This window comes from Pseudomonas sp. A39 (assembly GCF_058145955.1).
Genome location: NZ_JBYVMD010000013.1, coordinates 1 through 54,524 on the forward strand (window position 1 = coordinate 1; position 54,524 = coordinate 54,524).

Below are 54,524 nucleotides of genomic sequence, written 5' to 3' on the forward strand. Positions count from 1 at the left end.
CCACTGCCGCAGCACCGCGCTGCAACGCATCGGCGATATGCGCACGGCCATCGTACTTACCGCCCGGCACCGCCAGGCCATCCCCAGCCCAACACCCGCCAGATGGGTGTATTCCGTGAGCTTGATCCCCACATACACCAGCGCCACCAGCCACGCACAACCAAACAACCCGGCCCCACGTCGCAAACAGCCCGCGCGCACTTGCTGCAACCCCAGCGCTGCGAGCAACCCGGCGGTCAGCAGGCTCAAGGTCATCGCCAACCCGGTGGAGGTATCCAGCGCCAAACGCCCCACGGCAAACACCTGAGGCTCCAGCCGCTGCATCACCACAAACGCCAGGATCAAGATCGCAAACACCGTCAACTCGGCAAGGATGAAAAACCACATCGCCAAATCCCCCGGCAGGCGCCGGGCCTCAGGCGAAGTGCACATCGACCACGTCCATCAGCGCCGCGACGGTCTGCGGGTCGTCGCTCAGGGCCTGGACCAGGCACGCCATGCAGGCTTCGCGCGGTGGCATGCCGGCGGCGATCAGGCGGGCGGTGAAGATCAGCAGGCGTGTGGACGCGACTTCCTCCAGGTCGTGTTGATCAAGACGCCGCAGGGCCTGGCCCAGGCGCACCACTTCGGTCGCCAACGCGCTGTCCACCTGGGCCTCCTGGGCCACGATGCGCGCTTCGTCGGCGGCTGCCGGGTAGTCGAAGCGCATCGCGACGAAGCGCTGGCGGGTGCTGGGCTTCATGCCTTTGAGCAGGTTCTGGTAGCCGGGGTTGTACGACACCACCAGCATGAACGACGGCGGCGCCTTGACCACTTCGCCGGTGCGTTCCAGGTACAGCTCACGGCGGTCGTCGGCCACCGGGTGCAGGACTACGGTGGTGTCCTGGCGCGCTTCGATCACTTCATCCAGGTAGCAGATGCCGCCCTCGCGCACGGCGCGGGTCAGGGGGCCGTCTTGCCACCAGGTGCCTTGGGTGCCGATCAGATGGCGGCCGACCAGGTCGGCGGCGCTGAGGTCGTCGTGGCAGGCCACGGTGTACAGCGGCAAGTTCAGGCGGTGCGCCATGTGCTGCACGAAGCGGGTCTTGCCGCAACCGGTCGGGCCTTTGATCAGCACCGGCATACGGTGGCGCCACGCGTGTTCGAACAGCACCTGTTCGTTGTCGAGGGGCTGGTAGAAAGGCTCAGTCATGGCAGGTATCCAAGGCAGGTTCGACGGCCACGCTAAGGGCCCCTGCGACAACCTGGCAAGCGCTGTCCCCGGCAAACTTGATCGCCGTCAAGCGAGCATTCCAACACCTCGCCATAGTCTGGCCTGGCACTAAGAACCTGCGCCCGCACACGTTGCGCGGCACCGCAAAGGTCTCGCCTGAGGAGTACATGGAATGCTGACTCGCAACAGAACAACCTTCACCTTGAGCCTCGCCAGCCTGAGTTGCGCGCTGGCCCTCGCCCTGCCCTTGAGCGCCCATGGCGCCGCCACCCCTGCCGTGGTGCACACCGTCGGCGCGCCGGACATGAGCCAGGCCGACTTCGACACCTCCAAGCAGATTTACTTCGAGCGCTGCGCCGGTTGCCACGGTGTGCTGCGCAAGGGCGCCACCGGCAAACCGCTGACCCCGGACATCACCCAGGCGCGGGGCCAGGCCTACCTGGAAGCGTTGATCACCTACGGTTCGCCCGCCGGCATGCCGAACTGGGGCACCTCCAATGCGTTGACCAAGGCGCAGATCACCAGCATGGCCACGTTTATCCAGCACACCGCGCCCACCCCGCCGGAATGGGGCATGGCCGAGACGCTCAAGACCTGGAAAGTGCTGGTCAAACCCGCAGACCGGCCAAAGAAACAGCTGAACACACTCAACCTGGAAAACCTGTTTTCCGTGACCCTGCGCGACGACGGCAAGATCGCCCTGATTGACGGCGACACCAAGCAGATCGTCAAACTCATCGACACCGGCTACGCCGTGCATATTTCGCGGATCTCCGCCTCCGGCCGCTACCTGCTGGTGATCGGCCGCGACGCCAAGATCGACATGATCGACCTGTGGCCCGCCGAGCCGACCAAGGTCGCCGAGATCAAGGTGGGTATCGAAGCGCGCTCGGTGGAAACCTCCAAGTACAAGGGCTTTGAAGACAAGTACACGATCGCAGGCTCTTACTGGCCGCCGCAGTTCACTATCATGGATGGCGAGACCCTCGAGCCCAAGCAGATCGTGTCCACGCGTGGCATGACCGTGGACAAGCAGGAGTACCACCCCGAACCGCGGGTGGCGGCGATCATTGCGTCCCACGAATGGCCGGAGTTCATCGTCAACGTCAAGGAAACCGGCAAGGTGATGCTGGTCAATTACCAGGACATCAAGAACCTCACCATCACCACCATCGATGCCGCACCGTTCCTGCATGACGGCGGCTGGGACAGCACTCACCGCTACTTCCTCACGGCGGCCAACAACTCGAACAAGGTGGCGGTGATCGACTCCAAATTGCGCACGCTCACCGCCCTGGTGGACGTCGGCAAGACCCCGCATCCCGGCCGTGGCGCCAACTTCGTCCATCCGCAATACGGGCCGGTGTGGGCCACCAGCCATTTGGGTGACGGCGGTATTTCGCTGATCGGCACCGACCCGGTCAAGCACGCGCAGTACGCCTGGAAACAGGTGGCATCACTGAAGGGCCAGGGCGGCGGTTCGCTGTTTATCAAGACCCACCCCAACTCCCACCACCTCTATGTGGACACCACGCTCAACCCCGACACCAAGCTCAGCCAATCCGTGGCGGTGTTCGACATCAACCACCTCGACAAGGGCTACAGCGTGCTGCCGATTGCCGAGTATTCCGGCATCAAGCAAGGCGCGTTGCGCGTGGTGCAACCGGAATACAACAAGGCCGGCGACGAGGTGTGGTTCTCGGTGTGGAACGGCCAGACCGAAGAGTCGGCGCTGGTGGTGATCGACGACAAAACCTTGAAGCTCAAGCAGGTGATCAAGGACAAGCGCCTGATCACCCCCACCGGCAAGTTCAACGTGTTCAACACCCAACACGATATTTATTGAGCCCCATCAACACGAGGTCACCCAATGAAAAATATTCTCCTCGCATTGCTGGCAACCGCCGCTGCGCTCAGCCTGCAACCGGTGCTGGCACAAGACGGCCCGGCCTTGTTCAAGAGCAAGCCCTGCGCAGCCTGCCATTCCATCGACAGCAAACTGGTGGGCCCGGCCTTGAAGGACGTGGCGGCCAAGAATGCCGGCGTGAAAGACGCCGCTGCAACGCTGGCCGGCCACATCAAGAACGGCACCCTGGGCAACTGGGGGCCGATCCCGATGCCACCCAACCCCGTCACGGATGACGAAGCCAAGGTACTCGCCGACTGGGTCCTGAGCTTGAAATAACCCCGAGGAGCGCGCCATGAAAGCATCGATGATCGGTACCGCCCTGGCGCTGCTTTTGCTGATTCCCACGCGGGCGGCGGCGACACCTGACGCCACCCGCCTGGAACACCTGCTGACCCAGGACTGCGGCGCCTGCCACGGTCTGTACCTCACTGGCGGCCTGGGTCCGCCCCTGACACCCGAGGCCCTCGCCGGGCACAGCCGCGACAGCCTGATTGCCACCGTGACCCATGGCCGCCCTGCCCGTGCGATGCCCGGCTGGGCACCGCTGCTCAGCGCCGACGACATCGCCTGGTTGGTCGACCGTCTCTTGCAAGGAAGCCCCGCACCATGACCCGCCCCACCTGTTTAGCCCTGTGCCTGCTGCTCGGCGCCTGCACCCAGCCTGCGTTGCGCGGCACCGGCGACCTGGGCCTGGTGATCGAACGCACCACCGCCAGTGTGCAAATCATTGAAACCACCGGCATGCAGAGCCTGGCGCGCATCGAGGGCCTGGGCGACCTGTCTCATGCCTCGGTGGTGTTTTCCCGCGACCAGCGCCAGGCCTATGTATTTGGCCGTGACGGCGGGCTGACCCAAGTCGACCTGCTGGGCCAACGCATCGAAAAACGCATTCTCCAGGGTGGCAACAGCATTGGCGGCGCCATCAGCCAGGATGGGCGCCTGATTGCCGTCTCCAACTACCAGCCCGGCGGGGTCAAGGTGTTCGATGCCGTGACCCTGGCACTGGTCGCCGACATCCCCGCCACCGCCCTGCCCGACGGCAAACGCTCGCGGGTGGTGGGCCTGGTGGATGCGCCCGGCCAACGTTTTGTGTTCAGCCTGTTCGACACAGGCGAGATCTGGAGTGCGGATTTCAGCCAGGGCAACACGCCGAAGATCACCCGGTTCACCGGGATTGGCGAGCAACCCTACGACGCCCTGATCACCGCCGACGGCCGCTATTACATGGCCGGCCTGTTCGGCGAGGACGGCATGGCCCAGCTCGACCTGTGGCACCCCGAACACGGCGTAAAACGCGTATTGGCCGACTACGGTCGCGGCCAGGAAAAGTTGCCGGTGTACAAGATGCCTCACCTCGAAGGCTGGGCCGTGGCCGATAACCAGGCGTTCGTGCCCGCCGTGGGGCGCCACCAGGTGCTGGTGATGGACGCACGCAGTTGGCAGCAGACCGCCGCCATCGCGGTGGCCGGCCAACCGATCTTCGTCACCGCACGGCCGGACGGACGCCAGCTGTGGGTGAACTTCGCCTACCCGGACAACGACCGCGTGCAGGTGCTCGACAGTGAAACCCACCAGATCGTCGCCGACCTGCGCCCCGGCCCCGGCGTGTTGCACATGGAGTTCACCGGGCGTGGCGAGCAGCTGTGGCTGTCGGTGCGCGATGGCGCCCAGGTGCAGGTCTGGGACCCGTATCGCCTGACCCTGCTCAAGACCTTGCCGGCCTTGAGCCCCAGCGGAATTTTCTTCAGCAGCCGTGCGCAAAAAATGGGGTATTGAGATGGACCTTGACCTGCTCAGCCAGCAGTTGATCGAACGCTACCAGCACGGCATGCCGCTGTGCGCCGAACCTTACCGGGAAATGGCCCAGGTGCTGGGTTGCAGCGAAGCCGAGTTGATGGCCTGCCTGCAACGCCTGGAATTGGCCGGGGCCTTGTCACGCATCGGCCCTGTGTTCGAACACACCCGCGCCGGCGCCAGCACCCTGGCCGCCCTGGCCGTGCCGATCGAGCGCCTGGAGCAGGTGGCCCGCCGTGTCAGCCAGTACCCGGAGGTCAACCACAACTATGCGCGCGAACACCATTACAACCTGTGGTTCGTGCTGACCGGCCCGCATCGCCAGCACCTGGAACAGGTGCTTGAGGAGCTGGAAAAGGACACCGGCCTCTGCCCCCTGGACCTGCCGATGCTCACCGCCTACCGCATCGACCTCGGGTTTTCCCTGGGAGCACACCTGTGATCTCGCCCCTGAGCCACGAGCAGATGCTCGACCTGCGCCAGTGCCTGGAGCGCGGCTTGCCCCTTGTCGTGCGGCCCTATGAGGACCTGGCGAAGCAGATCGGTGCCCATCACGACCAAGTGCTGCAGCAGATGCAGCAATGGCACGAGCAAGGCCTGTTCCGCCGCGTCGGTCTGGTGCTGAACCATCGCGCCCTGGGTTTTGTCGCCAACGCCATGTTGGTGCTCGATGTGCCGGACGCGCTGGTGGATGAGGTGGGTACACGCCTGGGCCGCGCGGCCGGCATCAACCTGTGTTACCAGCGCCCGCGCCGCTTGCCGCAGTGGCGCTACAACCTGTTCTGCATGGTGCACGGGCGCCAGCGTGAAGCCGTGACCGAGCATATCCAGGCGGTGCTGCACCAGCATCAGCTCAGCGACCTGCCCCACCAGTTGCTGTTCAGCAACCGCGCCTACAAACAATGCGGTGGCCGCTTTGCGCCGCCGCCCTCACAGGTATGGGCGCATGGATGATCTCGATAGGCGCTTGATCAATCGCCTGCAACGCGGCTTGCCGCTGGTGCGCCAGCCCTGGCAGCCGGTGGCCGAGGAACTGCACAGCAGTCCCGACGAACTGCTTGACCGCCTGCATGTCCTGCTCGAAGACGACGTACTGACCCGCTTCGGCCCGATGTTCGACATCGAGCGCCTCGGCGGTGCCTTCACCCTCGCCGCCCTGGCGGTGCCCGAACCCCAATTTTACGCGGTGGCCGCGCAACTCAACGCACTGCCCCAGGTGGCCCACAACTATCGCCGCGACCACCGCTGGAACATGTGGTTCGTACTGGCCTGCGCCAGCGAGGCGGAATTGGCCGCCACCCTGTCCCGCATCGAAGCCCTCACGGGGTTGGCGGTGCTCAATCTGCCGAAGGAGCAAACCTACCATGTCGGTGTGTATTTCCCGGTCTGACAACGCCCTGGCCCTGCGCCTGATCGCCCTCACCCAAAGCGGCCTGCCGCTGGTGGAAGACCCGTGGGCATGGCTCGCCGAGCAATTGGGCATCAGCGTCGAATCGACCCTGGACCTGCTCAAGCGCCTGCAGGCCGAAGGCGCGATCCGGCGCATCGCCGCCGTGCCCAACCATTACCGCCTGGGTTATCGCCACAACGGCATGACCGTGTGGAACGTGGCCGACGAGCAGATGCCACGCCTGGGTGAGTTACTCGGTGCACAGCCCTTCGTCAGCCATTGCTACCGGCGCCCGCGCAGGCCCGACTGGCCCTACAACCTGTTCGCCATGGTGCATGGGCGCAGCCGCGAGGAAATCGACAGTTACCGTGAGCACCTGCGCTACCTGTTGGGTGACGCGTGCCGCGCCGACGAGATGTTGGTGAGCAGCCGCATCCTGAAAAAAACCGGCTTGCGCCTGACCCCCTCGCACTAGAAGGAGCCTCCCTATGCTGCGGATCAGTCAGTACCTGCGCACCCTCGCCGGCCAGTGCCCGCCACCGCGCACCTCGCCCCCCGGCAGCAACCGGCCCCCCGTGGTGATCTGGAACCTGCTCAGGCGCTGCAACCTCACCTGCAAACACTGCTACGCGACCAGCGCCGACAGCGTGTTCCGCGATGAATTGGACACCGCCGCCGCACGGGCGGTGATTGATGACCTGCAGGCTGCCGGGGTGCGCGTGCTGATCCTGTCGGGGGGCGAACCGCTGTTGCGCGACGACCTGTTCCAGCTCAGTACCTATGCCCGCGACAAAGGTTTTTTCGTCGCGCTGTCGACCAATGGCACGCTGATCGATGAGCAGAATATCCAGCAGATCGCCGATGCGCGCTTTGACTATGTCGGCATCAGCATCGATGGCCTGGAGGCCACCCACGACGCGTTCCGTCAACTGCACGGCAGTTTCCAGCGCTCCATGCATGCCATCCGCCTGTGCCGCGAGGCTGGGATTCGCGTGGGCCTGCGCACCACCCTGACCCAGGACAATCACGCACAACTGCCGCAGTTGCTGGCGCTGATGCGCACCTACGATGTGCAGAAGTTCTACCTGTCGCACCTCAACTACAGCGGGCGCGGCAAACGCAGCCGCCAATTGGATGCGCACCGGCAGATGAGCCGCGACGCCATGGCGCTGATTTTCCAGCAGGCCTGGCACGACATCGAACACGGCATCGACAGCGATTTCGTCAGTGGCAACAACGACGCCGACGCGGTGCTGTTGCTGCAATGGGTGCACCGCCACTTGCCCGAACACTACCCGCAGCTTGAACAGCTGCTGCATGGCTGGGGCGGCAACGCGTCGGGCAGCGGCATCGCCAATATCGACAACACCGGCGAGGTACACCCGGACACCTATTGGTGGCAGCACTCGGTAGGCAATGTGCGCAACACCCCCTTCCGCCAGCTCTGGCTGGACCAGCCCGACCCGTTGCTGCTGCGCCTGCGTGAGCACCCGCGCAACGTCGGCGGGCGCTGCGCCGAATGCCGCTGGCTGGCGATCTGCAACGGCAACACGCGCACCCGCGCCTGGGCCGACGGCGACCTCTGGGGCCAGGACCCCGGTTGCCACCTCAGCGACACCGAGATCGCCCGCCAGCCGCTCACCCTGATCCCTTGCGCCACCCGGTGACACAACCGAGGGCGCCTACCTGATGATGAACCAAGGACGTCTCATGCACACAGCCACCGCCCTACCCGCCAGTTTGCACAGCCCCTTCCACCCCGGTGAAGTCGCATTGGTCGGCGCCGGCCCCGGCGACCCACGCCTGCTCACCCTGCGCGCCTGGAGCCTGTTGATGCAGGCCGACGCGGTGGTGTTCGACCGCCTGATCAGCGCCGAACTGCTGGCGCTGGTCCCCCTGACCTGCGCCCGCCATTACGTGGGCAAGGCCAGCGGTTACCACAGCCTGCCCCAGGACCAACTCAACGAACTGCTGGCCGAGTTGGCCGACCAGGGCCAACGGGTGGTGCGCCTCAAGGGCGGCGACCCCTTTATCTTCGGGCGCGGTGCCGAGGAACTCGAATACCTGCTGGCGCGGGACATTCCCTGCCAGGTGGTGCCGGGGATCACCGCCGCGTCCGGCTGCAGCGCCTACGCGGGTATCCCGCTGACCCACCGCGACCTGGTCAACTCCTGCCGTTTCGTCACCGGGCACTTGCAGCGCGACGGCGCCTTGAAATTGCCCTGGGCCAGCCTGGCCGAGCCGAGCCAGACCCTGGTGTTCTACATGGGCCTGTCGAACCTGGCACTGATCGCCGAACACCTGGTGGCAGCCGGTCTGCCGGCGGACACCCCGGCTGCCTTGATCAGCAACGGTGCACGCGCCGACCAGCAGGTGGCCCGAGGCACCCTGCGCCAGCTGCCGACCCTGGCTGCCGACTGCGAACCGGGTGTGCCGACGCTCACCGTGATCGGCCAGGTGGTGAACCTGTTTGCCGGGGCCAGCCTGCACTATCCCGCCAGCCTGTCGGCGCCCCGCGTACCGGTGGCGGTATGAAACGCCTGCTGCTGGTGCCGCTGCTCTGGGCTTCGGCCGCCCATGGCACGCCGGCGCAGGATTACCAGCAGTATTGCGCAGGCTGCCATGGCCTCAACCGTATCGGCGCCACCGGCCCGGCGTTGCTGCCGGAAAGCCTGGGGCGCATCAAGCCGGACGAGGTGCGCAAGGTCATCGAACAAGGCCGCCCCGCCAGCCAGATGGCCGGGTTTGCGGCGCAGCTGAATGCCGCGCAGATTGATGGCTTGGCGGACTTCCTGCAGCAACCGCCGGCCACCCCCGCCACCTGGAACGAACAGGCGATCCGCACCAGCCATCGTCTGCTGGCAGACCTGAGCCAGTTGCCCAGCACCCCGCAACACCACGCCGACCCGCTGAACCTGTTTGTGGTGGTGGAATCCGGCGACCATCACATCGATATTCTCGACGGCGATCGCTTTACCGTGCTGGACCGCTTCGCCAGCCACTTTGCCGTGCACGGCGGGCCGAAGTTCTCGCCGGATGGGCGCTTCGTGTATTTTGCTTCCCGCGATGGCTGGATCAGCCTGTACGACCTGCACAACCTCAAACTGATCGCCGAAACCCGTGCCGGGCTCAACACCCGCAACCTGGCGGTGAGCAAGGATGGCCGCTGGGTGTTGGTGGGCAACTACCTGCCGGGCAACCTGGTGGTGCTCGATGCGCGCGACCTGTCGCTGGTCAAGACGCTGGACACCGGCTCGCGGGTCAGCGCCGTGTATACCGCGCCGCCGCGCAACAGTTTTGTAGTGGCGCTCAAGGATGTGAATGAAATCTGGGAACTGTCCTACGCGGCGACGCAGCCCAGCTGGGAGCCCCGGCGCATAGCGGCGCGGGATGTGCTCGACGACTTCTCCTTCACCCCCGATTACCGCCAGTTGCTCGCCACTTCACGCAAGGCCGGTGGCGGCCAAGTGATCGACCTGGACTCCGGCGCAGTGGTCACCGATATCCCGCTGGCGGGTATGCCGCACCTGGGCTCGGGCACCTATTGGCAACGCGATGGAAAATGGGTATTCGCCACACCGAACATCAGCCAAGGGCAAATCAGCGTGCTCGACCCCGTCAGCTGGAAACTGATCAAGCAGATCCCCACCCTGGGCCCGGGCTTTTTCATGCGCAGCCATATCAACTCACGCTACGTGTGGAGCGACGTGTTTTTCGGGCCGGACAACGACGCGATCCACCTGATCGACAAGCAAACCCTGGAAATCGCCCACACCCTGCGACCGGTACCGGGCAAGACCGCAGCGCACGTGGAGTTCACCCGCGACGGGCGTTACGTGCTGCTGAGCATCTGGGCCACCGACGGCGCGCTGATCGTCTACGACAGCCAGACACTCAAGGAGATCAAACGCCTGCCCATGAACAAACCGTCGGGCAAATACAACGTGGGCAACAAGATCGAGTTTGCCGAGGGCACATCGCACTGAGGCATGGGTTTACAGGTGTGCGACGGCGTTATCGGCCATAAACCGCTCCCACACCTTGATCCGGATTGGGCCACTGATGAGGCCTGCTAGGGCGCTTCGAACAACCGGCACAATCTATCCACCTGGGTACGCCCGGCTGGCAGGACACACAGGAACTGTGCCGACAATTCAATCAGGCCATCGCGGTTCCACTCTTCCAGCTGCGGCCAGATCGATGAGAAGTAGCGTGCGAAGATCACGCCGTATCGCCGCTCGATGCCCTGGATATCCAGTTCCAGATCACAGGCCAGGCGTTCCACTACGCAGTCGCGCAGTGCATCGCCCGCGTCGCGTTGCCAGCCCTGGCAGGTGGCGAGTTGGCCGTTCTCCAACGCCTGTGCGTAGACATGTTCGTCCGTGGCGTTCTGCGCGCACAGCGTGTCGATCTGGCTGATGGCGCCCAGGCCCAACCCGATATGGTCGCAGTAACCGTGCAGGGTAAAACCTTCGCAGGTGCGACTCAGCCGACCGCGCTCCTGGGCCTGGGTGAGGTCATCGTCGCCACGGGCAAACTGGCCCAGGCCGATGTAGTGGTAACCCGCTGCGTCCAGGTGTTCGTAGCACAGCTGGCGCATGGCGGTTTTATCCGCCGCGTTGCACAGCGCCGAGGGCGATTGCGCCAGGTAACGGCTTGGTGGCCGGGCGTAGTCAAACACCTGCAGGCGGTCCGGTTCCAGGGCGATCAGGCTGGCCAGTTTCAGCTCGAAACTGGCCAAGGTCTGCCAGGCGCTCCCATAGCCCAGGTCGACACTGACCGAGCGAAAGTCAAAGGTGCGCGCCGCATCGATCAACGATTGAATCGGCGCCGGGTCGCGGTAGTACGCCTGGGAATAGGCATCCTCGGCACGCGCATCGGGCACACCAATGCACATGCGGTTGAACCCAAGGTCGCGCAGCAGGCCGACGCCGGCCCAATCGGTGTGGCGAGGGTCGAGGTCGATGCCGTAGTCGCCGCGGTCATGCTCATGGAAGTGCAAGCGTTCAAGCAGAGGGGTCATCAGCGCTTGCACATCGCCAATCGGCGCTGCCCCGCGCCACTGGAGGTAGTCCACCGGCTGGCGGCTGCCGAGGTGGCAGCCGATCAAATGAATCTCCTGGGCCAGGCTGCGCCGGTAAGCATCGCTGGGGGTGCTGGCCGGCCAGTGCAGGGTCAAGGCCAGCGGGCGTTGCCGTTGGCGACTGCTGCGCAATGCACGCAATACGTCGAGGGAGCCGATGCCCGCGTGAAACCTGCGGACATCGGCCTGCCCATTCAGGTCCAGTACACCTTGATCGTGGCGCGCACGTACGAGAGGAATGACGGTGTGCATGACGGGCTCCGGGGCCGGCGACGGTCCGTCATTGTCCGGTGCGACGCCACGGCGCACCTTGATATGCATCAAGGGCTTTACCCGCTGAGGTAAAACATGCTTTTGGCCAACAGCACAATCGCGACCATATGGGCGAACAGGCTCAAGTGCACAAAACGCAAATAACGCGGCCCCACGCGACCGAGCCGCATGCGCAGCATCGTCAACAGAAAGTGCAGCAACACACTGGCGGCGAGGATCAGTTTGAGGGTGAGCAAGGTGCCGAAGGACGAGGCGAAAGGCGCGGCGAGTACGGGCAAATAACGCAACCCGACCATGCCGATCCCGGCGCCGAACAGCACCAGCAACACCCACGGCATCAACACCCGGGCACGCTGGCCGATGCCCTGCTCGACCAGCAGCATCACCCGGTTGGGCAATTGCCGATGCAGACTCGCCAGGATCAGTACTTCGAAAAACACCGTGCCGATAAAGATCAGCGCCGCGAACAGATGGGCCAGCAAAAACAGCAGGTAAAGCATGGTGGCCTCGCAGAAGGGCCCGCCGTGGGGAGCCCACTATGCAGGCCCGCACGCCGAGCGACCTTGATGTCGATCAAGCGCCTCTCATGGCACGCGCAACCAACCACCGAATTCGCCTCGGTCTGTCAACGGGCACCAGGCGAAATCCCATAACGGCGCTGGCAGTACCTGATGTTCGGCACCCTTGAGCGGGGCGCCTTTCCAATCGAACACGCGCATGCCCTGCCAGGCCAGCACCACGCCATGGGCCTCGCTCTGATCGGCATTGACCCATCCGGCAGCCGCCGCGGCCATGAATGCCTCGATCGGTTCATCGTCGATCTGCGCACGGTACGGCGAGCCCAGCAGCCAGCGACAGACGTTCAGGTGATAGGTCCAATCCAACGGCGGACGGTTGCGATACGCCCAGGTCATGAAACTGCGAAACAGGTTCAGGCCCTCGGGCGGGTCGAGTTTGAGCAGCGCCGGGCAGAGGTCGAACAGGCTGTGCCAATACGGCAACAGGCGTGCATCCAGGTGCACGAAGCTACGCGAGTTGCTGGGGTAGTCCGGCGGTGCGGGTTCCGCGCGCAGGCGACGGGACGCCTTGCTGACCAGGCGGCAGGCGCCTGCAGGCAATAAGGGGTGCATGAAATGTACTCACAGTCGTGACGATAGAACGCCTCCTGGTCTCAGGAGGCCCAAGGCACACGTCAGAATGCGGGGGATGCGCGGGGGTTGGCCGAGGGCCAGAGGTATCGCGGCGGCGCCTTGTTACGCCGTTCATGGGCCGGGCGCGGCGTTTGCCCCAGGCCCAGCAGCCAGGCGAGGCCGATCAGGAACACCAGCGCAACGGTCACGGCGTTGCACACCGGGCAGGCAAAGTAGTTCGAGATGTTGCTGGAAGCCGGGCTGCCCAACCCTTTGTCGGAAAGTGGCGCCTGCTTGCCGTCCACCGAACAGAACGCCCCGCCGATGCCATTGAGTGCCTGCCCCGTCATCTGCCCATGCCCCAAACCGCAGGCGAACAGGTTCATCAGCACGCAGAAGTACAGGGCCCAGGCGATCAGCGAACGGTCGGGGTGGCTCAATTTCATGGCGGCGACTCTACCACCAGCGCCGCAAAAGGATGAAGCGCGGCATGCCCCTGTGGCAGAACGTCGCAGATTACGTGCACTTCCCAGGGTTGGTAGACTGGGCGCCCTCAAAGCCTGATGTGTCGATCCAGAGCAATGCAGGCGTTTCACAGGATGCACCGTTGATGAGTACGTTATTCACCCGCCGCAAAGTGCTGACCGGTATGGGCCTGTTGGGCCTGGGCGGCCTGCTGGGCGGCTGTGACTACAGCCCCAAGCTGAATTTCAAGTACGGCAAGGACTTGAGCGACAAGATCATGGGCCGCACCTTCAAGCTCAAGAACACCGACGGCGAAACCGTCACCCTGAGCTCGTTCCGAGGCCTGATGCCGGTGGTGTTCTTCGGTTTCACCCAGTGCCCGGCCGTGTGCCCGACCACCCTGGCGCGCGCCGCCCAGGCCAAGAAGCTGATGGGCCGCGACGGCGAAATCATGCAAGTGGTGTTTATCACCCTGGACCCGGAGCGCGACACGCCAGAGATCCTCGACAGGTACGTCAAGGCCTTCGACCCGAGCTTCGAAGCGCTGTACGGCACCCCGGAAGAAATCGCCGTGGCCGCCAAGGAGTTCGGGATCTTTTATGAAAAGATCCCCGCCGGCGATACCTACACCCTGTCCCACACGGCCACCAGTTTCGTGTTCGATACGCGTGGCAACCTGCGCCTGGGCCTGCAGGCATCCCTTACCGCTAAAGAGTGCGCAGAAGACCTGCTCACCGTCATGGAGGTCTGCTAATGACTGCCGTTCAACACCTCAAACGCACCCTTATCGGCATGACCCTGCTGGGCCTTGCAGCGCACGCCAGCGCCCAGGTGCAAGTGACCGACGCGTGGGTGCGCGCCAGCGTGCCGGGCCAACCGTCCAGCGGTGCGTTCATGACCGTCACCGCCGACACCGACAGCCAGTTGCTGAGCGTGACCTCGCCGGTGGCCAAGGACGTGCAGATCCATGAAATGAGCATGAAGGACGACGTGATGCACATGGGCCCGGTGGACTCGGTGGCCCTGCCTGCGGGCAAAGCGGTGACCCTCGACCCCAACGGTTACCACGTGATGCTGATGGGCCTGACCGGCCAGATCAAGGAAGGCGACCAAGTGCCGCTGACCCTGACCGTGCAAAACGCCAAGGGTGAGAAGCAGGCAATTGAAGTGAACGCGCCGGCGCGTGGCCTGGATGGGATGGACCACAGCAAGATGCACTGATGCACTGCTTGCCCCCTCAATCGACAATAAACAGCTTCGCCCCAACGCTCGTCGATGAACGATGGCCTTCCATGTCATTGCCCACCTGGTAACTCATTCCGGCCGTCAGGATGAACTGGCGGCCATCTTCCAGTTCCGTGTGCAATTGGCCTTCCAGGCACAACAGCACATGCCCTCGCCAGCACCAATGATCCGCCAGGTAGCCGGGGGTGTATTCGACCATGCGCACGCGGGTAGTGCCGAAGTGGCAGGTGCGCCACAGCGCGTTGCCGGTGACACCTGGGTGAATCACGGGTTCGACCGTGGACCAGTCGGTGGTGCCAAAGGGGACGGCAGTCAGATCCATGTCGGGCTCGGTGGTTGTTTAACGGGGCTTGAGGCTAGCCACTTAGGGCAGCGGGCGATAGACACAGATCAAGCGCTTTTGTGGGATACAGGTATCCTGCCTGCACTGCTCTCCTGGATACGCTTATGCAGATCGACCCAGCCTACGTCCTTCACGAAACCGAACACTGGCGGCTCAACCATCATGTGGCTTCGGCATTGCCCGGTTACCTGATGCTGGGGGCCAAGGCACCGATCCACTCCCTGGCGGACATGCCGGAAGCGGCACTGGCCGAGCTGGGTGGCTTGCTGGCGAAGACCCAGCGAGTGATGGAGGCGCAGCTTGCGCCGAAATGGCTGTATATCAGCCGTTACGGGCACATGCCGGGATTCCCGCTGCACTTTCATTTCATCCCGGTATACCCCTGGGTAGAAGCCGCGTTCTGGCGGGATGATCGATATCGGCTGCTGCAAGGTTTTGGCGCGCCACCGCTGGAGCAAGCACTGACCGATGGGGCTGAGCTGACGCTGTTTGTGTGGCGCGAATTTGGCGAGAGCGCTATGCCGCCGCCGATTCAGGGAGCGTCAGTCGATCAAGTGATAGCACGGCTGCGGGCGGCTTTTCGGGCGGCGAGATAAACCGAAGTGGGCGCTTTCTCCCACACTTTTAGCCGTGTTCCATCAGCTGTTCAGTGGTTTTGTCATTGCAATACACGCCAACGCCAACCCCGAGGGCGAGTGATAAATCGCCTGCTCATCCCCCACATACCCGCACGCCCGATAGAAACCCGCTGCGTTCAAGGTCGCATCCAGCACCACCTCTTCAATAGCCAGTTCCCGCGCAACATTCTCAAGATGATTCAGCATCGCCTTGCCATATCCGCAGCCGGTAAACCCAGGCAATACAAACAATGCGCCCACTTCGTGGTTGTCCAGGTCAAGCATTCCGGTGACTACCGGCTGTCCCTGCACCCAGCCCAGGTAAAACAGTTTATCCATCAGGGTGCTGTAGCCGTCTTCGGCTTTACCCCGCGTCCACATCATCATTTGCTCGTGCGTATAGGCGCCAATGCATTGGCTGCGGATGGCCCGCAAGCGGATGTCGAACGCTACTTGGGCATCCTGCGAGGTGGCCCGTTTGATCTCCAGCATGTCAATTTCCTTCCATGAAATCATCGCCCTATTAACGCATGCCCTAGGCGTTTTCGTTACCGGGGCGGGTGAAGGAATAGCGGTCGATATCGGTGCGCAGGTTCCAACCCTGGCCTTGCCAATAGCGGGCGGCGTGGGTGTTGGTCTTGAACACGTCGAGGTGGCATTTGTGGATGCCCAACGACGCCAGTGCGTCGAGGCAGCGTTGCGTTAGCGCCTGCGCAATACCCTGGCGACGATAGTCCGGCAGTACCAGCAAATGCTGCAGGTAACCACGACGCCCGTCGTGGCCGCACATTACGCAAGCGATCAACCGGCCTTCGGCTTCAGCGACAAAACTCAAGCCAGGGTTGCGCGCAAGATAACGCTCGGTGGCGTCACGGGAGTCGGCGTCGCGCAGAGAGATGCCGGGGGTATGTTGCATGAGGTGGAGAACGGCGTCGTAGTCGGTCGGGGTCATGATGCGAATGCTGGGCATGGCGTGAAACCTTGTGGGAGCGGGATTGACCTAATGCGAGTCAGTTAAGGGCGAACACTTTACCTGTGGCGAGGGAGCTTGCTCCCGTTGGGCCGCGAAGCGGCCCCAAAAATGGGACTGCTGAGCAGTCCAACGGGACGGTGCGACGATTCGACAGCGCCCGCCGAAGATAGCGTTTCAGTGCCAGGCAAGTGATGTTTCTTTATGATGTGGCCTTCGCTTAATGCCTCAGGAAATACCATGCCCGCCCTCAGCTTCCGCAACGCCCTCCCCGCCGACGCCGCCCGTTGCTTTGAAATCGAGATCACTGCCTACGAAGGCGATGAAGCCGCGACCCTGGAAAAGATCGCCACGCGGATTGCGCAATACCCGCAAGGTTTTTTGATCCTGGAGGCCGACGGTGCGGTAGTGGGTTTCATCAACTGCGGCTGTGCCCATGACGTGGTGATGTCGGACGAGGCGTTCAAGGAGTTGGTGGGCCATTCGGCCGAGGCGCCGAATGTGGTGATCATGTCGGTGGTGGTCGATCCGGCGCATCAGGGCAAAGGGTATTCCAAGGTATTGATGACTGAGTTTGTGGCCCGCATGCGGGCGCTGGGCAAGCAGACGATTCACTTGATGTGCAAGGAACAGCATGTGTCCCTGTACGAGCGCATGGGCTATCAATACACACGACCTTCGCCTTCCGATCATGGCGGGATGGCGTGGCATGAAATGGTGATGGCGCTTTAGACGGTCACCGTTGTGGCCCTGATTTATGTGTCTAGACATCTAACGGTGGGCAGCCGGTTTAACCGGCTGCTGTCTGCCGATAAGCAAAAACCGGATCGACGTCGCCTTTTCTGACGCAAAACCTGAAACATCGCGAGCGAACACAGACCTCGCCTGACAGCCAGGCAGCTGATGTTATGAATGTGCTCAATGCCGGTTTTAACCCGTTACATCCACTCCAAAACACCTCGTTGAATGCCTCTGAAGGCCTCGGTAGCCTGCGAAGCACTCCGCCGAACCAGCGTCTGGCGGGCCTTCAATTGCCTATCAAAGAGGTGCAGTCATGTCTTCAATCAACGGTTTCTCGCCCTACGCTCCGATGCCCCCGGCCTTCAACACAGACCGGATCGATAACGACCATCCACGGCACAACCCTCTCGACCAGACGGCCGGGGAGGATGCAGAAGTATTCGATCCGAACACGCAAACCTGGCAACCCACCCAGGCCTCTGGCAACGGCCGGCCTATGCCGCTTGGCGATCCTTACCGCGAGGCGATAGATTTCGAGATCAGGGCCGATGATATGGGAGGATGGCAGCGCGCTTAAGGCAACCGGCGATGGGGGGCGGTACTTATCCGCCCCCTTCTGCCCAAAAGGTATCCATCGAGAAGCCCTATGATGACGCCACACCGGATAGAAATCAGCGACCAACCCAACACCGAAGCCGAGCACCTCCTCGGCAGCAGCCTCGCGGCCTTCAACGAGGCCATCACCGGTTTCAACGATCGCCAGCCGCTGACGGTGCTGATCAAAGACCCCATCACGGCACAGATCGTCGGCGGCATCACCGGTAAAACCACGCTGGGCATGGCCTTCCTCGACCTCTTCCACCTGCCCGAACACCTGCGTGGTTCGGGCTTGGGCAGCGAGTTGCTGCAAGCCTTCGAAAACGAAGCCCGCCGCCGTGGCTGTCGCCATGCGGTGCTCTATACCCTCAGCTTCCAGGCCCCGGGGTTTTACGAGAAACATGGCTGGGTAAAATTCGGTGAAGTGCCCTGCGAACCGGCGGGCAGCAGCCGGGTGTTTTTGTCTAAACCGCTGTGACAGTCGACGAGGGATGCAGCGGTCCGTCGTGTCGACAGGCTCAAACGGGGCACGCCGCGGTTTTAGCCTGAATGCGCACAGGCAGACCCGGACGATTGCAAACCAATATCATTTGCGCACGGCGCAACGCTTTGCTTTAATCGCGACCAATTCTTATTTGCGCGCTTTTTTGAGCTGGACGGGCAGTGTGTCGACCTCTTTTACCCACCTCTACGGCACCCACCACCGTTGGCTGCTCGGCCTGCTGCGCCGGCGCTTGAACGACCGTTGGGATGCCGCCGACCTGGCCCATGACACGTTTATCCGGATTCTCAGCCGCCCCCCGGCCGAGACCGACCCCGTCCGCCAACGCTCGTACCTGGCCACCATCGCACGCGGGCTGTGCATCGACCATTGGCGCCGTCGCCAGCTCGAACGCGCCTGGCTGCAAACCCTGGCCGAGCGGCCGGAGGCGCTGCACCCGTCGCCGGAGCAACGGGCAATCATCGTCGAGACGCTGGTGGAGGTGGACGCCATGCTCGCGCGTCTGCCGAAGAAGGTCAGCGAAGCCTTCCTGCTCGCCCAGTTGCATGGTCTGCCCTACAAGCAAATCGCCGAGCAGTTGGGTGTGGGCGAGCGCATGGTCAAGAAGTACATGGCCCAGGCCCTGTTGCACTGCGCGATCCTGGAAGCCGAACTCGACGGGATGCTGGTGCAATGAACACGCCGGGCAAGCTCAGCCACGCCAGCCTGGAGCAGGCCGCGCAATGGTATGTGCGCCTGCAGGATCAAGGCGGTGCGCTGGAGCAGTTGCGTTGGCAGGCCTGGGTCGCGCAAAACCCCGAACACCTGGAGGCCTGGCAGTATGTACAGCGGGTGAGCCAACGGTTTGCCCCGCTGCAGGAACAAGCCCATGGCGCCAGCCGCGCCTTGCGCAGTTCGCGGCGCCAGACGCTCAAGACCCTACTGGTGCTGTGCGCCGGTTCGACGCTGGCCTGGGGCGCCTGGCGCAACACCGCCCTGCCCCGGCGGGTGGGCGGCTGGAGCGCGGACTACGCGACCACGAGCGGCGAGACCCGCGATACGCTGCTGGCCGATGGCAGCCATGTGTGGCTGAACGCGTTGAGCGCGCTGGATGTGCGTTTTGATGTGGCACAACGCTTACTGCACCTGCGCTTTGGCGAGGTGTTGATCGACACGGCCAAGGACGCCAACCGGCCGTTCCTGGTCGAGACCGAGCACGGCCGCATGCAAGCGCTGGGCACCCGTTTCAGCGTGCTGCAAGGCAACGATCACACCCAGCTGAACGTCTTCGAAGGCCGGGTGCAGGTCACCACCCAAGACCAGCACGTGCGCATCCTCGAAGCGGGCCAGCAAGTGTCATTCACTCGCGACGGCTTCACGCCCACCGCATCGGCCTCCCCGGCGCGCGAGGCCTGGAGCCGTGGCGTGCTGTTGGCGGATAACCTGCCGCTGGGGCAGTTGATCGCCGAACTCAACCGTTATCGCCCCGGCCACCTGGGCTGTGACCCGGCAGTGGCCCATCTGCCCGTGATGGGCTCATTCCCACTGATGGACAGCGACCACGCATTGCATCTGCTGCAAGCCGCCCTGCCGGTGAGGGTCGACCGGCTGATGCCATGGTGGGCTACGGTCAGGCCAAAGTAAAAAAACTTTCAATCGCCAGTTCCCTTTCCTACAACTCGTTCGGTTAACCCTGCAGACGCTTCAATTCGCCGATCGATTTGATCCAAAGGGAAACATCCATGTCGCAACCTGCTCGCTTCGCGCTGCGCCCATTGGCGCTGGCCACCTCGCTGTTCTGCTTCGGCGCGCCGATGGTGCAGGCCGCCGACTCGCCCTCGACCCAGGAAGCCGCGCGCTCTTATCGCATCGCCGCCGGCTCGCTGGTCAGTGTGTTGAACCGCTTTGCCGAGCAGTCGGGCATTTTCATCGCCGGCCACAATGGCCTCGCCGCGGGCAAGACCAGCCCTGGCTTGAATGGCAGCTACACCCCGGCGGCCGGCTTGCAGCGCCTGTTGCAAGGCAGCGGTCTGCAGGCCGTGCCCCAAGGCAACAATAGCTACGTGCTGGCGCTGATCCCGGCTGACAGCGACACGCTGGAACTGGGCGCCACGACGATCTCCGGCCAGGACCTCGGCGCGACCACCGAAGACACCCACGCCTACACCACCGGCTCCATGGCCTCGGCCACCGGCCTGCCGCTGTCGATGCGTGAAACCCCGCAATCGGTCACCGTGATCACCCGCCAGCAAATGGACGACCAGGGCACCAACAGCATCGCCGACACCCTGCGCCGCGCCCCTGGCGTGAGCGTGCAGAACTACGACAGTGAGCGCTGGGAGTTCTCCAGCCGTGGCCTGCCGATCACCAATTTCCAGTACGACGGCGTCAACTCCACCTACGACGGCGTGTATGACTACGGCACCACCAGCACCGACATGGCGGTGTACGACCACCTGGAGATCATCAAGGGCTCGGCCGGCCTGCTGAGCGGCTCCGGCGACCCTTCGGCCACGGTCAACCTGATCCGCAAAAAACCCACGCCGACGTTCAAGGCCTCGGTGACCCAGACCTTCGGTTCCTGGGACAATTACCGCACCGAAGGCGATATTTCCGGCCCGCTGACGGAGTCCGGCAATGTACGCGGGCGGTTTGTCGGCGTGTACCAGGACCGCCAGTCGTACCTGGACCACTACCAGCACACCAAGGACATCGCCTACGGCATCCTTGAGGCCGACCTCACGCCCGATACCCTGCTGACGTTCGGCATCGACCAGCAGGACACGCGCTCCCGTGGCGCCAGCTGGACCGGGTTCCCGATGTACTTCAGCGACGGCTCACGCACACACTTCTCGCGTTCGTTCAACCCGGCCGCCGACTGGAGCCGTCGCGACTTCAACAACCAGACGCTCTTCGCCTCGGTGCAGCACACGCTGGCGAATGATTGGTCGCTCAAAGTCAACCTCGACCGCAAGCGCAGCCAGCACGACACCCTGCTCGCCTCGGCCAGCGGCGGCAACCCGGACCCGGTCAGCGGCGAGAACATGTACATGTTCATGGGCAAGTACAAGGGCGATCAGGTGCAGAACACCCTGGACGTCAACCTCAGCGGCCCGTTCAGCCTGTTTGGCCGTGAGCACGAATTGATCATGGGCTTCATGGCCACCCGCTCGAAACAGGACGTGCCGGTGTACGGCTCGATCTACCCACCGGTGGGCGGCAGCATTTTCGACTGGCACGGCGAATACGCCAAACCGGACATCCCGCGCAGCGGCCAGAACGATATCGTGCAGCGCCAGACCGGTGCCTACCTGGCCACGCGCCTGAAACCCACCGATGACCTGTCGGTGATCCTCGGCACCCGCGTGAGCACGTTCAGCGGCACCGACAGCACCGACTTCTACGACCCGGCCAAGCCCGACAACCGCACCACCTACCGCCAGAGCGGCGTGGTCACGCCCTACGCCGGGATCGTCTACGACCTCAACGACACCTGGTCGGTGTACACCAGTTACACCCAGATCTACCGTCCGCAATCCAGCAAGGACGCCGACCGCAAGCTGCTCGACCCGATCGAGGGCAACACCTATGAAGCCGGGCTCAAGGCGGCGTTTTACGACGGCCGCCTGAATGCCAGCGTTGCCGCGTTCCGTATCGAGCAGGACAACGTGGCCGAGTATGTCTCGGGCTTCGAGACCGACTCGGTGTATCGCCCGATTGCCGGGGCCACGACCAAGGGCTTTGAAGCGGAACTGTCGGGCGAAGTGCTGGACGGCTGGAACCTCTCGGCCGGCTATACCTACCAGCACACCCGCGATGCCAATGACGGCTACGTCTACAGCTCGGTGTTGCAAACCACCACGCCGCAGCAGGTGGTGCGCCTGTTCAGCACCTATCGCCTGCCCGGCGCATTGGAGAACGTCACCGTGGGCGGCGGCGTGAACTGGCAGAGTGAATTCTTCGGCAATGTGTTCCAGCCCGACCCGAATGACACGGTCAATTTCGGCCACAACGCGCGCATTACCCAGGACAGCTACTACCTGGTGGATGTCATGGCTCGCTATCGCTTCAATGAGCACCTGAGCACCACACTGAACGTGAAGAACCTGTTCGACAAAAAGTATTACACCGGCCTTGGCAACTTCGGCACCGGTTTCTACGGCGAACCGCGCAGCTTGCAACTGGCGACACGCTGGGATTTCTGACCCCACCGCCAGCCGCAACCTCTTGTCCCGGTGGCTGGTTTCAGCCACCTACTGCCGGCCGATACGACCCGAGGAACGAGCACGTCGGTAAACGGGTGATACCGCATGCATAACTCGCCGGCATGGTGATTCAACGCATGGCTGTGTAATGATTACGCCTCGCCCCTGCTCGGGATGGAACCATTGCCATGTCGCTGAACGTCACTGCTCACCCTGCGGATTCGCCACGCTTCTGGCGCGACCCCAACCTGCCCTTTATCGAGGCCCGCACCATCGCCGACGGGCGCAAGGTCACCTATACCCGTCACGCGCACGAGCACTTTTCCATCGGTGCGATCACCACCGGCCGCAGCTATTACCACTACGGTGCGCAGACGTTCGAGATCTGTGCCGGCACCGTGGTGTTGATGAACCCCGGCGATGTGCACGCGTGCAACCCGATCCACGACCAGCCCTGGTCGTATCACATGCTCTACCTCGACACACCCTGGTTGACCGACTTACAGCATCAGCTGGGCTTCAGCACCGATCAGGGCTACCGCCCGTTCACCACGCCGCACACACGCGACAGCGTGCTGTACAACGGCTTGATCGAACTGTACGCAATCCTGTTGGATGAGCACGCCGAGCTCCTGCACAAACAGAGCGCGCTGGTGAGCTATTTCAGTGAGGTACAGCAGCGCCTGAACCCGTCGCCGGCCCCCGTGCGTGAGGTCAACCATAAGCTCGAGCGCGCCGCTGAATACATCCGCGAACACTGCACCGAGGCGCTGAAACTGGAAGACATCTGCCTGGCGGCAGAGCTGTCGCCGTCTTATCTGATCCGCGCGTTCAAGCAGTATTACGGGCTGACCCCGCATGCCTTCCTGGTGAACCGGCGCATCCAGTTCGCCCGCACCCAACTGCGCCAGGGCGAGCTGATCGCCGACGTGGCCCTGGCCGCAGGCTTCGCCGACCAGGCGCATTTCCAGCGCACGTTCAAACAGCATTTCGCCGCCACGCCGGGGCAATACCGCGAGCTGCTCAAGCCAGCAATAAATAACCCACACTGGCCACCAGCAACCCGGCCATTGAACGGTTGAACAGCCTCACGCCACGAGCGTCGCCAAGATAGCGGCGCAAAAAGGTTCCCGCGTAGGCCCAGCACGCCACCGACAGGTAGCAGATCACCAGGTAGATCGCCGCAAACAGCCAGACCTGCGCGGCATCGCCCTGCGCCACAAACAAGCCCATCCCCGCCACGCACGCCAGCCAGGCCTTCGGGTTGAGCCATTGCATGACCGCGCCATAGAGCATCGACGGCGCCGTGGCGGTGCCCTCGGCGTCCAGGCGGCCGTCGTCCACCGCCAGCTTCCAGGCCATATACAGCAAGAAGGCCACCCCACCCCACTGGATCAACTGGGTCAATATCGGCCAGCGCACCAGCACTTCATGCAAGCCCAGGCCGATCAACACCAACAGCAGCGTGAAGCCCACCGCCGCGCCGAACACGTGTTTCTGGCTGGCGACAAAGCCGAAGCGCGCCCCTGAACTCAGCGCAACCACATTGACCGGACCCGGCGTGATGGAGGTGGCCAGGGCGAAGGCGGCCATGGAAATGATCAAGCTCATTGCAGTTCCTTTTTATTCGAACAAGTGACGAAGGAACCACGGTAGAGGGCAATGCCATGGCGGTATTGAAGAAAATGCCCCTGCCTGGCTTAGACGACTTTATTGCATTGATATAACTGCATTTGTTTCTTTCAAACCGCCGTTTTTGATAGACAAAAATGCGTATTTACCATGCCTGGCGCGATGCTAGAGTTCAGAGCCTGCTCCCTTTTGATAGATCACTGCAAAAAGGAATCGCCATGTCACGTCGCCTGTTGGCAGCTGCCTGCCTGTTGTTGTCGTTCTCGACCGCCCACGCCGCTGAACGCTGGGAAACCCTGCCGCCGACGCCCGCCCCCGTGGTCGGTGCAAAGACCGGTTACGCCGCCGTCAACGGTATCAAGGTCTACTACACCCGCACGGGTCATGGCTCGCCGGTGGTGCTGCTGCATGGCGGCTTGTCCAACGCCGATTACTGGGGTCACCAGGTCAAGGCGTTGGCCGCCAAGCACACCGTGATCAGCATCGACAGCCGCGGCCACGGGCGCAGTTCACGGGATGACAGACCCTACGGTTATGACCTGATGGCGGATGATGTGGTGGCCGTGCTCGACAGCCTGAACATCCCGCGCGCCGACATCGTCGGCTGGAGCGACGGCGCGATCATCGGCATTGACCTGGCCCTGCGTCACCCAGACCGTATCGGCAAAGTCTTCGCCTTCGCCGCCAACACCCAGACCGCGGGAGTGAAGGACGGCGTCGAGAAAAATCCGACCTTCGCCGCCTTTATCGAACGCGCCGGCAAGGAGTACGCCAAGCTGTCACCGACGCCTGGAGAGTACGGCGCGTTTGTCGAGCAGATCAGCCATATGTGGGCCAGCCAACCGAACTGGACCGACGCGCAATTGCAGAGCATCAAGACGCCTATCCTGATCGCCGATGGCGACCATGACGAAGCGATCAAGCGTGAACACACCGAGTACATGGCCGCGACCATCCCCGGTGCCGGGCTGTTGATCCTGCCGAACACCAGCCACTTTGCGTTCCTGCAAGACCCCGCGCTGTTCAATGCCGCGCTGCTGGGTTTCCTCGACAGCAAATAGACCCTGGCCCCGTGGTGCATGGGCAACGTATGCCTCACCCCTGGATCAGCGAAAAATGCGCGCCCACCCCGGCGCGCACCCCCTCTGCCACCGCCAGCGCAACGGAACCGGCGGCAAGGGAGGCATCGCCACACGCAAACACACCGGCAACGGAGGTCTGGCGCAGATCATTGGTGTGCAGGTAAGGACCGGTGGGGCCGTCGGCCAACTCACAGCCCAGTTGCCCGGCCAAAGGGCTGATGCGGGTACGCGACATTGTGAAGATACCGTCAAGGCTGAACACTCGGCCGTCGACCAGTTCCAGGTCGGCACGCTCACCGACGATGCGCCGTACCGGTCCGCTTTCAACGCCGACGCCGCGTCGATCCAACTGCGCCTGTTGCTCGGCATCCGGGGTGAACACGCCATTGGAGAACAAGGTGGTGGTGCCCCAGTCAGGCAGCATCAACGCGTGGTGCATGGCCAAGGGTGAGGTTGCCAGTACGCCGATGCGGCCTTTGTCCAGCTCATAACCGTGGCAGTAAGGGCAATGGAATACGTGCTTGCCCCAACGCTGTTCGAGGCCTTCGATGGCGGGTAACTCGTCCACCACGCCGGTGGCGAGGATCAGGCGTTTGCCGTGAAACGTGCCGTTGTATTCGGTGCGAACGCCGAAACCTGGCGCCTGCTCAGTCGCCTCAATCACGCTGCCCTGTACCCAGGTGACGGTCGGATACTCCATCAACTGGCTGCGCCCCTCTGCGGCGATGGTCTCCGGCGCCTGGCCATCCTGGCCGAGGAAGCCGTAGGAAGTGGCCGCAAACCGGTTGCGCCGTTGCCCCGCATCAATCACCAGCACCTGGCGCCGCGCCCTCGCCAACTGCAGGCCCGCTGACAGGCCGGCATAGCTGCCGCCCACGATAATGACGTCATACATCATGAAGGTGACCCCGTGTTGGGTGCATCCGGTTGTCCGAACGCTTTCACGACACACCATAAGTTACGTAAAAATACGCCGTCAAGCATCTCGCAACTTTTCAGGTTACGAACGATACTTTGGCAGGATTCAACCTGAGGTTTATTGATGAGAAACGACACCCGGCTTTCGCGCATGCTCCATGTGCTGATCCATATGGGCCGCCACGAAGAGCGTGCGACCTCGGAGACCATTGCCCAGATGCTCGGCACCAACCCGGTGGTGGTACGGCGCACGCTCGGGCTGCTCAAGGAAAAGGGCTATGTACGCTCGGAAAAAGGCCACCAGGGCGGCTGGAGCCTGGGCAAACCCTTGAGTGAAATCACCTTGCTGGATATTCACAACGCCCTGGGCACGCCGTCGCTATTCGCCATCGGCCTGTCTACCGACCACCCCGAATGCCTGGTCGAACAGGCGGTTAACGCCGCGCTGACGGACGCCTTCGACCAGGCCCAGTCGTTGTTGCTGGCGCGCTTGGGGGATGTGACGCTGGCGCAGTTGGCGGACGATTTCGACCAGCGCTACCGCATCGCCATGGCGCCTTAATCGGCTACAACCCGCGCTTGCGCAACCATTGCAGAAAGCCTTTCTTGACCGGTACCACCGGCGTTTCCTGGGTCAAGGTCTGTGCGGTGTGCAGGCGGAAATCCAGCAGCGCCTTCATCGCTTCGCTGATGTCGTGGCGCGCGTCCAGGCACGGTTTCAAGTATTCCTTCTCGATGCGGTACAAGGTGCAGGACGTCTTGGCGGTGAAATCCGCCAGCGCCGCCTGGTCCGACAGGATCCCCGCCTCGCCGATCACCTCGCCCGGTCCCATGCGCCCGGCTTCGAACTTGTGCCCGGCCTTGGTCAGCATCACCGAGACCACGCCGGATTCAACGATAAACAAATGGTCGCTCACCTCCCCTGCCGGCAGGATCATTTCGCCGCTGCGGTAGGTGTGCAGGGTCATGTTCTGGCTGAAGGTGTCTTTTTCTTCCTGGCGCAGGGTGGAGAAAATCGACGAGCGCTCGAGCAATGCGCGCGCCGCCGACAGGCTCGGCGGCGCACTGCTTTCGGTCGCCGACAACACGCCGACGCCCGCCGCCTGGAGGTGACGGAAGGCCAGGTCGTACAGCTGGTTACGCACCTCGCGCTTGAGGGCCATGGCTGGCACGAACCCGCTGATTTCATACTCGACACCGCCGCTGGCCGAGGTCTTGAACGCCACGCTCGGTGCCGGCTGGGCCAGCAGCGGTCGGCACCCTTGCATCGCCCGCTCCAAGGCCTCGATCACCGTTTGCGGACGCGCATGGGGGCTGACCTGCAGGCTGACCGCCAAGCCGAACATATCCGCCGGGCGCGAGAAGTTGATGATCTTGGCCTTGGCCGCCAGGGAGTTGGGGATCACCGCCATGCTGCCCTGGGAGGTTTGCAGGCGCGTGGCGCGCCAGTCGATGTCCGTCACCCGGCCTTCGGTGCCGTCGATGGAGATCCAGTCATCCAGCTGATACGGCTTGGTGGTGTTGAGCACGATCCCGGAAAACACGTCGCTCAAGGTGCTTTGCAACGCCAGGCCGACGATGATCGCCACCGCGCCGGAGGTGGCGAGCACGCCTTTGACCGGCAAGTCGAGCACATAGGCCATGGCGGCAATGATCGCAATCAGGAAGATCACCGCCCCCATCAAGTCCTGCAACAACCGCCCGGTGTGCCCGACCCGCTGCATCATCACTGCACCGAGCAACACCGTCAGCGTGCGCGCCGCGAACAGCCACCAGCCGATCTGCAAGGCGGTGGCAGCCAGGTGCAAGGCGGTGTTGTCCGCATAGGGCGCGAGCTGCATGGGGTTCATGCCGTCGTTGAACAGCACGGCACTGAACACGGCAAAGATCACCAACCGCGCCGCCAGCTTCCAGTTGGCAAGGTTGGCGGAAATAAGGCGCCACACGGCGATGTCGATAAAGATCAGCGCCAAGGCGCACAGCATCGGGTGATCAGCGATAAGTGAGGGCATCCAGGCGACTCCAGGGCGAATGACGGGAAGATCGCATGAAATGCCGCTCCAGGGTATAGCGGGTGTGCTTACATCTGCCCAAACCGCCCCGACTGAAAGTCAGCAAACGCCTGATGAATCTCCTGCTCGGTATTCATCACAAACGGCCCATGGCCGACGATGGGCTCGTCGATCGGCTCGCCGCTGAGCAACAACACCTTGGCGTCGTCGTTGGACGCCAGGCTGAGCTGGCTGCCGTCGCGTTCGAACAACGCCAATTGCCCTTGGCGCGCGACTTCCTCGCCATTGACCAACACCGTGCCGCGCAGGATCACCAGGGCGGTGTTGCGCCCTGCGTGCAGGTCCAGGGTGACCGCCTTGCCGGCCTTGAGGCGCAGGTCCCACACGTCAATCGGCGTAAACGTACGCGCCGGGCCTTGGGTGCCGGCGAATTCACCGGCAATCAGGCGCAGTTGTCCGGCGTCGTTGGCCAGTGGCAGCACCGGGATGTCGCCATCGACGAGGGTCTGGTAACCGGCGTCGGCCATTTTGTCCTTGGCCGGCAGGTTGACCCACAGTTGCACCATTTCCATCACCCCGCCGCTGCGGGCGAAGGCTTCGGAATGGAACTCCTCGTGGAGGATGCCTTTGGCGGCGGTCATCCATTGCACGTCGCCCGGGCCGATTTTGCCGCCGGCGCCAGTGGAATCACGATGCTCGACTTCGCCGTCGTAGACGATGGTCACGGTTTCAAAGCCGCGATGGGGGTGTTGGCCGACGCCGCGACGTTGTGCGGTCGGGGTGAAATCGACCGGACCGGCGTGGTCCAGCAACAGGAATGGGCTGATGTGCTTGCCCAGGGTGTCGTAGGAAAACAGGGTGCGCACCGGGAAGCCGTCGCCGACCCAATGAGCGCGGGGGCTGGTGTAGATGCCGATGAGTTTTTTCATGGTAGTCCTCCAAAGTGCATACACCTTAAAACCAATATCAATTCGGCGCTAGACGATGAAAACAACCCTGATCGTTCCACTGATAGAACGGTATTGCGCGACGCCAGCACAAAAACAGCGTTAATGATAATGACTCGTAGTAATATCCCCCTCTCCCGCTCAACCCTCCGAGGGCTGCAATGCCGTTTGCCCCTGCGCCTGCCGCGCCTCGCGTGCTGGTGGTGGATGACCACCGCAAAATTCGCGAGCCGTTGGCCACCTATCTGCGCCGCCACACCTTTGATGTGCGCACCGCCGAAGATGCGGCCGGCATGTGGCAATTGCTCAAGACCCAAGCCTTCGACGTGGTGGTACTCGACGTGCTGTTGCCGGATGGCGATGGCTTTGAGCTGTGCAACCAGCTGCATCGGCGCAGCAATACCCCGGTGATCCTGCTGACCGCCCGCGACACCGCCGCCGACCGCGTGCGCGGGCTGGACCTGGGGGCCGACGACTATGTCACCAAGCCCTTCGAGCCTCGCGAACTGGTGGCGCGCATCCACAGTGTATTGCGTCGCCAAAGCCGCAATACCGGGCCTGCGGCACCGCGCAGTGGCGCACGCGCTTATCGATTCGGCGGCTGGCATTTCAGCGTGACTGGCGCCACGTTGCGCCGCGACGGCAGCCCGGCTGTCCAGCTCAGCACCGCCGAAAGTCGCCTGCTGCAAGTGTTTCTCGCCCATCCCAACACCCTGTTGCCCCGCGAACGGCTGATCGACCTCACGGCCGCCGCCGACAGCGACGTGAGCGACCGCGCGATCGATCGCCAGGTCAGCCGCCTGCGCCGCAAGCTCGCCCAGGGCGATGCAGCGCAGGAGCTGCTGCGCACCATCTGGGGCGGTGGTTACCTGCTGGCCGCCGAGGTCAATGAATGCACGCCCTGAGTCGGCTGTGGCCGCGCACGATGGCGCGTCAGCTAAGCCTGCTGTTGCTGCTGGCCCTATTGGCCTCAAACGCCATCGCGATGTTGTTCCTGCAGCGCACCGGCAGCCTGATCCACCCGTTGTCCCGCCGTTTCAGCCTGGAACGCTTGAGCACCGCCCATCACGCAGCCATCGATCTGACGCCGAGTGAGACCGAGCACCTGTTAGCCGCCATCGGCACCGACGACACGCGCTTCTGGATTGCCCACACGGCGGAAGTCGCGCCCTTTGAGCTGCGCCCGGAAGAACAGCGACTGGCCGACGAGCTGCGCAGCCAACTGCAGCTGGACCCCGCCGCAGCCATCGGCATGCAGTTGGAAAGAGTCAGCGGCGCCGACGCGCGCACCCACGTGTTCAGCCCCGCCGGCTGGGCCCCCTTGCGCCTGCGCACCAGCGTCCCGTTGCCCAACGGCAGCTACTTGAACGCCGTGCAATATCCCGCCGGTGCCTACGAATGGGGCCGGGTATTGGCCTACAGCCTGCCGGTGACGACCCTGCCGGTGCTGTTGATCGTGATGTTTTTCATCGCCCGCGTGGTACGCCCGGTGCGGACCCTGGCCCAGGCCACCGCGCGCGTCAGCCGTGGGGAATGGATCGCGCCGCTGCCCGAACAAGGCCCCCAGGAAGCCCGCGACCTTACCGCCGCCTTCAACACCATGCAGGCCAACCTCGCCCGGCATGTCGAAGGCCGCACGCGGATGCTCGCAGCGGTCAGCCATGACCTGAACACGCCGCTCACCGAACTGCGCCTGCAGGTGGAATTGCTCGAACCCGGCGAGGCCCGTGATGACATGCTCGAAAGCCTCAGCGAGTTGAGTGCGATGGTGCGCGAAACCTTGAACTTCGTGCGTGACGATGCGGTGCAAGAACCCACCACCACGCTGTCACTCACCGCGCTGCTGGACGACTTGGCCAAGCGTTACCAACGCCTGCAACAGCCCCTCAACTGGACGGGCGCACCGCCGCTGATGCTGACCTGTCGCCCCCTGGCGCTCAAACGCGCCCTCACCAACCTGATCGACAACGCCCTGCACCATGCCGGTGATGCCCGGTTGAGCCTGGCACGCCAGGATAACGGCTGGCTGTGCATCGAGATTCTTGACCACGGTGAAGGCTTGCCCGAGGACTGGCTCACCAAGGTGTTCGAACCCTTTGTGCAGCGTGGCGTCAGCGACGGCGGCGTGGGGCTGGGCCTGGCGATTGCACGCGCATGCATCCAGGCCCATGGCGGCGAACTGGTGTTGGAGAATCGCCCACCGGCCGGCCTGTGCGCGGTGGTGCGATTGCCGGCGGCGCTTTAGAAGTTGAGCGTGGCGCCCATCCACAGGGTGCGGCCGTAGTTCACCGTGCCGTAGGTTTCATCGTCCAGGCGCTTGTCGGTGAGGTTGTTGAGGGAGGCGTTGAGGGTCAGCGAATCGTTCACGTCGAAGGAGCCTCCGAGGTCGGCGGTGGTGTAGCCCGGCGCCGGTTCGTCGGTAATGGTATTACCGGTTTCTTCACCGTAGTAACTCAGCGAAACCCAGGCCTGGGTGCGGTCGTTGATCGTCCATTCGCTACGCACATTGGCCTTTTGCTCTGGCGTGAGGGCCAGGGGTGCGCCTTTGTTGGCGCCGCTTTTCTGCTCCGAATCGGTGTAGGTGTAATTGGCCTTGAGCAACACGCTGGGGCTGATGTCCCATTGGCCGTTCAGTTCCACGCCCTGAATGATCGCTTTGTCGACGTTGACCCGCTCCATGATGGTGTAGGTGTTCCAGCGGCGGTCGGTGGTGACGGTGGAGAGCTTGTCCTGGAAGTCGTTGTAGAACAGCGTGACGCCGCCCGACAGGTTGTCGCGGTTGCTCCACAACGCCGAGACTTCATAGTTGGTGCTGGTCTCGGGCTTGAGGTCGGGGTTGCCGAACATCACGAAGCGGTTGCGGCGCAGGTAAGCGTAGTCCTCGACCACCGCACGCAATTCCGGGGCCTTGAAACCACGGGCGATGCCACCTTTGAGCGTCCACTGTTCGGTGGCGCGCCAGACGCCGTAGACCCTTGGGCTGAGATGGGCGCCGTACTCTTCGTGCTCGTCCAACCGCAGGCCGGTGGTGAGGGCAAAGCTGTCGGTCATCGACCATTCGTTCTCGGCAAACAGGGCTTTTTGCACCACCGAGAATTTATAGTCGACGCGGTCGCCCAGGCCCTGGTTCCAGTCGGTCAACTCGCTTTCATTCCATTGCAGGCCGAATGTGCTGACGTTATGCGCAGTGGGCACCACCAGCTTGGCATCGAACACGGTGTTCTTGATCTCGGGTTTGCGCCCGTAGATATCGGTTTGCGCCGGGGTGGCCTTGCCTTCGCGGGAGGAGGTTTCCTGGGACAACGCGACGTCCGAGGTGGCCCAGCCCCAACGGCCCTGATGGGACAGCGACCAGTGATCGCGGTTGTTTTCCTGCTCGCGGGTGGCCCAGTTGGCGCTCATGCCGTCGCCGTTCTTCAGGCGCGTGGCGCCCGCTTCCAGCAGGATGTCGTGGTCGAGGGTCGGCGTGAAGGCCAGGCGTGCGGTGAGGTCACGGTGGTCGGCCTTACTAAAGCCATTGGTCTGCTCGATATCGTCGTCGGCCTGGCGGTCCAGGTAACGGCCCCACACCTGCAGGCCGAGGAAGTCTTCCTTGAGTGGGCCGCTGAGGTAGAACTGGGTCTGGCGCGCATTGCCCTGGTCGCTGTGCTGGCGTGCAGAATAGTCGTAACCCACCGAACCGCCCCAGGTCGGCGAGACTTTGCGTGTGATCACGTTGATCACCCCGCCGATCGCATCCGAGCCATACAGCGACGACATCGGCCCGCGCACCACTTCGATACGCTCGATGGCTGCGGCCGGCGGCACGAAGCTTTGCTCGTAGCCGCTGTTGCCATTGACCCGCGACTCCCGTGCGCTCTGGCGTTTGCCGTCGACCATGATCAGCGTGTAGTCAGCCGGCATGCCACGGATGGAGATGTCGGTTTCATTCGCGCCGCCATTGACCGTCACGCCCTCCACGTCGCGCACTGCGTCGCCGAGGTCACGGTAGGATTTACGGCGCAGCGCTTCGCCATCGATCACCGTGACGGAGGCCGGCGCGTCTTCCACACTTTGGGCAAAGCCGGAGGCCGTCACCACGACGTCATTGAGCGCCAAGGGCTCGTCGGCATGCGCGTTGAGGCTGCCGGCAACCAGCAGGGCCAGGGGTGAGAAGCGAGAAGCAGCAAGCATGGGCGTGGACCTTAGGATTGGACTCAAAAGAGAATCGTAATCATCTAGGTCAAAATAACTTGGACAAAGTGTGACAACTCAAACGCTGGGCACCAGGGCCGTGCGCCGCTCGCGCAGCAGGTGAAACGCCACGAAGGCCGTCACCGCAAAGCACGCCTGGATGATGATCATCGGCGCGGCACTGCCGTCACGCAGGTGGCTCAACAGCACGCCGCTGCAGGTGGCGCCGAACATCTGCGAAAACCCCATCAGCCCCGCCGCCAACCCGGCGCGGTGTGCGTTGGGCATCACGCCGCCGGTGACCGAACCGGGCAAGACCAGGCCGCCGCCGAGGGTGGCCAGGGCAATCGGGATATCCAGTCCCACTGCCGACAAGCCGAACAGGGCATAAATGACCACGGCCAATACCCCGCCGAAGGCCACCAGCGCCACGCCCATCGCCACGATCCGCTGCGGCCCCAGGCGCATGATGTTGCGTCGGGTGTAGGTGGAGCCGACGATCAGCATCGACACGATCAGGCCGAAATTGATGCCGTACTCCAGGCTGCTGAAGCCCAGTAAGTTGATAAACACCGTCGATGAACCGGCGATCACCGCAAACATGGCGCCATAGGTGCACGCCAGGGCCACGGCGAACGCACGGTACTGGCGACCCTTGAGCAGATCCAGGTATTGCCCGCCCAGGGTGCGCCAGTGGCCGGCCTTGGGGTCGAGGGCGTGGTTGCTCTCGCGAAAGAACAGCGCGGCCAGCAGCAACACCACGCTGCCAATCGTCAACGCCAGGATGATCGGCGCGTGCCAGCCGAACAATTTGATCAGCAGCCCACCGACCATCGGCGCCACCACAATGGCGTAGAGCATGCCGATCATGGTCAACGCCAGGGCCGGCCCCGCTTCGGCCTTCCACACATCGCGCACCACCGTGCGCGCCAGTACCAGCGCGGCGCAGGCGCCGAGGCCTTGCAGCACGCGGGCGGCGATGAATTGATACATGTCGTCGACCAGCAGCATCGACAAGGTCGCCAGCACATACAGCGCAAGGCCGCCAATAAGCACCGGGCGCCGGCCGATACGGTCCGACAGCGGCCCGAACAGCAATTGACCGAGGCCAAAGGCTGCCACAAACGCCGACAGCGCCATCAGCGCGGAACCGGCGGGAGCGGCCAACGCCTGCTCAATGGCGCCAAGGCCGGGAATGATCAATTGGGTCGAAACCTCTCCCAGCGCGGTCAGGGCCACCAGTAGAAACAACAGGCTTCGTGATGGGACCGGGGCGTTCGTCATGGAGGGCATCCGGGGGGCTGGATTAATTTATATTTCGACCATAATATGCGTAAAAAATTATGTCCATAATTTTTTGCCCCCTAGTCACCCCGGAGCCCGCCATGCACCCTCTCCCCTTGCGTCTTGTCACGCCCCTGGCGCTGTTGATCGTCCTCAATGGCTGCAACAGCAAGGCCGATACCGCCGCTGAAGTGCCCCAGCCACGCCCGGTCCTCGCCGCCAAAGTCGAAGCCGCCGGCACCCAGCAAAGCGCCTACACCGGCGTGGTCGCGGCGCGCACCGAAAGCGACCTGGGGTTCCGGGTCAGCGGCAAGGTCATCGAGCGTAAAGTCGACCCCGGCCAGCACGTGTCCCGTGGCGACACCCTGCTGGTGCTGGACATCGGCGACTTCGAACTGGCCCTGCGCTCGGCGAAGAACCGCGTCAACGCCGCCCAGGCGCAACTGCGCCAGCGCCGCGACGACGAAAACCGTTACCAACGCCTGGCCAGTACCGGCGCGGTGTCACGGCAGATCTTCGACCAATCGGCGACCAACCTGCGCGTCGCCGAAGCCGAGCTCGCCGCCGCACAATCCGACGCCAGCCAGATCGAAAACCGCCGCACCTATTCCGTCCTCAAGGCCGACGGCGACGGCATCATCACCGACGTGCGGGCGGACCGTGGCCAGGTGGTCGCCGAAGGGCAGATCGTTGCGCGCCTGGCCCATGACGGCGCCCGCGAAGCCATCGTCAACCTGCCGGAAAACCAGCGCGACCAGGCCGCACAAAAAGCCTTGGCCTTCCCCTTCGGCGCCCCGGACCAGGCGGTGATCGCCACCCTGCGCGAACTGTCCGCCAGCGCCGACCCGACCACCCGCACCTACCGCGCCCGCTACGTATTGCACGGCGCCGTCGACCGTTTCGCCCTCGGTTCCACCATCACCGTGCGCCTGCAAGGGAACGGCCAGGCGCCGCAAACCCGCGTGCCCATCGGCGCACTGCAGGACTCAGGACAAGGCACCGGCGTCTGGCTGATCGGCGCAGACGACAAGGTCAGCTTCGCCCCGGTGAACGTCGCCAGCCTCGGCCAGGAAGAGGCCCTGCTCGACAGCGGCGTTACGCCCGGACAGCGCATCGTTGCCCTCGGCGCGCACCTGCTGCACAGCGGTGACGCCGTGCGTCTCTTGCCCGCCCAAGTGCTGGCCCTCAACCGCAAACAGGAAAACTGAGCATGCGCGGTATCAACCTCTCGGAACTGGCGGTCAAGCATCGCGCGGTCACGTTGTTCCTGATCATTGCGATCCTCGCCGCCGGGGTCTTCTCGTTCGGCAAGCTGGGGCGCGCCGAAGACCCGTTATTCACGGTCAAGGTGATGACCATCACCGCCGCCTGGCCGGGCGCGACCGCCCAGGAAATGCAGGAGCAGGTGGCCGACCGCCTGGAAAAACGCCTGCAGGAGCTGGACTACTACGACCGCGTGGAGACCATCGCCCAGCCGGGCTTCGTGTCGATGCGCATGACCTACAAGGAGTCCACGCGCCCCAGCGAGGTCCAGGAGCTGTTCTACCAGACCCGCAAGAAACTCAGCGATGAAGCCGCCAGGTTGCCCAGCGGCGTGATCGGCCCCTTCTTCAACGATGAGTATTCCGATGTGTACTTTGCGTTGTACGCCTTGGAAGCCGAGCACTTGCCCCACCGCCAACAGGTGCAGATGGCCGAAGACCTGCGCCAGGGTTTCCTCAACCTGCCGGGGGTGAAGAAGGTCAATATCCTCGGTGAGCAGGCGCAGCGGATCTTTGTCGAGTTTTCCTATGAGCGCCTGGCAACGCTGGGTATCAAGCCGGACCAGATCTTTGCCGCCCTCGCCGCCCAGAACGCCGTGGCGCCGTCGGGGTTTGTCGAGACGGCCGGCGCCCGCGCCTACATTCGCATCGACGGCGCGTTCGACAGCCTGGCGCTGATTGAAAACGTGCCCCTGCAAGTCAACGGCCGTCTATTGCGCATCGCCGATGTGGCCAGCGTCAGCCGAGGCTATGAAGACCCGCCCAGCTACCGTATCCGCCATCAGGGCGACCCGGCGTTGATGCTCGGCGTGATCATGGAGAAACACTGGAACGGCCTCGACCTGGACAAGAGCCTCAAGGCCCAGGAAGCCAAGATCCAGGCCGACCTGCCGCTGGGCGTGAATTTCGCCAAGGTCTCCGACCAGGCGAAAAACATCAGCCTGGCGGTGAACGAGTTCATGCTGAAATTCTTCGTCGCCCTGGCGGTGGTGATGGTGATCAGCCTGTTGGCCCTGGGCTTTCGCGTCGGGCTGGTGGTGGCGGCCGCGGTGCCGCTGACCTTGTCGGTGGTGTTTGTGATCATGCTGCTCACCGGGCGTGAATTCGACCGCATTACCCTGGGCGCGCTGATCATTTCCCTGGGGCTGCTGGTGGATGACGCAATCATCGCCATCGAAATGATGGTGGTGAAGCTTGAGGAAGGCTTCGACCGGATTCACGCGGCGACCTTTGCCTGGAGCTCCACGGCAGCGCCAATGTTGACCGGCACCTTAGTGACCATTATTGGCTTCCTGCCGGTAGGCTTCGCGCGTTCCGGTGCGGGGGAATACGCCGGCAATATCTTCTGGATCGTCGGGTTTGCACTGATTGCTTCATGGTTGGTGGCGGTGGTGTTCACGCCGTACCTGGGCGTGAAGCTGCTGCCACAGATCAAGCCGGTGCCCGGCGGCCATGATGCGATTTACGCCGGGCGCTATTACCAGAAACTGCGCAGTTTGGTGCAAGCCTGCGTGCAGCGGCGCTGGCTGGTGACCGGGTTGGTCGTCGGCGCATTTGTGTTGTGCGTGGCAGGCATGGGTGTGGTGAAGAAGCAGTTCTTCCCCAACTCCGACCGTTCCGAGCTGATTCTTGAGGTGTATATGCCGCCGGGCAGCGCCTTCAAAAGTACCGAAGCGGTGGCTGCGCAACTGGAAAAAGCACTGCTGCAAGAGCCGCAAACGACCCTGGTCGACACCTATGTGGGCGGCGGTGCACCGCGCTTTTTCCTGTCGCTGAACCCCGAAATGCCGGACCCGGCGTTCGCCAAACTGATCGTCCAGACCCCGGACTCCCATGCCCGCGACGCGCTGAAAGTGCGCATGCGTGAACGCATCGCCGCCGGTGAATTTCCCTCGGCACGGGTGCGCGTGACGCAACTGCTGTTCGGCCCGCCCGTGCCGTTCCCGGTGGTGTTCCGTGTTTCCGGCCCGAATGTGGACGTCGTTCGCGGTCTGTCCGAGGACGTGCGCAAGGTCGTCGCCGCCAACACACTGACCAAGGACGCCTTCCTCGATTGGGGCGAGCGCACCAGCGGTTATCGCCTGGTACTGGATCAAGACCGTCTGCGCCTGCTGGGCTTCACCCCCAACGAGGTCAAATCCCAGCTCAACGCCTTGCTCAGCGGCAACCCGATCACCGAAGTGCGTGAAGGCAACCGCACTGTGTCGGTGGTCGCGCGCGCCCAGGGCAACCAACGCGAGGACCTCGGCAACCTCAACAACATGACCCTCACCAACAGCGCCGGCACCTCGGTGCCGCTGGCCCAGGTCGGGCATTTCCAGGCGGTGATGGAGGAACCGATCCTCAAGCGCCGCAACCGCGCGACCACCGTCGAAGTGCGCGCCGACATCATCGACGGCGTGCAACCGCCCGACGTGGAAATGGCCGTGTACAAAGACCTGCAGCCGCTGATCGCCAAGCTGCCTACCGGGTACCAGATCGACATCGGCGGCCCAGTGGAAGAAAGCGCCAAGGCCAACGTCGCCCTGGCCGCGCTGTTCCCGATCATGATCCTGCTGACCCTCACGGTGATCATGTTCCAGGTGCGCTCGTTCGGTGTGATGTTCATGGTCTTCGCCACTGCACCACTGGGTTTGATTGGCGCGGTGCCGACCTTGCTGCTGTTCAACCAGCCGTTCGGCTTCAACGCGATTCTGGGCTTGATCGGGATTGGCGGGATTCTGATGCGCAACACGCTGATCTTTACCGACCAGATTCGCCAGAACCAGGACCACGGCATGCCGATTCGCGAGGCGATTATTGAAGCCACGGTGCGACGCGCACGGCCGGTGATCCTGACCGCGTTGGCGGCGGCGCTGGCGTTTATTCCGCTGACGTTGTCGGTGTTCTGGTCGTCCCTGGCCTATGTGCTGATTGGCGGAGTGCTGGTGGGCACGGTGTTGACGCTGTTGTTCTTGCCGGCGCTGTGCAGCCTGGTGCTGGGGCGGGAGAAGACGAAAGTTGTCGAAACTTCCCACGTAACGGCCGGATAAGCTCTACTCCCTTCCCCTGAAAAGGTCCGCAAAGTCCCTCGCCTGATTACACAGTGCGAGGGATTGCAGATGGATTTTCTTGTTGTTGGAGCTGTTTCTTGACCCCGGCCATTGGCAGGCTGGCCCTGACCCCAATGGATGTGAAGACGGTCGATGTCGAGAGCGTCTTTCGCGATTTCCGGGAGTGCCTGAATACCTTTGATGACTGGGCTTCGAGCTTTTGGAGCTTTTCGGCGCTGGATGTCGAGCAAGTCTTCAAGGTCGGGGATGAAGTGGCGCTAGTCGCGCCGATCAACCGCTCTCTTTACCCAAGCAGCATCGTCGCTACGTGCCAGGCCAATGGCAAATTGACCCTGGTGCATATATTCCAGAGCGCTCAGTACATCTCCCAGACCGAACTGGATGAACTGCTGAAACTCGGTAAAAACTCGATTGCCCACGGCCTGCTGGTGCTCAGCGATGAGCCGCTGATGTTTATTTATTTGTCGGCGATATCCAGTTGGATACGGATGTTGAGCAGACGATGCTGAAATGCCCTTTTATGAACACTCCATACGTCCCTAATATCTCTCATATATTAGGTGCATTATCGATATACGACCTTGAGGAAACAATTGGAAAAGAGCTATGGAAGTACGCCCCCAACAACCAAAAAGATAGGGAAAAAATCATAGTTTCTTTCATCCTGAAAGACCTTATGTACCTTTCCTACAGGCATCGTTTTATATTGATCTCTGCTCTCAGAGATGCACTAGACAATTCCGAATTTGATTTTTCGAAAGAATTTGAAAACGATTACGACGAATACATAACCATGGCCTGGAACGAAACAGAAATAGCCGACCCCCGAGGTTTCTTCGCCGACATCTATAGACTCGCCAACGAGGTCTGGAAAGATGACCTCCAAAAAGCCAGCCTCGAAGCCCCGTCAACTTGGTAACACCAACGCCCTCCAGAACAGCACCGCCCCCACTGTGGCGAGCGAGCTTGCTCGCGTTGGGCCGCGAAGCGGCCCCAGTGCAGGCAGTGGGTACTTTCAGGTTAAGCGGCATTGTCTGTTTTGGGGCTGCTGCGCAACCCAGCGCAGGGCAAGCCTGCTCACCACAGAAGCGTGTTCACCACACGAACCTGCTCACCCCAAAAAGTACCCACTCACCCTGAATGAGCTGCTCACCCAAACCCACCGGATGAGCCCTCCGCCCCAATCACCGCTTCGAAAGCTCCATAATCATGCGACTAAGCAAATAAACCCGCGGCACCACACTCTCCACCTCGGCATACTCCTCCGGGGTATGAATATTCCCCCCGACAATCCCGAACCCATCCAACGTCGGTGTTCCTACCCCAGCTGACAAACTCGCGTCCGCCGCCCCGCCGCTGCCTTCAATCGTCAGTTTCTTGCCCAGTTCCCCATAAATCCCCTGGGCAATCGCCACCAACTTGTCCGACTCCGCCGTCTGCGGCATGGGCGGCAAGCCACGTTTCAAGCTGGTGGTGACTTCAGTGTCCGGGATCAGCTTATTCGCCGACACCCGCACCAAATCTTTCTCGATGCGATCAAATTCTTCCGGCAACGCCGCGCGTACATCCGCCTTGGCCGTGGCCTGGTCGGGGATGACGTTGGTGCGGTCGCCGGCCTTGAGCACAGTAAAGTTGATGGTGGTTTTCTTCTCTTCATCCCCCAGCTTGCCGAGTTGCAGGATCTGGTGCGCAACCTCCATCGCCGCGTTGCGGCCAAGTTCCGGGGCGACACCGGCGTGGGCGGCTTTGCCTTTGACTTCGACCACGGCGGTGGCGCTGCCTTTGCGCCACACCACCAGGCCGTCGGCGGGGCGGCCGGGTTCGAGGTTGAGGGTGACGTCGTGGGCCTTGGCGGTGTTGCGGATCAGCTCGGAGGCCGCATCGGAGCCGGTTTCTTCGCTGGCGTCGAGCAGGAAGGTGATTTGCGCGTAGTCTTTGAAGCCCTGGTCCTTGAGGACTTTGAGCGCGTAGATGCCGGCGACGATGCCGCCCTTGTCATCCATCACGCCGGGGCCATAGGCGCGGCCGTCCTTGATGTGGAACGGGCGCTCGGCCGCCGAGCCTTCCTTGAAGACGGTGTCCATGTGGGCCATCAGCAGGATCTTGGCCTTGCCGGTGCCTTTGAGGGTGGCAACCACGTGGCTGTTGTTGGCCGCTTTATCCGGCACCTGTTCAATAGCAAAGCCCAGCTGTTTCAGCTCGTCCACGGCGATATCGCGCACTTGCGTCAGGCCCGGCTCATACCCCGAACCCGAGTCGATATTCACCAGGCGTTCCAACAGCTTCAACGCCTCGGCCTTGTACTGTTCGGCATGTGCCTGGATCTGTTTGTGGGGTTCGGCACTGTAGGCCGGCACGGCGAAGGACACGGCCAGGGTGGCGGCCAGGAGGGTACGCGAGAAGTTGAAGAGCATGAACCGATCCTTGATTGTTGTTGGAGGGTGCCGTGACACCCTACCCCACTAGACCGATCGCAACCAACTCCCCTGCACGGAACTCACGCGGTTTCGCCCACTGCTCTTGGCTTCGTACAACGCTTGGTCGGCATCATTCAACCAGTGTGTCGAATCCGCATGGCTCGGTTGATACGGCGCCAGGCCGATGCTCAAGCTCGCGCGCAACGTCGGGTCCTGGGCGTAGGCCAAGGCGTTGAAGCGGTCGCGCAGCGCATCCATCACTTCGGTGGCGCGGTTGAGAGGCATGCCCGGCAGGATCACACAGAACTCGTCGCCACCGTAACGCCCGGCGAGGTCGGTGGCGCGCAGGTTCTGGCGCAGGACTTTACTGAGTTGGCGCAGGACGATATCGCCGGTGACATGGCCGTAGGTGTCGTTGATGATCTTGAAGTGATCAATGTCGATCAAGGCAATGGCGGCGCCGGCGCAACCCCGGCGGCAGCGCTGGAATTCAAGCTCAAGGTGGTCTTTCCAGGCGCCGTGGTTGAGCAGTCCGGACAGGCTGTCGGTGCGGCTCAACGCCAATAGCTCGCGCTTGTGTCGCGCCAGCGTCACCGCCTGGCGGTAGCAGATCCAACCCAATGCCAGCGGATACACCATCAGGATTGGCAGGCAGGCGTAAAGCTGAACCTGGGTGGTCACGGCGATAAAGGCCGGGGCGAACAACAGCCACGAGGTGCCGATACCCAGCGCCTGCGCCACCCACCCGGCCAGCATGAAACGGGGGCCGCCAATGGCCACGTTGTTCATGGTCATCATCGACAAGGTGGTCACACTGGGCAACGGGTTGAAGTGCATGGCACCGACCCAGAACCCACCGCAAAAGGAATCAAACAGCAGGTTGCGCCGTTCGCTGCGCAGTGCGTTGGTGGTGCGCACGCTCAGTTGAAAAGCCAGGTGCGGCCAGACAAACGCGTTGATCAGCATCCACGCCCACACCCACCCGGCAGGGTCCAGGGGATACATCCCGAACACCACGCACACTAACCCGAGCGTCAGCCCAAGCAGGCGGGATCTGTACAGCCGTGAAGCGAGCGGAAGTCCGGTTCCTTCTGCAGCTGACATGGTGAGATGAAATCCTGAGTGAATGCCAGGAGTCTATCAGGGCACCGGCAATTAGCCACTACCGCTGATAAGCTCGGCGTCGTCAGTGGGCAAAGCCCCGCGCCAGCATCAGCGCCACGCCCAGCAGCAGCACCGCCGTGATGCGCTGCAACACCACACGCCGCTTGGGGTCTTCCAGCACATGCTTGATGCGCTGGCCGAAGTAGCAATACAGGCAGCCGCTGGCGAATTGCAGCAGCAGGAACGTCAGCCCGAGGATCGCGATATCCAGCGTCGAACGGTGCTCACCGGTCCCGGCAAACTGGGGGAATACCGCGCTGAACATGATGAGGGTCTTGGGGTTGGAAAACCCGGTCAGCAACCCTTTGCCAAACAGGTTGCGCGCAGCTTCCACGTGACCGATCCGGTCGATCACCACGCCGCTGCTGGTCCACTGTTTGTAGGCGAGGTGAAGGATATACGCCACGCCCACCACCTGGATTGCCTGCGTGATGACAGGGTAGCCCTTGACCAGCTCGGAAAAGCCCACGGCAAAGATCAGGATCGATATCAGGTACGCCACACTCGCGCCGATCTGCGCCGGGATCGAACGGCGCAGGCCGTCGCGCAGGCCCAGGCTCAACAGCATCAGGGTCATGGGGCCGGGGCTGAACGTCATGGTTGCGCTAAACAGCAGGAAGTACAGAAACGAAGAAAGGGTTAACGCACTTGTCATGGCCGGGGACCTGGGGAAGAGAGCCTGCAGTCTAGGCATTTGCCCTTGCACAAGGCAGGTAAAGTGAGGCCTAATCCGCCCGAACTTCACCGGTAAAATTACCAGTAAAGATAAGGAAGTCGCATGTTCGTATCGGCCATTGCCTTTGTCGAGGGCACCCCCAAGGTGCAACAGATCGTCGAGGCATTCAGCCGGGCCATCGAAAACGGCGAATGGGCTGCCGGCAGCAAGTTGCCCTCGGTGCGCGAACTGACCCAGACCCTGGGCGTGAGCAAGTTCACCCTCAACGAAGCCCTCGACCGCCTGCGCGGGCGCAATCTGCTCACGTCCAGCCAAGGCCGTGGCTATTTCGTGACCGTGGACCGCGTCCATACGGCCACGACAAACTGGGTTGATTTGCTGCCTCAGGACCTGCTCAGCGTATTGCGCCGCCCCCTCGCAACGGTCTACGGCGAACTGCGCCCCGGCGGCGGCCACTTGCCCGAGGCGTGGCTGGACAGCGACGCCATTCGTCAAGCCATGCGCAGCGTGGTGCGTGCGCCGTCGTTGCGCATCGCCGGGCTGGGCACGCCGGCCGGGCTGCTGCCGTTGCGCCAGGCGCTGCAACAGAAGCTGCACGGTGAAGGCCTGTCGGTGCCGGTGGACCAGATCATCACCACGCCAAATACCGTGCAAGGCCTGGACATGCTCATGCGCTTGCTGGCACGGCCCGGCGACACCGTGCTGCTGGATGCGCCGTGCTACTTCAACTTCCACGCCAACCTGGCGCTGCACGGGGTCAAGGTGGTAACAATCCAACGCCGGCCCGATGGTTTTGACTTCAACGCCCTCGAACAGCTTTTGGCTGAGCACCGCCCCAGCCTGTACCTCACCACCGGCATACTGCACAACCCCACCGGCCATTCCTTCAGCCCCGGCCAGGCATTTCGCCTGCTGCAACTGACCCAGCAATACGCTTGCCATATCGTCGAGGATGACCTCTACGGCGACCTGCACCCTACCCCACCGCCACGCCTGGCCGCGCTCGCCGGCCTGGACCAGGTCACCTACCTGTCGGGTTTTTCCAAGACCCTCAGCGCCAACGCCCGCGTCAGCTTCGTGGTCGCCGCACCGCAACTGGCGGCCAACCTGACCAATATGAAGCTGATGAGCGGCGGCGTGACCTCCGAGCTGTTCGAGCAGATCGTGTACCGCATGCTCAGCGAAGGCAGCTACGCCAAGCACCGCAAGCGCATGGTGCAGCGCTTGATGGAGGCCGGAGGACGGGTCGAACAATGGCTCAAGCGTTGCGGCTGCGAACTGCCCATGGGTTATGAAGGCGGAATGTTTATCTGGGCGCGCCTGCCGCCCGGAATCAACGGCGAGCTTCTGGCCCAGGCGGCCTTGAAACACGGCATGGTGCTGGCGCCCGGTGCGCTGTTCGGCTATGACGCGGCGCACCGCGACTCGATGCGTTTCAATGTGGCCCACAGTGATGAGCCGCAGGTGCAACAGGTATTCGAAGCGCTGTTGCTCAGGGCTGCCCATGGCCCTTGAGCCTGCCGTAACCGACCAGCCACAACTCGCGCATCCCTGCGTGTGCCCGATTTTGCTTCGTCATGTATCTCCGTTATAGCCGGATACACTGCAATACAAAGGGCACAAGGCAAGGCCGTCGCCAGTGGCTAGACTGCGCTCCACTGAGTATTTAACGAGGCAGGCAGCATGGATCATGTCGATCACATCCTGATCGTCGATGACGACCGGGAGATCCGCGAGCTGGTAGGCAACTACCTGAAGAAAAACGGTATGCGCACCACCGTGGTCGCCGACGGCCGCCAGATGCGCAGTTTCCTCGACACGACACCGGTAGACCTCATCGTGCTGGACATCATGATGCCTGGCGACGATGGTTTGCAGCTGTGCCGCGAGCTGCGGGTGGGCAAGCACAAGGCCACACCGGTGCTGATGCTCACTGCGCGCAACGATGAAACCGACCGCATCATCGGCCTGGAAATGGGCGCCGACGACTACCTGGTCAAACCCTTCGCGGCCCGTGAACTGTTGGCGCGCATCAACGCCGTGTTACGCCGCACACGCATGTTGCCGCCAAACCTGGTGGTCAGCGAAACCGGGCGCCTGATCCGGTTTGGTCGCTGGCGACTGGACACCACCGCGCGCCATCTGCTCGACGCAGACGGCACCCTGGTGGCCCTGAGCGGCGCCGAATACCGCCTGCTGCGGGTGTTCCTCGACCACCCCCAGCGCGTGCTCAATCGCGACCAGTTGCTCAACCTGACCCAAGGCCGCGACGCCGATCTGTTTGACCGTTCCATCGACCTGCTGGTGAGCCGCCTGCGCCAACGCCTGCTGGATGACGCCCGTGAGCCGGCCTGTATCAAGACCGTGCGCAGTGAGGGCTATGTGTTCTCCTTGCCGGTGGAAATCCTCGGGGCCGATCAATGACGCCACGGTTTATAAGACTGCGCTTGGGCTGGCCGCGCACGTTGGCGTCGCAGTTGTCACTGATCTTCTTGATCAGCCTGGTGTGCGCCCATGGGTTGTCGTTCAGTGCGCAGTTCTACGAGCGCTATATCAGCGCGCGCACCGCCATGTTGGGCAACCTGGAAAACGATGTCTCCACCTCAGTCGCCATCCTCGACCGTCTACCCGCCAACGAACGCGCCAGCTGGCTGCCGCGCCTCGACCGGCAGAATTACCGGTACCTGCTCAATGCCGGCGAAACCGGCGAGCCGATGCGCAGCGACGATATGCCCATGGCCGCCACCTCGATCGCGGACGCGCTGGGCGAACACTACGCGCTGACCTTCCGTGACATCCCCGGCCTGCAAAAGCATTTCCAGGCGCACCTGACCCTGGCCGATGGCAGCCCGATCACCCTCGACGTGCGTCCTGCGGCTATGCCCGTCGCCTACTGGCTGCCCGTGGTGCTGGTGCTCCAGCTTGCGCTGCTGCTGGGCTGCACGTGGTTCGCCGTGCGCCTGGCCATCCGCCCCCTGACCCGCCTGGCGCGGGCGGTAGAGACCCTCGACCCGAATGCCCACCCCACTGCCCTGGACGAAACCGGCCCGACGGAAGTCGCGCATGCCGCCGCCGCGTTCAATGCAATGCAACAGCGCATCGCCGAATACCTCAAGGAACGCATGCAGATTCTCGCGGCGATTTCCCATGACCTGCAAACCCCGATAACCCGCATGAAATTGCGTGCCGAATTCATGGAAGACTCCGCCGACCGCGACAAACTCTGGAGCGACCTCGGCGAAATGGAACACCTGGTGCGCGAAGGCGTGGCCTATGCGCGCAGCGTTCATGGCGCCAGCGAAGCCAGCCACCGAATCAACCTCGATGCGTTTCTCGACAGCCTGGTGTTTGACTATCAGGACATGCACAAGCAGGTGAGCCTCTCCGGTAAAAGCGCGGTGGTACTCGACACTCGCCCCCACGCCCTGCGCCGGGTGCTGGTGAACCTGGTGGACAACGCCCTGAAGTTCGCAGGCAGTGCAGAGCTGGTAGTGGGCTCGACGACAAACGGGGAATTGTCGATCAAGGTGCTGGATCGCGGGCCGGGGATTGCCGAGGACGAACTGGTGCAGGTGATGCAGCCGTTTTACCGGGTGGAAAGCTCTCGCAATCGCGGCACCGGTGGTACGGGCCTGGGGCTGGCAATTGCGCAGCAACTGACCGTCGCCATAGGCGGGTCGTTGACCTTGAGCAATCGTTCGGGAGGTGGATTATGTGCCGAGATTCGCCTTGGGTTTTAAGCCGTGGGGAACTTGAGCTGCTCAGGTGCGCGTCCGGGTGTGGCTGCTGAGTTAGACGCTACAGCCTGAGAGTTTGAAAGGGGCGCATTGAGCCCCCCTCATTATTGATAATATTTAACCGTCCGCCGTCGCTAACCCATTGACCTAAAATATTTATCGCACACTAAAAACTGCACTAGCATATGTGCAATACCGTACAAACTTCCCCACAACCCCCCCCTCTCCCCTCGCTCCGCCCCCCCGCAAATAAAGTGGCGAATGTTAAAATTTGTCACGTTTTAGCGGAATCAATTCGATTAGTATCTAAACGCTGGCAGCGAATGAACTGACGGCCTTGCATGCCGGAAAAGGGAGTAGGTGATGCATTTTTCCAACGTCCTCGCTATTGCACGGACTCAATCGAAATCGGAGGACTTTCGGGAGTTTATAGTTCGCACTGTAACGGATGATTTGAAAGTCGATACACGTTACTACGAACAACTCATTGACACCCAGGAAAGTCACGGTGATTACCGCGCAATCATCATAGAAATTGACACACCCTCGGCCAGTAGCCAGACACTGGACATAATAAGAAAGACCAGAAACAACAATCCCGGCTGCACCATATTTGTCGTTGTCACCTTTGCCTCAACCCTGAGCAAAACAAAATACTACCTGGCAGGCGCGGATTACTGCATCAAGGTGGTCGACACCCCCCCTGAGAAAAAATTGAGCCTGTTTGATGCATTCCTCAGCGAGAGTGCACGACTGAATCAGTGTGGCTTGGTACTCGATCAAGACCGCATGTGCCTTTATGGCAACGGCAAAAAACTGGAAATATCCTTTGTTGAAATGAGTGTATTGGAAGCCCTTATCCAACGGCGACTGCTCAGTCACAACGAGATCGCCGCCGTCATGGGTTTGAATACCAAATACTACGACTCCAGAGCGATGGAAAAATCTATCAGCCGACTGCGCAGTAAAATCAAGGCGCACTACGGTGAAAACATCATCCAGAATATTCGCGGTTATGGGTACAAACTAAGCCGGGGTCTTATATGCACCGGCCATTTCCAATCCGCCAAGGAGCGGTCGAATCGTGAATAGCGAGAAAATCCCCCCTGCCCACTCGGTAGACTTCAACATTGTCAGGCAGGCTATCGTTGATCGCAGCCATGCACTCTGGGGCAGTGAAATCCGCATAGCGTGGCCGCACACTCGCGCGTTACCTGAAACTGCCTATAAGGAAGCGCTACACCGTATAGATGTACGGCGCAGCGTCTCCCCTCCTTCGCGCAGTCATAAGTTCCTGCACATTGACCAAGCCGCCTTAATGAACGCAGACCTGCACAAACAAATTGTTCAGACTGCCCAATCACTGGAGAAGCACAGCCCCCCCTTGACCCTCTGCATCGACAACCCTCTGGATGCCCTGCCCAGCCCGGTTGAACGCAGGGCCATGGTGCGCCAGTTATATAAATTGAAAGACCAATGCGGCATCACCCTCGCCTACAACAATTACAGACTTGATACAAAGCAGGCCGACCTGCTGATCGATCTCGAACTCTACAACTACATAAAAATGCCCTTTCCGGATTCCGCCCTGCGGCTGAGCCTGAATACACGCTCCGACCTGTTCGATCGGCTCTACGACCGCATGCTGGCGCTGATCAATACGGCGCGGGTGTGCTTTATTGCCGACACTGTCGAGTTTGCCGACAGTGCGCTGCTGGCTAAACACCTGCCTTTCGAATACTTTCAGGGCGGTTATTACTCCCCTGCTGACTGCCTATAACAACTGCACCTTCCTACTCTCGGTGGACACTATGAGCTCCCTCAAGAAATACGCCTTCACGCCCACACTTCCTGCTATCGCATTGCACGACTTCACCCCCAATGCCGAGTTGTTCCACTACGATGTAAACGCAGCGGCGACAAGCCAGGCAGACGCTGAACAGCTGTTATTCAACCCACGGTCTGCCAGCCCCAATGCCACCCCGCGCCTGAATACCTACAGCATCACCCATACCCGCCTCTTACCCTCACACCCTTTTAACGCTGTGAGACAAGAATCCAGAATGCCCCTGCCAAAGGATCATGACAGCGCGCCTAATAACCATACTCCGCCTCCGGAAATAAACCCTGAGCGCACTCAGCAGTACCCACAGGATTTCTGGCTGCTGACCCAACATGATCGCACCCTGGTCAAGGGCGGCCTGCGTATTTCATTGACCACCATTGAATCCGCGCTGATTAAAAAAATGCTCCACCATGAAGAACGCGTGGTCAGCAAAGAAGAGCTGATCCGTAATATAGGCCGCGAACCCGAGTTATATCGCGGGTTGGAAATGTGCCTGAGCCGGCTGCAGGAAAAGTTCAAGCGCGCCAACGACGGTGAGCGTTTGTTTCGCGCCGTCAGAAACCGTGGTTATTGCCTGACGCAAAAAATCAAGAAGCCGCTCGAGCTGGCTCAGCCACGCCGTTAACTATATAAAAATAACGATCACTTTATCACTCACCCTGCCTATTAACACACGCTTATACCCGTCCTTTTATAACACTCCCTGCTGATCACATTACGCCGACCTTGTTATAAGTCGTCAGCCAATGCCCCCTGCCCTTCATTACTATCCATGGGTACGCGCCTGCGCGTGCCTGTTGTTTTAGTGCGGTATTGCGCCGCGTGATCAAGCCCTGCCACCACGTGTGTGGTCACCACCGGGAGCAGAACTATGCTGAATAATACTAGAATGCATCGCCACCTGACCCCTAAGGGTTTGACGTTCTGGGGCCAATGGACGCTCGCATCGGGCTTAGTTGTAACACTGTTGTTTATGTTGGTGTCTTTGAAGACCGGCCAACTTGATTATAACTATCGGATCCTGGCGGCCTTCACCCTACTCGCGTCGCTACCGGCTTATACCTTCTGTGATGTCTACAGCAAAAAAGATGACTATGGCGTGGGCCTTGGGCGACTGTTCATGGGTTGGTTACTTACCGTGGGTATCGTGTTCGCGGTGGGTGTTGCCTGTAATGCCAGCTCATTGTTTCCCCTGGAGATTCTGCTGTTGTGGGGCGCTGTCAGTTACCCACTGTTGGCGCTGTGCTATATCCCCTTGCACAGCCTGTCGCGGTATTACCATCGGCAACTTTACCAACGGCACAAGTCATTGATCGTGGGCACCGGCAAACTCGCGGTCGACCTTGCTAACACCTTGTCTCGCCAGAAACACTCGCCGTTGGTGGGTCTGGTCGGCAGCCACACCGAGGCAGCCCAGGACGCACACCCACAGATACTCGGCGAGCTGCCGCAATTGCCGCACCTGATCCGGCAACACGGTATTCGCCGGCTCTACATCACCCACTCGTTGCAGGACGCGACCCACATCGAGGCGCTCTACCTCAACCTGCTGGAGATCAGCGTGGATGTGATCTGGGTGCCCGACCTCAACAACATGCTGCTGCTCAATCATTGCGTGGCCGAAGTCGATGGTCTGCCGGCGATCTTCCTCAATGAAAGCCCGCTGACCAGCCGCCCCACTGCGGCCCTGAGCAAGTCGTTGCTGGACAAGAGCCTGGCCTTGCTGGCGATCCTGGTGTTGAGCCCGTTATTGCTGCTGTTTGCGCTGTTGATCAAGCTCACCTCCCCCGGCCCGGTGATTTTCAAGCAGGACCGCCATGGCTGGAATGGCCAGGTGATCAAGGTGTGGAAGTTCCGCTCGATGCGCGTGCATGACGATCACGAGGTGCGCCAGGCCAGCCGCAACGACTCACGCATCACCCCGGTCGGCCGGTTTATCCGCCGTACCTCCATCGATGAATTGCCGCAGCTGTTCAACGTGCTGCAGGGCAATATGGCCCTGGTCGGCCCGCGTCCCCACGCGATTGCCCACAATGACTTCTACTCGGGGAAGATTCACGCCTACATGGCGCGCCATCGCATCAAGCCCGGCATCACCGGCCTGGCACAGGTCAGTGGCTGCCGGGGTGAGACCGAGACCCTGGAGAAGATGCAGCGGCGCGTGGATATCGACCTGCGTTACATCAATACCTGGTCGCTGTGGCTGGACATCAAGATTCTGCTGAAGACGCCGTTTACGCTCTTATCCAAGGATATCTACTGAGCGCTGGAGCTTGTCGAATCGTCCCGTTGGACTGCGCAGCAGTCCTATTTTAGGGCCGCTGCGCGGCCCAACGGGACGGTGCGACGATTCGACAAGCTCCCTCGCCACAGGTACAGTTTTCGCCCTTAACTGACCGGCATTAGGGTTTGCTCCCTCCCACACTTGAACGCGACCCCACCCGTTACTCCGTGATCTTGTCGATGTTCTGGTAGAACAGTTCACTGTCGCGTCCATCCGTCATCGAATGCAGCGAATACGCGCGATTCAAGCGTGCCCCGCCATCGCGGGTCAGCGGTGCCCACACCAGGTTGGCACGGCGCATGGTCGACAGGCTCATCAACTCATCGAACGGAATGGACAGGTAGAGGCCCTTGTCGAAGCTGCCTTCGCCAAACGCTTCCTTGGACACGTTGGTACGGGTGATCCACGCGCCGATACGCACACCGTTGTTGAATTGCCGCGACAGATCCAACGTTGCGCCCCAGTCCCTGGCCAAGTAGCGGCCGACGCTCAAAGCCCCCTGCATATTGAACGGCAGATCGGTATAGCCGGTGATATGGCCGGTGACCGTGCGGTAATCGCGCAGGCTGAAATCCTGCTCGAAGCCACGTTGGCGCACATAGTTCAGGTCCGCGCCCACTGCCCATCCCTTGCCCATCGGCCGGTACAGCACTTCACTGCCGACCCCGGCATACATCGACTCCAGCAAGCCGCCATAGACCATGCCGTACACGTCCTGATCCAGGCGCTGCGCATGGTTGAGTTGGAAGGTCGGCAACGTCACGTCGGCGCTGGTCATGTACTTGCGCAGGTCGGTGCGTACCCGTGGCAAACCCGTGGGTGCATCGTAGGTAAAACCGTCGTAGTTGTTTAGCAGGTTGACGCTCAACATGCCGCTCCACCAAGTAGTGCGAGTGAAGCGGTATTCGCCGTCGAAGTCGGCGGAAACCTGATAGAGCAAGCCGTCCGGCCCGCCGACGTTCTGTTTGTAGCCCAGGCCTGCGCCATAGCTGAAGGGTGTCGGCGGCTGGGTGTAGAGCACCGTTTGCGCGCGCTCGCTGGCGCGATTGACCTCGACCTGGCGGTGCAGGGCCTGCAGATCTTCACGGTGGTTGACCACCTCGCGAAAGGTCTCGCGGGGCACGCTGGTTTCCTCGATGCCCATGGCATAGCGTTCGCTGACCAGGGTGAACCAATCGATCTGGTCATTCACGCTGTTGTCGAGGATCCGGCTGGCGCGCCCCACCGCCTTGGCGCTGTAGAAATAGCGCTGCTGTTCGCCATACACCAACAGCTCCGGCCCGCGTTGCGTGATGCGTTGCACGGTGTAGCCGGCATTGTCGTGCAGGCGTTGGGACACAGCGGCCCAATCAACCTGCTCCGGTGGCGTGGGCGGTGCCACGCTCGGTAACTTGGGCGCCGGTGGGTCGTAGGTTTTCACCGGTGCCTTGCGGCTGACGAAATTGGTATGCAGGGTAATGCCGAACATCGCGGTATTGCCCCGCTCCCAGGCAGCACTCACGTCGATGGAATCGGCGAGCTTATAGACCATACCGACGTTGACCGGCGAATCCTGGCGAAAGCGGTTGTCCCGCGGTTCGCTCTTGTAGTCGTTGCCGTCCACTTCGAGCTTGAGGCTCAGCGGCGCCCAGGGCGTCTGGTAGGCGATGCCGCCAAACAGCGCGGGGCGGCCGCGAAAGTAGCCATTGGAAAAACTGCCGGAACCCTCGGCGGTGGGCCGCTCGTCGAAACGATCGTCCAGCGCGCCCAACGGGTTACCCAAGTCACCCCGGCTGCCCAAGTAACCCCAGGCGATACCGGCGCTGAAATCGAAATCGCCGTAGCGTTTGCTGGCCACCAGGTATTCGCTGGAAAACAGCCCGGTGCCGCCCAAGTCCATGAACCCCACCGCCACTTGGGGCAGCCAGTGGGTCTCCTGATACAGGCGCACCTTGGCGTCGACAGCCTTGTCCTTGTAACTCTGGCCGCCGCTGAACGACTCGGCGCCATAGGGACGGTTGGTGATCGCGGTGTAGCGAAAGGTGCCTTCCAGCCAGTCCAGGGGCTGCGCCGAAAAACTGTAGCGGCTGTAGGGTTCGGTGCGGTTGGCATTGACGCTGAGTTCGCCGGTGGGGGCCATGCGCGCGGTGGGGGTTTGCAGCAAGCCCACGCCGCCGAAATCGCTTTGGGTGTAACGGGGATCGCCATGCACGACGCCACAGGGCACCAGCAGCACGGCCGCAATACATAATTTCAAGGCGTGACCTCGGCCAGGGGTTGGGTGGCGAGAAACTCAGCCAATTGCTGATTCAGTTCAGGCGTGGGCGGGTCCAGGTCGTCGCTGCGGATCGGCACCAGCAACGTGCTGCCGGGCGCGGGCGGCGCGCCCTCCTCGCGGTTCCAGGGTGCAATGCCCAGGCGCGTGACGTGCCCGTCGGGCTGGATCAGCCACAGGTAATCGGTGTCCGCCGCCTTCGACGCCGGGCATGCGTCGAGGTAGGCGCTCCCCTGCTGCAACGGCGCAAATGCCAAGGTGCACGCACGGGCAACCGCGCCCAGTACCCGCACGCTGTCGGGCCTTGGCGGATACACCAGGCGGTCGCCACTACTGACCGGCAGGTTTGGCGCAAACCCCACTTCCACCGCTACCGGGTCTAGCACCGCCGCCTGGCGGCCGGTCACCGGCAACGCCTGCACCTGCTGATAAAGCTGCGCCGCTGCACGGGCCCGATCTTCGCGCCCTGCCGCCAACGCGGCCTGGTGCAGGGTTTGCAGGTCGAACAACACACCGGCCTTGAGCCGTGCCTGGGCTTCAAGCAGAGGCTGATGCAACCAGGCCGCCCCGAGCCAATAGCCTTGGGCATCCGGTTGCGAAGCAGTGATCACATCCAGCAAACGCGCGTCGGCTTGCAGCACCACAGGGCCTGGGTTACGCACCTGGCCGCTGACCGTCAGGGTCGCGGCCAGGCACAGCGGGGCGCAGCCACATAACAGCAGCAGCGCCCCGAGTCGTCGAACAATCATCGGGCGTCCTTGCGGGTCGGTTGCAGTTGGGTGATGGTCAGGCTCAGGTCGGGCGTGAGGTGTTGCTCGCTCTGCACGATAAAACCGTTCACCGGGTCCACCCAGTAGCGGTTGCGGGCGTGAAAACCGGCCGCCTCCACGTCTTCGTCAACCCGCAACAGGGCGTAGGGCTTGTCCAGAATCTCGAGGGTTTCGATGCCCTTGCGCGTCAGGCGGCTGGTGACCGTAATGCCCATCCGATAGCCGCCCACCAGGTCGATCTGCCGCGTACTGAGGTAGCCATCCGGCACCCGGTGCAGCCCCTGCTGAAAGGGCGATTGCCCCTGCCAACGCGTGCCATCCAGGTCAGCCCCGAGGCCGACCGTGCGCACCACCAGGCCGTCGCGCAGTAGCAGCACTTGCTTGCCGGACGCGACCCAGAATTGTAGGTCGTCGCGCTGGCGAATCAGCGCCATCACGCCTTCGCTGGACACCGTGGTGACCTTGATCTGGGGAAACGGCACCGCCTCCACTTGGGCTTGGGTCAACCCCAGCGGCGCAGGCCCGGCCACGGCGGCCTTGAAGGTATCGAGAGAGGC

55 protein-coding genes and 3 pseudogenes (1 of these 58 running past the window's edge) are annotated in these 54,524 nt (G+C 62.3%); 36 read left to right on the forward strand and 22 right to left on the reverse strand.

Features of this window, described 5'->3' with window-relative positions; translation table 11 throughout:
- The 3 genes and pseudogenes from AC3ZU9_RS12540 to AC3ZU9_RS12550 all read right to left on the reverse strand — a co-directional run.
- Positions 1-76: pseudogene (locus tag AC3ZU9_RS12540) on the reverse strand (hypothetical protein); the annotation flags it as partial.
- 2 nt (positions 77-78) lie between these two features.
- A pseudogene (locus AC3ZU9_RS12545) lies at positions 79-432 on the reverse strand (cytochrome c oxidase subunit 3 family protein); the annotation flags it as partial.
- Positions 416-1,192, reverse strand: a complete 777-nt coding sequence (locus AC3ZU9_RS12550) for a CbbQ/NirQ/NorQ/GpvN family protein (protein ID WP_102060763.1) — start codon at positions 1,190-1,192, stop codon at positions 416-418. The gene AC3ZU9_RS12550 and the pseudogene AC3ZU9_RS12545, both read right to left, overlap by 17 nt.
- A 193-nt stretch (positions 1,193-1,385) precedes the next feature.
- Here AC3ZU9_RS12550 and AC3ZU9_RS12555 point away from each other — a divergent pair, with 193 nt between their 5' ends.
- Genes AC3ZU9_RS12555 through AC3ZU9_RS12605 form a run of 11 tightly spaced genes read left to right on the forward strand, consistent with a single transcriptional unit; the run spans position 1,386 to position 10,292 of the window.
- Positions 1,386-3,059: a cytochrome D1 domain-containing protein gene (locus AC3ZU9_RS12555; protein WP_490090799.1), complete on the forward strand. Its 1,674-nt coding sequence runs from the start codon at positions 1,386-1,388 to the stop codon at positions 3,057-3,059.
- Positions 3,060-3,083: 24 nt separating this feature from the next.
- Positions 3,084-3,398, forward strand: coding sequence for a c-type cytochrome (locus tag AC3ZU9_RS12560; protein WP_490090800.1), 315 nt, complete (start codon positions 3,084-3,086; stop codon positions 3,396-3,398).
- Between the two features lie 16 nt (positions 3,399-3,414).
- Positions 3,415-3,732 carry a c-type cytochrome gene (locus AC3ZU9_RS12565; RefSeq protein WP_122811155.1) on the forward strand — a complete coding sequence of 106 codons (318 nt, stop codon included), beginning with the start codon at positions 3,415-3,417 and terminating at the stop codon, positions 3,730-3,732.
- Entirely contained in the window at positions 3,729-4,898 is a 1,170-nt protein-coding gene (locus tag AC3ZU9_RS12570) for a cytochrome D1 domain-containing protein (RefSeq protein WP_490090801.1), read from the forward strand. Before AC3ZU9_RS12565 ends, AC3ZU9_RS12570 begins: the two co-directional genes overlap by 4 nt.
- A 1-nt stretch (position 4,899) precedes the next feature.
- The gene (locus AC3ZU9_RS12575; RefSeq protein WP_064054491.1) at positions 4,900-5,358 is read left to right on the forward strand and encodes an Lrp/AsnC family transcriptional regulator; all 459 of its coding nucleotides are present in this window, start codon (positions 4,900-4,902) and stop codon (positions 5,356-5,358) included.
- Positions 5,355-5,870, forward strand: a complete 516-nt coding sequence (gene ahbB / locus AC3ZU9_RS12580; RefSeq protein ID WP_122811154.1) for a siroheme decarboxylase subunit beta — start codon at positions 5,355-5,357, stop codon at positions 5,868-5,870. The genes AC3ZU9_RS12575 and ahbB (AC3ZU9_RS12580) overlap by 4 nt, the downstream gene beginning before the upstream one ends.
- Positions 5,863-6,306 (forward strand): Lrp/AsnC family transcriptional regulator, encoded by a 444-nt coding sequence (locus tag AC3ZU9_RS12585; protein ID WP_122811153.1) that lies wholly within the window; start codon positions 5,863-5,865, stop codon positions 6,304-6,306. The genes ahbB (AC3ZU9_RS12580) and AC3ZU9_RS12585 overlap by 8 nt, the downstream gene beginning before the upstream one ends.
- Positions 6,281-6,781, forward strand: coding sequence for a siroheme decarboxylase subunit beta (gene ahbB / locus AC3ZU9_RS12590; protein ID WP_122811152.1), 501 nt, complete (start codon positions 6,281-6,283; stop codon positions 6,779-6,781). Before AC3ZU9_RS12585 ends, ahbB (AC3ZU9_RS12590) begins: the two co-directional genes overlap by 26 nt.
- 13 nt (positions 6,782-6,794) lie before the next feature.
- A complete protein-coding gene (gene nirJ, locus AC3ZU9_RS12595; RefSeq protein ID WP_490090802.1) occupies positions 6,795-7,973 on the forward strand; it encodes a heme d1 biosynthesis radical SAM protein NirJ in 1,179 nt (392 codons plus the stop codon).
- 43 nt (positions 7,974-8,016) lie between these two features.
- The gene (cobA, locus tag AC3ZU9_RS12600; RefSeq protein ID WP_236381148.1) at positions 8,017-8,841 is read left to right on the forward strand and encodes a uroporphyrinogen-III C-methyltransferase; all 825 of its coding nucleotides are present in this window, start codon (positions 8,017-8,019) and stop codon (positions 8,839-8,841) included.
- A complete protein-coding gene (locus AC3ZU9_RS12605; RefSeq protein WP_122811149.1) occupies positions 8,838-10,292 on the forward strand; it encodes a nitrite reductase in 1,455 nt (484 codons plus the stop codon). The genes cobA and AC3ZU9_RS12605 overlap by 4 nt, the downstream gene beginning before the upstream one ends.
- A gap of 86 nt (positions 10,293-10,378) precedes the next feature.
- Here AC3ZU9_RS12605 and AC3ZU9_RS12610 read toward each other — a convergent pair whose 3' ends face one another.
- The 4 genes from AC3ZU9_RS12610 to AC3ZU9_RS12625 form a co-directional block, all read right to left on the reverse strand.
- Complete coding sequence (locus AC3ZU9_RS12610; protein WP_122811169.1) at positions 10,379-11,641, reverse strand: oxygen-independent coproporphyrinogen III oxidase; 1,263 nt, start codon at positions 11,639-11,641, stop codon at positions 10,379-10,381.
- Positions 11,642-11,718: 77 nt separating this feature from the next.
- Positions 11,719-12,162, reverse strand: coding sequence for a hypothetical protein (locus AC3ZU9_RS12615; RefSeq protein WP_122811148.1), 444 nt, complete (start codon positions 12,160-12,162; stop codon positions 11,719-11,721).
- Between the two features lie 84 nt (positions 12,163-12,246).
- Positions 12,247-12,792, reverse strand: coding sequence for a putative natural product biosynthesis protein (locus tag AC3ZU9_RS12620; RefSeq protein WP_102060776.1), 546 nt, complete (start codon positions 12,790-12,792; stop codon positions 12,247-12,249).
- A 62-nt stretch (positions 12,793-12,854) separates the two neighbouring features.
- A complete protein-coding gene (locus AC3ZU9_RS12625) occupies positions 12,855-13,238 on the reverse strand; it encodes a DUF2946 domain-containing protein (protein WP_012724770.1) in 384 nt (127 codons plus the stop codon).
- A 164-nt stretch (positions 13,239-13,402) separates the two neighbouring features.
- On the opposite strand from AC3ZU9_RS12625, the gene AC3ZU9_RS12630 reads away from it, so the two are divergent.
- Positions 13,403-14,011 carry an SCO family protein gene (locus tag AC3ZU9_RS12630; protein WP_320399257.1) on the forward strand — a complete coding sequence of 203 codons (609 nt, stop codon included), beginning with the start codon at positions 13,403-13,405 and terminating at the stop codon, positions 14,009-14,011.
- Positions 14,011-14,478, forward strand: a complete 468-nt coding sequence (locus AC3ZU9_RS12635) for a copper chaperone PCu(A)C (RefSeq protein WP_064054482.1) — start codon at positions 14,011-14,013, stop codon at positions 14,476-14,478. The genes AC3ZU9_RS12630 and AC3ZU9_RS12635 overlap by 1 nt, the downstream gene beginning before the upstream one ends.
- Before the next feature lie 16 nt (positions 14,479-14,494).
- Here AC3ZU9_RS12635 and AC3ZU9_RS12640 read toward each other — a convergent pair whose 3' ends face one another.
- Entirely contained in the window at positions 14,495-14,824 is a 330-nt protein-coding gene (locus AC3ZU9_RS12640; RefSeq protein ID WP_490090803.1) for a DHCW motif cupin fold protein, read from the reverse strand.
- Between the two features lie 125 nt (positions 14,825-14,949).
- On the opposite strand from AC3ZU9_RS12640, the gene AC3ZU9_RS12645 reads away from it, so the two are divergent.
- Entirely contained in the window at positions 14,950-15,441 is a 492-nt protein-coding gene (locus AC3ZU9_RS12645) for an HIT family protein (RefSeq protein ID WP_102060779.1), read from the forward strand.
- Between the two features lie 42 nt (positions 15,442-15,483).
- Here the strand turns inward: AC3ZU9_RS12645 and AC3ZU9_RS12650 are convergent, their stop codons facing one another.
- Both AC3ZU9_RS12650 and AC3ZU9_RS12655 read right to left on the reverse strand, forming a co-directional pair.
- On the reverse strand, positions 15,484-15,954 hold the full coding sequence (locus AC3ZU9_RS12650; RefSeq protein WP_122811146.1) for a GNAT family N-acetyltransferase: 471 nt from the start codon (positions 15,952-15,954) through the stop codon (positions 15,484-15,486).
- Between the two features lie 43 nt (positions 15,955-15,997).
- Complete coding sequence (locus AC3ZU9_RS12655; protein WP_122811145.1) at positions 15,998-16,432, reverse strand: GNAT family N-acetyltransferase; 435 nt, start codon at positions 16,430-16,432, stop codon at positions 15,998-16,000.
- Between the two features lie 240 nt (positions 16,433-16,672).
- Between AC3ZU9_RS12655 and AC3ZU9_RS12660 the strand changes: the two genes are divergently transcribed.
- The 7 genes from AC3ZU9_RS12660 (at position 16,673) to AC3ZU9_RS12690 (ending at position 23,538) form a co-directional block, all read left to right on the forward strand.
- Complete coding sequence (locus tag AC3ZU9_RS12660; RefSeq protein WP_122811144.1) at positions 16,673-17,164, forward strand: GNAT family N-acetyltransferase; 492 nt, start codon at positions 16,673-16,675, stop codon at positions 17,162-17,164.
- Positions 17,165-17,486: 322 nt separating this feature from the next.
- Entirely contained in the window at positions 17,487-17,750 is a 264-nt protein-coding gene (locus tag AC3ZU9_RS12665) for a hypothetical protein (protein ID WP_043205487.1), read from the forward strand.
- 72 nt (positions 17,751-17,822) lie between these two features.
- Entirely contained in the window at positions 17,823-18,248 is a 426-nt protein-coding gene (locus tag AC3ZU9_RS12670) for a GNAT family N-acetyltransferase (protein ID WP_043206276.1), read from the forward strand.
- A gap of 187 nt (positions 18,249-18,435) precedes the next feature.
- Positions 18,436-18,948 (forward strand): sigma-70 family RNA polymerase sigma factor, encoded by a 513-nt coding sequence (locus AC3ZU9_RS12675; RefSeq protein WP_043205488.1) that lies wholly within the window; start codon positions 18,436-18,438, stop codon positions 18,946-18,948.
- Positions 18,945-19,895, forward strand: coding sequence for a FecR domain-containing protein (locus AC3ZU9_RS12680; RefSeq protein ID WP_012724780.1), 951 nt, complete (start codon positions 18,945-18,947; stop codon positions 19,893-19,895). Before AC3ZU9_RS12675 ends, AC3ZU9_RS12680 begins: the two co-directional genes overlap by 4 nt.
- A 98-nt stretch (positions 19,896-19,993) precedes the next feature.
- Positions 19,994-22,456 (forward strand): TonB-dependent siderophore receptor, encoded by a 2,463-nt coding sequence (locus AC3ZU9_RS12685; protein ID WP_490090804.1) that lies wholly within the window; start codon positions 19,994-19,996, stop codon positions 22,454-22,456.
- Between the two features lie 188 nt (positions 22,457-22,644).
- Positions 22,645-23,538: an AraC family ligand binding domain-containing protein gene (locus tag AC3ZU9_RS12690; RefSeq protein ID WP_490090805.1), complete on the forward strand. Its 894-nt coding sequence runs from the start codon at positions 22,645-22,647 to the stop codon at positions 23,536-23,538.
- Here AC3ZU9_RS12690 and AC3ZU9_RS12695 read toward each other — a convergent pair.
- Positions 23,480-24,067 (reverse strand): LysE family translocator, encoded by a 588-nt coding sequence (locus tag AC3ZU9_RS12695; protein WP_012724783.1) that lies wholly within the window; start codon positions 24,065-24,067, stop codon positions 23,480-23,482. The genes AC3ZU9_RS12690 and AC3ZU9_RS12695 overlap by 59 nt on opposite strands.
- Before the next feature lie 239 nt (positions 24,068-24,306).
- On the opposite strand from AC3ZU9_RS12695, the gene AC3ZU9_RS12700 reads away from it, so the two are divergent.
- Positions 24,307-25,149 carry an alpha/beta fold hydrolase gene (locus tag AC3ZU9_RS12700; RefSeq protein ID WP_102060786.1) on the forward strand — a complete coding sequence of 281 codons (843 nt, stop codon included), beginning with the start codon at positions 24,307-24,309 and terminating at the stop codon, positions 25,147-25,149.
- 34 nt (positions 25,150-25,183) lie between these two features.
- Here the strand turns inward: AC3ZU9_RS12700 and AC3ZU9_RS12705 are convergent, their stop codons facing one another.
- Complete coding sequence (locus AC3ZU9_RS12705) at positions 25,184-26,068, reverse strand: NAD(P)/FAD-dependent oxidoreductase (RefSeq protein WP_490090806.1); 885 nt, start codon at positions 26,066-26,068, stop codon at positions 25,184-25,186.
- 144 nt (positions 26,069-26,212) lie between these two features.
- On the opposite strand from AC3ZU9_RS12705, the gene AC3ZU9_RS12710 reads away from it, so the two are divergent.
- Complete coding sequence (locus AC3ZU9_RS12710) at positions 26,213-26,650, forward strand: Rrf2 family transcriptional regulator (protein ID WP_046034699.1); 438 nt, start codon at positions 26,213-26,215, stop codon at positions 26,648-26,650.
- Positions 26,651-26,654: 4 nt separating this feature from the next.
- Here AC3ZU9_RS12710 and AC3ZU9_RS12715 read toward each other — a convergent pair whose 3' ends face one another.
- Together AC3ZU9_RS12715 and AC3ZU9_RS12720 are read right to left on the reverse strand one after the other, a co-directional pair.
- Complete coding sequence (locus AC3ZU9_RS12715) at positions 26,655-28,100, reverse strand: mechanosensitive ion channel domain-containing protein (RefSeq protein WP_490090807.1); 1,446 nt, start codon at positions 28,098-28,100, stop codon at positions 26,655-26,657.
- A gap of 68 nt (positions 28,101-28,168) precedes the next feature.
- Positions 28,169-29,029, reverse strand: coding sequence for a pirin family protein (locus AC3ZU9_RS12720; protein WP_012724788.1), 861 nt, complete (start codon positions 29,027-29,029; stop codon positions 28,169-28,171).
- Positions 29,030-29,208: 179 nt separating this feature from the next.
- Between AC3ZU9_RS12720 and AC3ZU9_RS12725 the strand changes: the two genes are divergently transcribed.
- Positions 29,209-29,952: a response regulator transcription factor gene (locus AC3ZU9_RS12725; protein ID WP_046034696.1), complete on the forward strand. Its 744-nt coding sequence runs from the start codon at positions 29,209-29,211 to the stop codon at positions 29,950-29,952.
- 20 nt (positions 29,953-29,972) lie between these two features.
- Entirely contained in the window at positions 29,973-31,292 is a 1,320-nt protein-coding gene (locus AC3ZU9_RS12730; protein WP_490090833.1) for an ATP-binding protein, read from the forward strand.
- Here AC3ZU9_RS12730 and AC3ZU9_RS12735 read toward each other — a convergent pair.
- Both AC3ZU9_RS12735 and AC3ZU9_RS12740 read right to left on the reverse strand, forming a co-directional pair.
- The gene (locus tag AC3ZU9_RS12735) at positions 31,289-33,220 is read right to left on the reverse strand and encodes a TonB-dependent receptor domain-containing protein (protein ID WP_102060790.1); all 1,932 of its coding nucleotides are present in this window, start codon (positions 33,218-33,220) and stop codon (positions 31,289-31,291) included. The two genes, AC3ZU9_RS12730 and AC3ZU9_RS12735, sit on opposite strands and share 4 nt — an antisense overlap.
- A gap of 78 nt (positions 33,221-33,298) precedes the next feature.
- Positions 33,299-34,504 carry a multidrug effflux MFS transporter gene (locus AC3ZU9_RS12740; protein WP_046034694.1) on the reverse strand — a complete coding sequence of 402 codons (1,206 nt, stop codon included), beginning with the start codon at positions 34,502-34,504 and terminating at the stop codon, positions 33,299-33,301.
- A 101-nt stretch (positions 34,505-34,605) separates the two neighbouring features.
- On the opposite strand from AC3ZU9_RS12740, the gene AC3ZU9_RS12745 reads away from it, so the two are divergent.
- From AC3ZU9_RS12745 to AC3ZU9_RS12760, 4 genes and pseudogenes are all read left to right on the forward strand, one after another.
- The gene (locus AC3ZU9_RS12745) at positions 34,606-35,712 is read left to right on the forward strand and encodes an efflux RND transporter periplasmic adaptor subunit (protein ID WP_490090808.1); all 1,107 of its coding nucleotides are present in this window, start codon (positions 34,606-34,608) and stop codon (positions 35,710-35,712) included.
- Positions 35,713-35,714: 2 nt separating this feature from the next.
- On the forward strand, positions 35,715-38,798 hold the full coding sequence (locus AC3ZU9_RS12750; RefSeq protein WP_046034691.1) for an efflux RND transporter permease subunit: 3,084 nt from the start codon (positions 35,715-35,717) through the stop codon (positions 38,796-38,798).
- Between the two features lie 134 nt (positions 38,799-38,932).
- Positions 38,933-39,313: pseudogene (locus AC3ZU9_RS12755) on the forward strand (hypothetical protein); the annotation flags it as partial.
- Positions 39,314-39,339: 26 nt separating this feature from the next.
- On the forward strand, positions 39,340-39,738 hold the full coding sequence (locus tag AC3ZU9_RS12760) for a hypothetical protein (protein WP_490090809.1): 399 nt from the start codon (positions 39,340-39,342) through the stop codon (positions 39,736-39,738).
- Between the two features lie 265 nt (positions 39,739-40,003).
- Here AC3ZU9_RS12760 and AC3ZU9_RS12765 read toward each other — a convergent pair whose 3' ends face one another.
- The 3 genes from AC3ZU9_RS12765 to AC3ZU9_RS12775 form a co-directional block, all read right to left on the reverse strand.
- Positions 40,004-41,233: a M20/M25/M40 family metallo-hydrolase gene (locus tag AC3ZU9_RS12765; RefSeq protein ID WP_043205493.1), complete on the reverse strand. Its 1,230-nt coding sequence runs from the start codon at positions 41,231-41,233 to the stop codon at positions 40,004-40,006.
- Between the two features lie 48 nt (positions 41,234-41,281).
- Entirely contained in the window at positions 41,282-42,340 is a 1,059-nt protein-coding gene (locus AC3ZU9_RS12770) for a diguanylate cyclase (protein ID WP_046034688.1), read from the reverse strand.
- Between the two features lie 82 nt (positions 42,341-42,422).
- The gene (locus AC3ZU9_RS12775; protein ID WP_102060792.1) at positions 42,423-43,055 is read right to left on the reverse strand and encodes a LysE family translocator; all 633 of its coding nucleotides are present in this window, start codon (positions 43,053-43,055) and stop codon (positions 42,423-42,425) included.
- 123 nt (positions 43,056-43,178) lie between these two features.
- On the opposite strand from AC3ZU9_RS12775, the gene AC3ZU9_RS12780 reads away from it, so the two are divergent.
- The 7 genes from AC3ZU9_RS12780 to AC3ZU9_RS12810 all read left to right on the forward strand — a co-directional run bounded on the left by AC3ZU9_RS12780 (position 43,179) and on the right by AC3ZU9_RS12810 (position 50,922).
- Positions 43,179-44,591 carry an aminotransferase-like domain-containing protein gene (locus AC3ZU9_RS12780; RefSeq protein ID WP_122811138.1) on the forward strand — a complete coding sequence of 471 codons (1,413 nt, stop codon included), beginning with the start codon at positions 43,179-43,181 and terminating at the stop codon, positions 44,589-44,591.
- Positions 44,592-44,759: 168 nt separating this feature from the next.
- Positions 44,760-45,500: a response regulator gene (locus AC3ZU9_RS12785; protein ID WP_093541658.1), complete on the forward strand. Its 741-nt coding sequence runs from the start codon at positions 44,760-44,762 to the stop codon at positions 45,498-45,500.
- Positions 45,497-46,816: an ATP-binding protein gene (locus AC3ZU9_RS12790; protein ID WP_490090810.1), complete on the forward strand. Its 1,320-nt coding sequence runs from the start codon at positions 45,497-45,499 to the stop codon at positions 46,814-46,816. Before AC3ZU9_RS12785 ends, AC3ZU9_RS12790 begins: the two co-directional genes overlap by 4 nt.
- Before the next feature lie 360 nt (positions 46,817-47,176).
- On the forward strand, positions 47,177-47,905 hold the full coding sequence (locus AC3ZU9_RS12795; protein WP_490090811.1) for a winged helix-turn-helix domain-containing protein: 729 nt from the start codon (positions 47,177-47,179) through the stop codon (positions 47,903-47,905).
- Positions 47,898-48,593, forward strand: coding sequence for a YuxH family protein (locus AC3ZU9_RS12800; protein ID WP_046034683.1), 696 nt, complete (start codon positions 47,898-47,900; stop codon positions 48,591-48,593). Before AC3ZU9_RS12795 ends, AC3ZU9_RS12800 begins: the two co-directional genes overlap by 8 nt.
- Before the next feature lie 31 nt (positions 48,594-48,624).
- Positions 48,625-49,284, forward strand: a complete 660-nt coding sequence (locus AC3ZU9_RS12805) for a winged helix-turn-helix domain-containing protein (RefSeq protein ID WP_102060796.1) — start codon at positions 48,625-48,627, stop codon at positions 49,282-49,284.
- Between the two features lie 246 nt (positions 49,285-49,530).
- Positions 49,531-50,922 carry an undecaprenyl-phosphate glucose phosphotransferase gene (locus AC3ZU9_RS12810; protein WP_490090812.1) on the forward strand — a complete coding sequence of 464 codons (1,392 nt, stop codon included), beginning with the start codon at positions 49,531-49,533 and terminating at the stop codon, positions 50,920-50,922.
- Between the two features lie 181 nt (positions 50,923-51,103).
- Here the strand turns inward: AC3ZU9_RS12810 and AC3ZU9_RS12815 are convergent, their stop codons facing one another.
- The 3 genes in view from AC3ZU9_RS12815 to AC3ZU9_RS12825 are tightly spaced (each overlapping or abutting the next) and all read right to left on the reverse strand, a layout consistent with a single transcriptional unit that may run on beyond the window.
- The gene (locus AC3ZU9_RS12815; RefSeq protein ID WP_490090813.1) at positions 51,104-53,179 is read right to left on the reverse strand and encodes a YjbH domain-containing protein; all 2,076 of its coding nucleotides are present in this window, start codon (positions 53,177-53,179) and stop codon (positions 51,104-51,106) included.
- On the reverse strand, positions 53,176-53,946 hold the full coding sequence (locus AC3ZU9_RS12820; RefSeq protein ID WP_046034679.1) for a capsule biosynthesis GfcC family protein: 771 nt from the start codon (positions 53,944-53,946) through the stop codon (positions 53,176-53,178). The genes AC3ZU9_RS12815 and AC3ZU9_RS12820 overlap by 4 nt, the downstream gene beginning before the upstream one ends.
- Positions 53,943-54,524 carry the 3' portion of a YjbF family lipoprotein gene (locus tag AC3ZU9_RS12825; protein ID WP_412070933.1) on the reverse strand. The gene runs 72 nt beyond the window's last position, so only the last 582 of its 654 coding nucleotides appear in the window; the start codon falls outside the window, past its right edge; its stop codon occupies positions 53,943-53,945. The genes AC3ZU9_RS12820 and AC3ZU9_RS12825 overlap by 4 nt, the downstream gene beginning before the upstream one ends.

What these genes read in the sequence shown, in the direction of transcription:
- AC3ZU9_RS12550 (WP_102060763.1), bottom strand. Translation starts at nt 1,192, where the DNA reads ATGACTGAGCCTTTCTACCAGCCCCTCGACAACGAACAGGTGCTGTTC.
- AC3ZU9_RS12555 (WP_490090799.1), top strand. Translation starts at nt 1,386, where the DNA reads ATGCTGACTCGCAACAGAACAACCTTCACCTTGAGCCTCGCCAGCCTG.
- AC3ZU9_RS12560 (WP_490090800.1), top strand. Translation starts at nt 3,084, where the DNA reads ATGAAAAATATTCTCCTCGCATTGCTGGCAACCGCCGCTGCGCTCAGC.
- AC3ZU9_RS12565 (WP_122811155.1), top strand. Translation starts at nt 3,415, where the DNA reads ATGAAAGCATCGATGATCGGTACCGCCCTGGCGCTGCTTTTGCTGATT.
- AC3ZU9_RS12570 (WP_490090801.1), top strand. Translation starts at nt 3,729, where the DNA reads ATGACCCGCCCCACCTGTTTAGCCCTGTGCCTGCTGCTCGGCGCCTGC.
- AC3ZU9_RS12575 (WP_064054491.1), top strand. Translation starts at nt 4,900, where the DNA reads ATGGACCTTGACCTGCTCAGCCAGCAGTTGATCGAACGCTACCAGCAC.
- AC3ZU9_RS12585 (WP_122811153.1), top strand. Translation starts at nt 5,863, where the DNA reads ATGGATGATCTCGATAGGCGCTTGATCAATCGCCTGCAACGCGGCTTG.
- ahbB (WP_122811152.1), top strand. Translation starts at nt 6,281, where the DNA reads ATGTCGGTGTGTATTTCCCGGTCTGACAACGCCCTGGCCCTGCGCCTG.
- nirJ (WP_490090802.1), top strand. Translation starts at nt 6,795, where the DNA reads ATGCTGCGGATCAGTCAGTACCTGCGCACCCTCGCCGGCCAGTGCCCG.
- cobA (WP_236381148.1), top strand. Translation starts at nt 8,017, where the DNA reads ATGCACACAGCCACCGCCCTACCCGCCAGTTTGCACAGCCCCTTCCAC.
- AC3ZU9_RS12605 (WP_122811149.1), top strand. Translation starts at nt 8,838, where the DNA reads ATGAAACGCCTGCTGCTGGTGCCGCTGCTCTGGGCTTCGGCCGCCCAT.
- AC3ZU9_RS12610 (WP_122811169.1), bottom strand. Translation starts at nt 11,641, where the DNA reads ATGCACACCGTCATTCCTCTCGTACGTGCGCGCCACGATCAAGGTGTA.
- AC3ZU9_RS12615 (WP_122811148.1), bottom strand. Translation starts at nt 12,162, where the DNA reads ATGCTTTACCTGCTGTTTTTGCTGGCCCATCTGTTCGCGGCGCTGATC.
- AC3ZU9_RS12620 (WP_102060776.1), bottom strand. Translation starts at nt 12,792, where the DNA reads ATGCACCCCTTATTGCCTGCAGGCGCCTGCCGCCTGGTCAGCAAGGCG.
- AC3ZU9_RS12625 (WP_012724770.1), bottom strand. Translation starts at nt 13,238, where the DNA reads ATGAAATTGAGCCACCCCGACCGTTCGCTGATCGCCTGGGCCCTGTAC.
- AC3ZU9_RS12630 (WP_320399257.1), top strand. Translation starts at nt 13,403, where the DNA reads ATGAGTACGTTATTCACCCGCCGCAAAGTGCTGACCGGTATGGGCCTG.
- AC3ZU9_RS12635 (WP_064054482.1), top strand. Translation starts at nt 14,011, where the DNA reads ATGACTGCCGTTCAACACCTCAAACGCACCCTTATCGGCATGACCCTG.
- AC3ZU9_RS12640 (WP_490090803.1), bottom strand. Translation starts at nt 14,824, where the DNA reads ATGGATCTGACTGCCGTCCCCTTTGGCACCACCGACTGGTCCACGGTC.
- AC3ZU9_RS12645 (WP_102060779.1), top strand. Translation starts at nt 14,950, where the DNA reads ATGCAGATCGACCCAGCCTACGTCCTTCACGAAACCGAACACTGGCGG.
- AC3ZU9_RS12650 (WP_122811146.1), bottom strand. Translation starts at nt 15,954, where the DNA reads ATGCTGGAGATCAAACGGGCCACCTCGCAGGATGCCCAAGTAGCGTTC.
- AC3ZU9_RS12655 (WP_122811145.1), bottom strand. Translation starts at nt 16,432, where the DNA reads ATGCCCAGCATTCGCATCATGACCCCGACCGACTACGACGCCGTTCTC.
- AC3ZU9_RS12660 (WP_122811144.1), top strand. Translation starts at nt 16,673, where the DNA reads ATGCCCGCCCTCAGCTTCCGCAACGCCCTCCCCGCCGACGCCGCCCGT.
- AC3ZU9_RS12665 (WP_043205487.1), top strand. Translation starts at nt 17,487, where the DNA reads ATGTCTTCAATCAACGGTTTCTCGCCCTACGCTCCGATGCCCCCGGCC.
- AC3ZU9_RS12670 (WP_043206276.1), top strand. Translation starts at nt 17,823, where the DNA reads ATGACGCCACACCGGATAGAAATCAGCGACCAACCCAACACCGAAGCC.
- AC3ZU9_RS12680 (WP_012724780.1), top strand. Translation starts at nt 18,945, where the DNA reads ATGAACACGCCGGGCAAGCTCAGCCACGCCAGCCTGGAGCAGGCCGCG.
- AC3ZU9_RS12685 (WP_490090804.1), top strand. Translation starts at nt 19,994, where the DNA reads ATGTCGCAACCTGCTCGCTTCGCGCTGCGCCCATTGGCGCTGGCCACC.
- AC3ZU9_RS12690 (WP_490090805.1), top strand. Translation starts at nt 22,645, where the DNA reads ATGTCGCTGAACGTCACTGCTCACCCTGCGGATTCGCCACGCTTCTGG.
- AC3ZU9_RS12695 (WP_012724783.1), bottom strand. Translation starts at nt 24,067, where the DNA reads ATGAGCTTGATCATTTCCATGGCCGCCTTCGCCCTGGCCACCTCCATC.
- AC3ZU9_RS12700 (WP_102060786.1), top strand. Translation starts at nt 24,307, where the DNA reads ATGTCACGTCGCCTGTTGGCAGCTGCCTGCCTGTTGTTGTCGTTCTCG.
- AC3ZU9_RS12705 (WP_490090806.1), bottom strand. Translation starts at nt 26,068, where the DNA reads ATGATGTATGACGTCATTATCGTGGGCGGCAGCTATGCCGGCCTGTCA.
- AC3ZU9_RS12710 (WP_046034699.1), top strand. Translation starts at nt 26,213, where the DNA reads ATGAGAAACGACACCCGGCTTTCGCGCATGCTCCATGTGCTGATCCAT.
- AC3ZU9_RS12715 (WP_490090807.1), bottom strand. Translation starts at nt 28,100, where the DNA reads ATGCCCTCACTTATCGCTGATCACCCGATGCTGTGCGCCTTGGCGCTG.
- AC3ZU9_RS12720 (WP_012724788.1), bottom strand. Translation starts at nt 29,029, where the DNA reads ATGAAAAAACTCATCGGCATCTACACCAGCCCCCGCGCTCATTGGGTC.
- AC3ZU9_RS12725 (WP_046034696.1), top strand. Translation starts at nt 29,209, where the DNA reads ATGCCGTTTGCCCCTGCGCCTGCCGCGCCTCGCGTGCTGGTGGTGGAT.
- AC3ZU9_RS12730 (WP_490090833.1), top strand. Translation starts at nt 29,973, where the DNA reads ATGGCGCGTCAGCTAAGCCTGCTGTTGCTGCTGGCCCTATTGGCCTCA.
- AC3ZU9_RS12735 (WP_102060790.1), bottom strand. Translation starts at nt 33,220, where the DNA reads ATGCTTGCTGCTTCTCGCTTCTCACCCCTGGCCCTGCTGGTTGCCGGC.
- AC3ZU9_RS12740 (WP_046034694.1), bottom strand. Translation starts at nt 34,504, where the DNA reads ATGACGAACGCCCCGGTCCCATCACGAAGCCTGTTGTTTCTACTGGTG.
- AC3ZU9_RS12745 (WP_490090808.1), top strand. Translation starts at nt 34,606, where the DNA reads ATGCACCCTCTCCCCTTGCGTCTTGTCACGCCCCTGGCGCTGTTGATC.
- AC3ZU9_RS12750 (WP_046034691.1), top strand. Translation starts at nt 35,715, where the DNA reads ATGCGCGGTATCAACCTCTCGGAACTGGCGGTCAAGCATCGCGCGGTC.
- AC3ZU9_RS12760 (WP_490090809.1), top strand. Translation starts at nt 39,340, where the DNA reads ATGAACACTCCATACGTCCCTAATATCTCTCATATATTAGGTGCATTA.
- AC3ZU9_RS12765 (WP_043205493.1), bottom strand. Translation starts at nt 41,233, where the DNA reads ATGCTCTTCAACTTCTCGCGTACCCTCCTGGCCGCCACCCTGGCCGTG.
- AC3ZU9_RS12770 (WP_046034688.1), bottom strand. Translation starts at nt 42,340, where the DNA reads ATGTCAGCTGCAGAAGGAACCGGACTTCCGCTCGCTTCACGGCTGTAC.
- AC3ZU9_RS12775 (WP_102060792.1), bottom strand. Translation starts at nt 43,055, where the DNA reads ATGACAAGTGCGTTAACCCTTTCTTCGTTTCTGTACTTCCTGCTGTTT.
- AC3ZU9_RS12780 (WP_122811138.1), top strand. Translation starts at nt 43,179, where the DNA reads ATGTTCGTATCGGCCATTGCCTTTGTCGAGGGCACCCCCAAGGTGCAA.
- AC3ZU9_RS12785 (WP_093541658.1), top strand. Translation starts at nt 44,760, where the DNA reads ATGGATCATGTCGATCACATCCTGATCGTCGATGACGACCGGGAGATC.
- AC3ZU9_RS12790 (WP_490090810.1), top strand. Translation starts at nt 45,497, where the DNA reads ATGACGCCACGGTTTATAAGACTGCGCTTGGGCTGGCCGCGCACGTTG.
- AC3ZU9_RS12795 (WP_490090811.1), top strand. Translation starts at nt 47,177, where the DNA reads ATGCATTTTTCCAACGTCCTCGCTATTGCACGGACTCAATCGAAATCG.
- AC3ZU9_RS12805 (WP_102060796.1), top strand. Translation starts at nt 48,625, where the DNA reads ATGAGCTCCCTCAAGAAATACGCCTTCACGCCCACACTTCCTGCTATC.
- AC3ZU9_RS12810 (WP_490090812.1), top strand. Translation starts at nt 49,531, where the DNA reads ATGCTGAATAATACTAGAATGCATCGCCACCTGACCCCTAAGGGTTTG.
- AC3ZU9_RS12820 (WP_046034679.1), bottom strand. Translation starts at nt 53,946, where the DNA reads ATGATTGTTCGACGACTCGGGGCGCTGCTGCTGTTATGTGGCTGCGCC.